This is a genomic window from Streptomyces sp. NPDC005263, from assembly GCF_042872365.1.
GTDB lineage: Bacteria > Actinomycetota > Actinomycetes > Streptomycetales > Streptomycetaceae > Streptomyces.
In genome coordinates, this window is the sequence record NZ_JBIAKJ010000021.1 from 1 (window position 1) to 49,719 (window position 49,719).

Genomic DNA, 49,719 nt, shown 5'->3' on the forward strand with positions numbered 1-49,719 from the left:
ATCCGCCGCTACATCATCTGGCGCAACAAGCATGCTGCCGACGACCGCCTCCGTGACGTGGTGAACAGGGCGAACGTTGCCTGATGCGGCACTAGTAGCCACGAAGACGGTCGCGGGCGTCCTGGGGCCACCGCATACGGCGGTGCCCTAGGTCGTGTCCGCAAAGTCGGTGGGTCGTTGGTCTGGTCGTGGTGCGTCGTCATGAGCTGACCGATGAGTCGTGGGCGGTGATTGAGCCGTTGTTGGCTCCGCCGAGGATGGGCCGACCGGTACGGGACCGCCGCCAGGTGGTCAACGGGATCCTGTGGAAGCTGTCCACCGGGGCGGCCTGGCGGGACCTGCCCGAACGCTATGGGCCGTGGAAGACGGTCTACGAACGCTTCCGCCGCTGGTCCGCCGACGGTACCTGGGACCGCCTGCTGGCCCATGCCCAGCAACGTTCCAACGCCGTGGGTGCCGTCGACTGGACGATCGTCTGCGTCGACTCGACTACCGTGCGGGCGCATCAGCACGCGGCGGGGGCCCGAAAAGGGGGCTCTGCCCGGGCGAGGCGATCGGCCGGTCCCGCGGCGGGCTGACCACGAAGATCCACCTCGCCTGCGACGGACACGGCTGGCCGCTGGCCTTCATCCTGACCGCCGGGAACGTCAACGACTGCACCCAGTTCGAGCAGGTCATGGCCCGCATCAGCGTCAGCCGGTGCGGGCCCGGACGTCCCAGGACCCGGCCCGAGCAGGTGGTGGCCGACAAGGGCTACTCGTCCACGAAGATCCGTACCTACCTGCGAAGGCGGGTCATCAAGGCAGCGATCCCGGAACGGATTGACCAGGTCAACGGCCGAATCCGACGAGGTGAGAGCCGCTGCCGACTCGACCGGGCCGCCTACCGGCGCCGCAACGTCGTCGAGCGCTGCTTCAACAAGCTCAAGCACAACAAAGCCCTGGCCACCCGCTAGGACAAACTCGCCCGCCACTACAAAGCCCTGGTCACCCTCGCCTGCCTACGACTCTGGCTCCCCTGACTTTGCGGACACGACCTAGGACAGTTCTGTCACCGCACGGATGGTTGCTCAGACTTCGATGGTGTCCCGTCTCAAACGATCTGGACCCTCCCCAGACCTGTGGCCTGCGGCGACCAGATCACCTGAGACGTGGCGATGCCGGGAATCTCGGTTGATCTGGTCCTGGACGAGCGGATGCCAGAGGTTGTCTCAGTCGATCTGGTACTCACTCCCGGCTGGAGAGAGGGGCGCGTAGCTCCACGCGGAGTCGGATCGATGTGTCGATAGGCAATCCCGCGCTGGAGTAGCGAAGATCTTTTGCGTACCGCGCGATGCGATCAAGATCCCGTAGCTGCCGCTGAAGCTCGGAGGCCAGCGCTTCGTCCGGGTCAGGAAGCTCGGCTTCTCCCTGTTTGACCAGGTACTCAAGATGCTGTTCAACGGCCTCTACAGCTCGTCGGCTGCTCCAGGCGGCAAAATCCTGGCAGCTGCGTCCGCCACCGCCTGGCGCGGGTCGCCGACCTCCTCGACGTCGACCTCCAGGACCCCGGAGCCCGCATGGAACTCTGGTTCGCCCTGCAGTGGCTGCCGGACGCCCCGGCCGACCCACCGCGCACGCGCCCCTGAAGCGGCGCCCGCCGTGTGCCTGCGCCCCCGGAAGGCGCGTGGTAGCGTCCGTATACAAGGTGTATGCGATTGCTGGGGGTTACGGTGACGTCCGGTCGGGAGAAGGCGTACGCGTATCTCAAGGACACGGTGCTGACGGATCCCGCCATGCAGGGCGCCTTCCTGTCGGAGCAGGAGCTCGCGGACCGTATCGGCGTCTCCCGCACACCCATCCGGGAAGCGCTGCTGCAACTCGCGGCCGAGGACCTGGTCGAGCTGGTGCCCAAGCGGGGCGCCCGGGTGTCCCCCCTGACGGGACGGGAGATCCGCGAGCTCATGGAGCTGCGGGGCATCGTCGAACGGTACGCTGCCCAGCAGCTCGTCTGCGGTGGGGGAGCGCCGGTGGCTCAGCTGCGGTCCCTGCTGGAACGGCAGCGCGAGCTCACGGGTGCCGACCAGGCCCGGGAGTTCATCGCCGTGGACCACTGCTTCCACTCGGCCCTGGTGTCCGCCGTCGGCAACGCCCTCCTCGACCGGCACTACGACGGTCTGCGCAGCCGCCAGGTCCGTGCCGGAGTGGTGGCCCTCTTCAACCAGCAGGGGCGCCAGGAAGCGGTGCTGGAGGAGCACGAGGCCATCCTGGACGCCCTGGCCGCCGGTGACGCGCAGGCCGCGTGGGCCGCGATCGACCATCATCTGGAGTCGACGCTCAAGGTACTGCTCGCGGGCTAGCCGGCGCCTGGACCGGGTTCCGGGTAGGTGATCACCAGCATGGTGACGCCGTCCTGGGAGGTCCAGGGGCCGTGCGGCATGCCGGGTGGGCGGCAGGCGTACATGCCGGCCGTGAAGGTCTGGCCGAGCGTCAGGTCGTGCATCGCTCCCTCGATGAGGTAGACCTCCTCCCAGAAGTCGTGGCGTGCCACGCCTTGTGCGGAGCTGTCGGTGCCCGGCGCCCAGCGGACGAGCGCCGTACGGGACCCGTGTCCGGGATCGTCGGCCAGGACGCGCTCCTCGACACCCGGTCCGGCGCCGGCCGGGGTGTGCCACGGTCCGTCGGGCAGATGGAACTCCAGCTCGGGCTTGCTCACCGCCACACCTCCGGGCGCCTGTTGGCCAGCACGGAGATCCGCCGCCGGACGGCGGTGACCTCGTCGATGTCCAGGTCGGCCACCAGCAGCTCGGGCTCGGCGCCCAGCGCGTGCCGTACGGTCCCGTCGGGTCCGGCGACGAGACTGTGCCCGATCCCCGTCGGCGCGGGACCCGGGCCGGTGCCGGGGTCGGCCTGGCCGACGGCGGCGAGCCACACGGTGGCGTCCAGCGCACGGGCCCGCACCAGCAGCTCCCACTGCTCGCGCTTGCCGGGCCCGGCGCCCCAGGAGGCGGCCAGCAGCGTGGCGGCGGCTCCGGCGTCGGCGTGCGCCAGGAACAGCTCCGGGAAGCGGATGTCGTAGCAGGTGGCCAGGCCCAGCCGTACGCCGTCCACGTCGATGACCGTCGTGCCGGAGCCTGCGGCGACGGTGTCGGACTCCCGGAAGCCGAAGGCGTCGTAGAGATGGATCTTGTCGTAGGACGCTTCGACTCCGGGCCCGGTGGCGAGCAGGGTGTTGGTCACCCGGCCGCCGGTGGCCGGGGTGAACATGCCGGCCACGACGACCGTGCCGGTGGCGCGGGCGATCCGCCGCACGCCGTCGGCCCATGGTCCGTCCAAGGGCTCGGCGAGCGGTGCCAGTGGGGTGCCGAAGCAGGCCATCGACGCCTCCGGGAAGACGACGACGCGCGCTCCGGCGTCGGCTGCGCGCCGGGTCCATTCCTCGATGAGCACGAGGTTCTTGCCGGGGTCGGGGCCGGTGGTGAGCTGGCTCAGGGCGATCCGCACGGTGCGGTCCTCCTCAGGAACTGGTGGTCGTGTGCGTGTGCCGCGCCTTCGGCGCGGCGAGGGCGGCGTCCTCGTCGACGGCGGCATCGGGGCCGCGCCCCAGCCAGACGCCGACGACGGAGACGGCCGAGGCGAGGGCGATGTACACGGCCAGCGGCGCCCAGCTGCCGTAGACACTCAGCAGGGTGGTGAACAGCAGCGGGGCGACGGCGCCGCCGATGATCCCGGCCAGGGTGTAGGCCAGGGACGAGCCGGTGTAGCGCAGCCGGGGCGTGAACTGCTCGGCGATGAAGGCGGCCTGTGGACCGTACAGACAACAGTGGATCACCAGGCCCACGACGACCCCCGTGGCGAGCGGCAGCCAGGTGCCACCGCCGATCATCGGGAAGAACACGAAGGGCCACACACCGGCGGCCGTCGCGGCACCGCCGTACAGCAGACGGCGGTCGACCCGGTCGGAGAGGGCGCCGGCCAGCGGCATGAGGAAGACCTGGATCGAGGAGCCGATGAGCACGGCCGCGAGGGCGGAGCCGCGTGACATGCCGAGTTCCCCGGTGGCGTACGTGAGGACGAAGACGGTGAACATGGCGTACAGGACGTCCGGTCCGACGCGGCACAGGATCGCGGCGAGCAGGGCCCGGCGCTGCGTGGCGAACACCTCGCGGACGGGTGCGTGCGGCCGGGAGTGCTCGGCCTCCATCGCCTTGAACACCGGAGTCTCCTCCAGCTTCGCCCGGACCCACAGCCCGAACGCGACGAGCACGCCGGAGAACAAGAACGCCACACGCCAGCCCCATGACTCGAACTGCGCCTCGGTCAGCAGCGCGCCGAGGGCGGCCAGCACGCCGTTGGCCAGCAGATTGCCCGCGGGTGGGCCGACCTGGGCGGCGGAGGCGTAGAAGCCGCGGCGGCGCGGGTCCCCGAACTCGCTGGACAGCAGTACGGCGCCGCCCCACTCGCCGCCGACGCCGACGCCCTGCGCGAAGCGCAGCACGACCAGGGCGATCGGGGCGGCGACGCCGGCCGTCGAGTACGCGGGCAGGACGCCGATCAGGAACGTCGCCACGCCGATGAGGACCAGCGTGGCGATCAGTACCTTCTTGCGGCCGATCACATCACCGAGGCGGCCGAAGACGAACCCGCCCAGCGGGCGTGACACATAGCCGACCGCATAGGTGGAGAAGGCCAGGAGCGTGCCGGTGAGCGGGTCCTCCGAGGGGAAGAACAGGTCGCCGAAGACCAGGGCGGCCGCGGCGGAGTAGACGGCGAAGTCGTACCACTCCAGGGCCGTGCCGGTCAGGCTCGCGACGAAGGCCCGGCGGACGCCGGAGTGCCGATCGGACGCCTTCGCGTCGTCCTTGAGGGTGTCGGGCATGGTTCCCATCCTTGCTCGGGGGCATCGACCTTCCGGCATACTTCTTGTATACAGGTCGTATGCGCAAGCCCTGCGCGACGAGAACTTCGACCGCGACGAGAACTTCACCGCGACGAAACCGGACGCACCGCCGCCGCGGTCCCGTCCCCCGACTTCCAGGAGTGCCCTCATGGCCGTGCTGACCTTCGAACTGCCCGACGGATCGACGCGCGAGGTCGACGTCGTCCAGGTCCTCAACGCCGGGTATGCCGGACGCAGTCAGGAGGACGTCGCCGCCCACGTCGCGGAGCTCGCCGAGCTGGGCGTGCCCGGCCCGTCCATGACGCCCGCCCTCTACCCCGTCTCCCCCTACCTCGCCCAGCAGACCGACCGGGTCCACGCGCAGCACGGGCACACCTCCGGCGAGGCGGAGTGGGCGCTCGTCGTCGCGAACGACGGGGAACTGCTGCTGACCGCCGCCTGCGACCACACCGACCGTGACCTGGAGGTGCACGGCGTGGCCTGGAGCAAGAACGCCGGCCCCGACATCCTCGCCCGCCGCGCCTGGCGCCTGGCCGACGTGGAGTCCCGGATCGACGACCTCACCCTGCGCGCCTGGGTCACCCACGGCGACACGTCGACGGAGATCCAGCACGGCACCCTCGCCGAACTCCTCACTCCCGCCTACTGGACCGACGTCCTGCGCTCGCGCGGCGCGCTCACGCCCGGAACCGTACTGATCTCCGGCACCATCCCCATGGCCGCCGGCGTCGATCAGTTCGCCGACGGCTGGAGCGTGGAACTGGCCGACCCCGCCACCGGGGACACGATCCGCCTCCACTACGACGTCCAGCCCATGCCGGCACCGATCGGCTGAGCACCGGGGCGGCGTTCGGCATCACTTGTCTGCGATCACGGGGAGCCGCCACGGTCGGTGAGGGGCGCGTTCGATTCGCATGTCTGTGCCGGGGTGAGTTGCGCCCGCATCCCGCGTTTCTGACGCCCCCTCAGCTCTACGGGGATCAGGCCGGCAGAACGAGCTGCTGACCACGTCCTGGACTTGGATGAACGTGAACTCTCCTGGCAGGGCGTCCTGTTCGCGGGAACCGCGGTGCTTGCCGAAGCGGCCGTGTGCGGCAGGTGAGCGATGACCGTCCGGGCTCGGTGGCGGTCTGGTGAAGGGTGCTGTCCAAACGGCGGGTGCCCGTCGGCTCGTGTCCACGACCGCTACCGCAGGCAGTTGCGGGACGTGCCGCCGGCCACCCGGCGGGTGCGGATCGTGGGGGAGGTCCGCCGCCTCGTCTGCGCGAACCCGGAGTGCGAAAGCGCGGACGTTCGCCGAGCAGATGCCGGGCCTGACCAGCCCCTTCGCTCGCCGCATGACAACGGGCGCCTCGCCGCGCGGTTACAGGCCCATCACGCCTTGGTCCACGGCGTGCTGGACCGGGGTATGGGGATCCGGGCCGGCGCCAGTCACCTGAGGTGGGGTCGTCACACGGTGCAGCGGTACGCCAGAGCCGAAGACCGGCACCAAGTCTCCCTCCATGCGGGTGCCTGATCGGTGTCTGCGGCAACTTCGAGTGGAGCACAGCACGGTTGCCATCGCCTCCAGCGAAAAGACTTTGCGCCTGTGTCCGTCCGGATGATGGGGTGGCACGGTGATCAACCACGATGAGGTGGGGCCGTCGGCCCGTTGACCCTGGCTTGGGTGAGCCGGTATCTGGACATCGGCGAACGGGTCGTCGGAATCGAGCAACTGCACGGCGGTATCACCGCCGAGATGCGGCGGCTGACCGTCGGCACGCGGGATGGAGGCACCCGCGACCTGGTGCTGCGGACCTTTGTCGACCCGTTCTTCGTGGAGCACGCCGAGGACCTGTTGAATCGGGAGGTTGCCGCCCTCACGCTGCTCGCGGGGACTGGCGTGCCTGCTCCCGCACTGGTCGCGGCCGATCCGACTGCCGTGCACTGCGAGTATCCGTCGCTCCTGATGACATATCTGGCGGGCCGGAACGTCCTCGACGGCGAGCGACTGGAGGCGCGCGTCCCCCTGCTGGCCCGCCAACTCGTGGCGATCCACGCGTTGCGACCCGCCGAGCGGCCCCGGGCATATGAGGCGTGGAGACCGCCGACGCCGTCGTTCCTCCAACGGTGCCGACGCGGCGGCATGGGCCGCGGCGATCGACGTGATCCGCAAACCTGCGCCGGCCTATGAGGGGCGGTTCCTGCACCGGGACTTCCACCCCGGCAACGTGCTGTTCGACGTGGCGTCCCCGAGCCTGGCAGGCCCCCGGATCACCGGGGTGGTCGACTGGGTACAGACCTCCTGGGGCCCGGCGGACCTCGATGTGGCGCACTGCTCCACCAATCTCGCGCTCCTGCACGGCCCGGCGTGGGGGCTGCGGTTCCCTGAAGCATATGAGGAAGCCGGCGGAGTGCTGGCCGCGACAGCGGGCGAGCGATTGTACTGGCGCCTGCTGGACGGACTGGCCGTCGCGGCGGGTGCGCAGTGGGTGGCACGGCCGTGGAGGGAGGCTGGGAGAACGGAACTGACCACACGGGCCGTGGAGAAGCGGCTGAATACCTATGTCACCGCCCTGATGAACCAGATGAGCTGAGCCAAGACGGCCCGGGGCCCGGGCACGGTGGCGAGCACCGGGCCCGGCTGCCACGTCCGGATGGAGCCGCTCGCACACCTGCACCGGGCACCCCGAATTGCACATTGGCTTCCAGCCGACGGCTCTGCGACGCGTCCGGAACGAACGGCGACATCACTCCCCGTGACCGCTCCCCGTGATCGCTCCGCGACGGTCCCGTCCGGGGCGAGTTGGTAACCCTCGCCGATCTGGATCGGGTCGATGCTCTCAAGCGGCTACCTTCCGGTCCTCCACTTCGCACACCTTCCGGGTGCGGATCCGGCCCGTGGCGGCCGGGCACGGGTGAGATGATCTTGTGGCCGTTTGATCACGGCGTCGGAGCGCGTACAAAAAACTCCGGTGCGTCGGCTCGCGCACCTCTGCGATCATCCCCGAATGGCGCACAGTCTCGAATCGCTGGTCATCCGGCACACCCACCGCCTTTCCGCCCCCAAGGGCCCCAACGGCTCCGCCGGGGAAGGGGCCGCTGCCGCACGACAGTTTGACGCGGCGCTGATATCCGTGGGATTCAAGCTCTCGGCCGAGCTGCTGGAGCTGCTGTCAGGGCTGTCCGAGGCCGCAGTCACGCACACCGCCAAGCGAACGCTGCGCACTGTGAGCGAGATGACGGGCGACCACGTCCGGCACAACGCGTACTTCATCGACTTTCCGGCGAACGTGCCGGACACCGAAGAGTTCTGGATGCGGTGTGTGGCGAAGGCGCTCGGCGACGACACGTCCCGCGGGAACGTGCTGACGCAGCTGGCGCAGGGGGTGTTGGACCTGCTCAGCCTCCCCACGTACGGCCGATACCAGCACACCTACGAGGAGATGCTCGCGGCACAGGACGAACTGATCGCCTCGGCCGGCGACCGGGTGACCGTCCTGCACCTCGGGCGGGACCTGGACGACGAACTCACAGACCTGTACCTGGCCTTGGCGGGCAGCACGACGCCCCTGGGCGAGGACCACCTGCGCGACCTCAGGACCCTAGCCGAGCGATGCGCGCTCGGCCCCCAGCCGGACGCGATCCCCGTCCGGGAGAACCGGGCGGTCGTCAACGAGGCCCGCCTCGGCGTCGGCGCCGACCTCCTGCTGGACACCGTCACCGATGTCCTGCGTCTGGCCTGCGCACTGTCGGGCGGCGACGTGACGCTCCAGGAGCCGACCCGGTTCACGAAGCTGTCGCGGCCGGTGCGCCGGGGGCTGCTCGCGGGCCTCGACGCGGTGGTCGCGGCGAACCCGGCGAAGCTCGCCGATGTGCACGCGCACCGGGAGCCGTTCAAGCGGCTCGGTGAGCGTCTCCATCCGCACGAGTACCCGCGTTGGCCACACGCTGCCGATGTGTTCGCCGTCGCGCGGGGCGAGAAAGAGGCGCGGTCCTTCGACAGTCGCGTCGAGAAGTTGCTCGACGAGTTCGACGTCACCAGCGCGGTGAAGCTGCTGACGTCCGCTCCCGGCAAGCTGTTCCGCGCCCTGGACCTCCTGCTGCGTATCGCCGCCGACCAGGAGGAGCGGGACGCTGTGGTGGCCGCCGCGGTGGAGGTCGCTCCCGAGGTCTCCGGCCGGGTCCTCCTCTCGGTCCGTGAGCACTTCCACAACCGGGAGCGGGAGACCGACGAACCCCGCATCTTCGTCAACCGCCGGGGCCGCGCCTGGGTGACCCCCGACGTCCGGCCTCCGGTACCGGCCGCCGACCGCGACCGTCTGATCGCCGCCCTCGACACCGAGATGCGCCGTCGGCTCTCGGCGCCGGGCCGGCTTTTGCTCGACCCTGACGTCCTGGACGTGGCGCTCCCGCTCAGCGGCAGGGCGACCGCGGCCGGGTTCGGCGTGATGCCGCGGGGTTCGGTCTCTACGGTCGACGGCGAACTGCTGCGCTTCTTCGTGTATTGGAAGGAGACCGAGCGCCGGACCGACTACGACCTGTCCGCCCTGCTGCTGCACAGCGACTACAGCACCGACTCCTGGCTCTCCTACACGGCCCTCACAGCCGTCGGGGGAGAGCACTCGGGCGATGTCACCGAGGCGCCCGACGGGGCCTCGGAGTTCATCAACCTGTCCCTGGACCGGGTACGCAGCACGTTCATCGTTCCGCAGGTCAACATCTACGCGGGCGAGAGTTTCGAGGAGGTCGAGGAGTCGTTCTTCGGGTTCATGCTGCGTGACGGTGAGCAGAGGGGCCGTCCGTTCGAGCCGCGCACGGTGCGGATGAAGTCGGAGCTGCGTGGGGTAGGTCGTGTGGCGCTTCCTCTGGTCTTCCAGCGCGGGGACGACGGCCGGTGGCGTGCGAAGTGGCTGCACCTTTATCTGAAGGGCATCTCGGAGGCGAACCGGGTCGAGGAGAACCAGGTGTCGGTCTCCAAGGTGGTGCGTGCCCTCGTGGAGCGCGAGCAGCTGACAATGAGGTACCTGATCGACCTGATGTCCCGCGACACCACGGCCGTGGGCCTGTGGGACGGCGAGCGGGTCCCGGACGAGCCCGTGATGTACATCGGTCTCGAACGTCCCGAGGGGCTGCACCCGGACTCCCGGGTCGTCACACTCGAAAATCTGCGCGACTTGATCCCGGGCTGAGTGCTAGCGTTGTCCACGGCGAGGCCATGAAGGGGCTTCCTCCTCATTCACTCCAAATGAAATCAAGTTCTTTCGCTCTCCTCGCCTTCGACGCTGCTACGGGCGGTGCCCGCGCTCACCGGCGCGAGCGCCGCCCGAGCCGCTTCCAGGACTTGTTCCGAGTGTCCACGGCCGAAGAGGGCGAGCATCGCCAGGTCGGTCTCGCGGTGGCGCATCCATACGTCTGCTCTGGAGGGTGCTGACGCGTTGATTCTGGGCGGTATCGGCGGCACCGAGGGTGTCTTCAAGGTCCTCATAGGTGGCGGGAGTGCCTGATGGCTCGGGGTGAGGAGCCCAGTTCCCGGCGACAGGTCTTGTTGAATGCCTGGAGATCGGGGATACCGACGGTCGCGGCGATCGCCGGGATGGCCAGCGTCGAGGCGATCAGGAGGTGCCGGGCGCGCTGCATGCGGCGGCGCCGGATGTAGCCGATGACTGTGAGCCCGGTGTCCTTTCGGAACAACCGTGTCAGCTGGGTGTGTGAGATCCCGGCGGCACGGGCGATGTCCGGGACGTCCAGCGGGGCGGCCAGGTGCTCCTCGATGTGGGCCATGGCCGTTCGCAGGGCGGGGTGCCGGGATCCTTGACGGTTGCCGGAGGTACCGGGCAGGCCGGTCGTGCGCCACAGCGCTGTCCAGAGTTCTGCTGCGGCCCGCGCCGGGGACTGCGTTCCGGCCGCGACCGTCTGGCGCAGCATCGCGCTGAGCGCCGCGGCGTCCGCACCTGCGTCCTGTATCACCGGGACGCGGTGCCGCTCGCCCTCGCCCGGCAGCCTGAAGTGGGCGTACAGGTGCTCGCAGGGCGTGCTGTCGTAGTGGAAGTGCGCTTCTGTGTCGGGTGGTACGAGGCTCACGTACCCGGGGCGGATCCGATGCCTAAAGCCGCCGAACTCCAAGGTGCCGGAGTAGCCGTACAGATGGAGCTGCCACAGCCGCGGCAGCCGGAACACGTCGTGAGGGCCGGCGTACCCGTGTACGCCGACGCCAGCGTTCTCCACCTGCGGAGGCAGGTCGAGAGCGAGCTCCACGCAGGGCGTCATGGTGGAAATTTACCAGTGCTTGCTGATTACAGCCCACGACTTCCGAGCCGTCTCTTTCTACCGTTGCCGTATGTCAACCACACGACAACTGCTGAGTTCCGCCCAGGTGGCTCGGTTTGTGGCACACGGATTCCTGCGTCTGGACGGCATCGTGCCCCGGGAACTCAATGAGGAGGCGCCCGGCGTCTTCGCCCCGGGACTGCCCTCCGTGCCGTACGGCACTCCTGTAACCAAGGCGTTCCCCGAGGGCTCCTTCGCCAGGCGGCTCGTGGAACTCCCCGCCGTCGCGGGCGCGTTGGAGAGTCTGGTGGGTGCGAATCCGACCGTCGACCACCATTTCGTGCACACCCGTGAACCGCGTGAGGGCAGCGCGCAGCCGCTGCACGCTGACGCCCTCATCGACCTGCGGACCGACGCCTTCGACGTGCAGCTCATGTACTACCCGCAGGAGGTCACCGCGGACATGGGCGGCACCCTCCTCGTCCCGGGCAGTCATCTGCGCCGGACCAACGAGTCCGACACCGGCCGCTACCAGAACTTGCGCGGCCAAACCCGGCTGACCTGTCCTGCCGGTACGGTCGTCCTGCTGCACCACGGCATCTGGCACGGCGGGCGGCGCAACGACAGCGACACCGTGCGCCACATGTACAAGATCCGTTTCAACCCGACCGTGCCGCAGGTGCGGCTGTGGGACACGGCGGACCTGAACGACCCAGTTGTGTGTGAGGAGCTGGGACGCACCTTCTCCTGGTATGAACCGGCCGCCGGCCGTCTGGAGATCCACAACCGGGTCAGGCTCTGGCGCTCGCTGTCCGCCGACCCCGACTTCGACATCGCATACTGGGCCACCCGGATCGCCAACCGGCCTGCGCAGAGGAGCAACGCGTGACCAGTTCGAACACCGTGCGGCAGCAGGTTCTCGTCCTGTACCTGGGCACGTCCGCTCTCGACTCCCCGGTCATCGGATGGGCCCGCTACGACGGCACCGGCGCGACCCGGCCCACCACCGGGGACAGCGATGAGCCACCGTACGAGACGGGCGTCGCCGCGTTGGAGGACGGCTGGCGTCTCATCCAGGCCGCCCAGCTCGTTCCGCCGTATCCGGGTGCGGAACACGAGACCTCGTTCCTCAAGCACGAGTTCTTCTTCGAGAGGCTTGCTGGGGCGTGAGCCAGGACACCGCATGGTGCCTGTGGTCGCGGGTGTGCTCCTGACCGACGCGGTGGGCGGCGGGAGCGATGCATGCCCTGCCCCACAGCGTCTCCCGCTGTGGCTGCCTCTAGCACGTCACCTGCCTGGCTGGAGGGCGCTGCCCGCTCAGGCTGATGGCCGACGGTCGGCTTCCCTGACCCGCCTACCGGCTGGACGGCGGTACCGACATGGCCGCCGTCGATTACTCGCTCCGCTCGATGCGGCAGGCGCAGCTGAGCGACTGCCTGAGTGGTTCCGCAGCCGCGATCTGCGGGCCGCACACCGGTTGGGACTGTCCGGCCGCCCGTCCGAGGCGGAGGAGCAGAGGACCGGATACCTCTTTGGTGGATAGGGGGTGTGCCTGCGCCATCCACCACGCCCCGGAGTCGGTCGCGGTCGGCGTGCTGACGGCGGACATCGCGCTGCGCGTCGTGGAACTGCTGGTCCACGCGCCGGCCTCTTCGCGGTGGGGGCAGGTCTTCGCGCTGGAGCTGGTGGCCGGCCGGCCAGTGGCTCGGTGTTCTCTGGCTCGACGAGCTCTCCCACAGCGGACTGCCACCACTCTGCCGGCATCGCCGGAGCCCTGCGCGAAGACCAGCACGCCGTCGCCCAGGGGATCTCCACCACCCACAACTCGGCGTCAACGAAGGCCGCATCACCGACGTCAAACTCCTCTCCCTGCAACCCCGCCAGCTACACGAAGGCCTCGATCATGCCCGTCTCCAGCAGGGCGACGAGCACACTCCCCCTTCGAACTCGGGCAGAAAGGCGGCAGGGTGCGAGCCGGGAGAGGCTGCCCGGCCCGCACGAACGGATTGTTCCCTCCCAGCGGTGATCAGCAGGTGGCAGCGCTTGAGATCCGTATTCCTGTCAGCGTTCCGCCCGACACGGTGAAACTTGAATTCGGGGGTATGCAGGTCGTAGCGCCTCCCGACCAGCGGATGTAGGCGACATCGTCGTGGCGGGTGTTCTGGACCACGAGCCCCGGTCCGGACGGACGGGACGGCAGGTTCTGCCAGGTGCTGGTGACGTCCTGGAACTGGCCGATCCTCACACCGTTCTTGAAGAGACAGACGTACGGGTAGGCACAGGTGTCCGCCGCCGCCTTCACGGTGGCGGGCCCGGGGGCAGCGACCGCCGTCGTCTGGGCCGCGACAGACACCCCGCCGGCCATGGCCACCGTCATCGCCACGGCTCCGAGAGCATGTACTGCTTTCACGTAGAACCCCTTCATTTTATGGAGGTTGCAAGCGTGTGTGGTGCAGCTCGCATACTCCGGGAGATTGGCGCGGCCGCCCAGGTCCATACCGGTCAATTACGACTCCCAGCCCCGGCCCCGTGGACACCATCCGGGAAGCGATCAACCATCAGATGGCAAGCGATCTTCACCGCCTTGGTTCGACGCCGAACGCGCCTGGCGCGTCCAACTCCTGGCCGCCCAGGGCATCCGAACGACGCTGGCGGGCCTCGCGCCGGGGGCCCGCTGGCACGGCACCACCCTCGAGTTCGACAGCACCGACAACGTCGAGATCACACTCAACGGGAACGGCATCACCCTGCTGCCGTCCGTCTTCTGGACCGGTCGGCCCCTGCTCGGCAGATACGCCCAGGGAATGTTCCTGGTCTACCCGGCCGTAACCCCTCTCCCCCTACTCGACGACCCCACCACCAACGCCCTGGCCACGCTGCTGGGACGCACCCGCGCCGCCATCCTGGAACAGCTCACCCGACCCCGCACCACCACCGACCTCGCCCGCCAACTCGATCTGGCAAAGCCCTCCGTGTCCGAACACACCGGAGCCCTCCGCGCCGCCCACCTCACCACCGCCCACCGCGATGGCAAGACGATCTGGCACTCCTGCACCCCACTGGGACTCGGACTCCTCACAGGCTCTCCCAGCGCCACAAGAAGCTGACTGAGCGCGTTTCACTCTGAGGTTGCAGGTCCTGGGGCTGGCGTGGGTCGCGGGTGGGATGCTCACGCCGGTCGGAGGTGTGATCGGTAGGAGGTGATCGTCCGTCAGCGGTGGACCTCGGTGTTCGTCAGCACGAGAGCGCCCGTAGCAGCGTGGTCGCGTGTCGGGCGTTCATGCGGACCTTGGTGAGGATCCGCCAGTTCTTCAGGTCGGCGAAGCCGTGCTCGTTCGCCGCTCGTTCGCGGCTGACCAGCCGGTTCGCCTCTTTCTGGGCGTCGGTGAGCGGATGGCCGCGGGTCGCCCGCCGTCCGGTGACAATGACCGGGTCGTCGGGGTCGTCGTCCAGGCCGACGAAGCCGAGATCGGTCAGAGCGCCGAGACCGGCCTCCCGCAGGTGGGTGGTGATCCTGTTGGGGCGAGCGGTGGTGATCTCGCTGGAGCGTCCCGGCTTCGCCGCCGAGATCCAGACCAGGTTGCCCGTCTCGTCGGTCAGGGCGAGGAAAAGCAGGCCGTGGGCCTTGTGCTTGCCTGAATAGTTCGGCCGGTTCCCGTCCCCTGTGCGTCGGCGGGTGCGGACGAGGGTGCCGTCGAGCAGGACGACGACGCCACCCTTTCGGGCGATTTTCTTCAGGGCTCGGTCCAGTCGCGGGGCACGGGCTGACAGTAACTCGATGACTTCCAGCAGCCATCGGCGCACGGTGGACGTGGAGACGTCGTTGACGCCCGCCATGTCGGAAAGCCGCTGGTCATGGCGGAGGATCGCCAGGACGATCAGAGCGATCCGGCCGGGCGGGAGCTTGCGCCAGCGGATCTTCTTCAGGTGACCGCGGACCAGGCCGGCGACCAGGTCCAGGGTGGCACTCGACAGCGGCAGGCGGCACTGGTAGACAAACCCCTCAGTGCCCTTGACGGGACTGGTGTTCTTTCGCATGGAGTCCCCAACTCCCGTCGGGGGCCTGCACGTTACGCCCGAATCCGGCCTGGGCCGGTCAGGCGGACGGCTGTGCCAGGGTGGTGAAGCGGCCGGCTGGGGTGCGGTGCAGCCAGCCCCGGTCCGCCAGGCGCCTGAGCTTGTCGCGTACGGGTTCGGCTTGCCCGGGCTGGGTGCCCCTGCCGAGCTGGACACTGACGTCCTTGGCCGCGACCGGTTCCGAGGTCGCGGTCACCAGCTTCATGATCGACTGGTAGTCGGAGGGCAGCGCGCTCTCCTCCATGCCCGGCTCGCGGTGTGGGACCAGCAGCATCCCGCCCGCGCCCGGAGTCGTCACCCGCTCCAGCTCCTCGGCCACGTCCAGGTCGTCGGCCTGCCCGCTCCGCTCGGCCTCGATGAACTGCCCGATCACCACCTCTGCGGCTTCCAGCCGGACCACCTCGGCATCGATCTCGGCGAGCTCCTTACGCAGCCGTTCGGCGCGATCGGCCAGCACCACTCTCCGCTGCATCACCCAGACCAGCATGTCCGCCACCAGCAGCCCCTTCCCACCCGGCTCTCCGCGGAGCCTACGAGGCACTCCCAACCCCACATCGCGATTCCGGCGAACCGGCAACGCGTCGGATGATCACCTGCTACCGATCGCACTACCGACCGGCACGAGCATCTCAGTCCCCGCCCACACCAGCCCCACGACCAGCGAAATCAGGTTGAACAACGCTCAATGGGATACCGCCGCGGTCTCGGGATTTCCGTGCACGAACACCGCGGGCGCCACCGCTCACGCTCCCGTCGGCACGGTCGGCTGGAGCACCGACTCGACCAGTGCCTGGCTGCGCAGATGCGTGATCGCCTGGTATTCGGGGTCGCGGATCATGTTCACGAACGCCGTCCGGTCCGGGTAGCGCACCAGCGCCACCATGTCCCACGCCTGCCCGTCCTCCGCGACCAGGGCACGTCCGCCCTCGCCCAGGTACTCCACCTGCACGCCGTACCGAGCGCTGATCCCGCCGCGGAGCGCCTGTGCGTAGCGCTGATAGCTCTCCCGGCCGCCGTCCGGGCGGAAACGCAGCAGGTTCAGCATCACCACCGGGCCGCCCGGGTCCTCGGCGAGCATCGTGTCCATGGCGCGGTCGTCGATCTCGATCATCCCAACCTCCTGGGTGTGTGGGCCGTCTGAGCCGCCGTCACTCTCACATACTTGTTATTCAACACGCAAGTTAGTTGAGTTAGACTCCGCCCCATGCCCACCACCCGCCGGACCCAGCAAGAACGCCGCGAACACACCGAAACGGCCCTGCTCCACGCCGCCGCGGAACTCGTCGTCGAACAGGGCGTGCGCTCGCTGACCCTCGCGCGCGTCGGCGAACGCGCCGGATACAGCCGCGGGATCGTCACCCACCACTTCGGCGCCAAAGGGGCACTGCTGGAACGGCTGGCCCGAACCACACAGACCGGCTTCGTGCCCGGACTCACCGATCTGCCACCCGGCCTCGACCGCCTCCTGCGGCTCATCGACGGTTACATCGGCGCCCTCGGCGAAGCCGGCCTGATGCACCGGGCGTTTCTGCTGCTGTGGGCGGAAGCCGCCACGGCATCAGAACTGGCGCCGCTCTTTCGCGAACGCGACGAAGCCTTCCGCGCCGACCTGCGCGACGACGTCACCGCCGGCATCACCGACGGCGACGTACGCCCCGACGCCGATCCCGCCGAAGTGGCCGTCGCCGTCGTCGGACAACTGCGCGGCATCGGCCTGCAACGCCTGCTGACCCCCGAAGGCATCACGACCGACACACTCCGCCACAGCGTCACCGACCACTGGCACCGAGCCCTGCGCACCCCCTGAACCGGCAGGGCCCCGGGCCGACATGGCGTCACTGGCACCGGGGCGCGGGGACGCGGCCGGCGCCGGGCCGGACCTGGGGCTCGAGAGACGCGGACGCCGACTGATCAAGGGCACCTTCAGCCTGGTCGTCGCGTCCTCGTCACCGCTGTCCCGACCCGGGAACCTGCGGGAGGCGAGCGGCTCCCGGACGAGCCGGCCGTTGCACATCCGACTTCGGAGCAGCCTCGTCCGAGACGGCGAGGCTGAGCCACTTGTCAACGGGGCCGAGGGTGAGCAGGCCGCTGCCGGCGCCCGCGAGTTGACCCGCGGCAGGCCGAAGGCGGGCGTGGGCCTGTTCCCATGCGGCGCGGTCGCCGAGTTCCAGCGCGACCGCGGCCTGCAGACAGCACAGCGCCTCGTACAGCAGGTCCGCGGGCGGTTCCGGCAGGGTGCCCAACGCCCGCCGGGCGTCGGCGCGACGACCGCTGCCCAGCCCAGGCTGGGCAGGACGACGGGCGGGCGGCTGGGTGCGATGGAGCCACCCAGCCCGGTGGGTCGTGGCCATCGGCGCCCCTTCGGCATCGGCCTTCGGGGTCAGGCGTTCGATCGAGGGGCCGAAGGCAGCGGGGAACGGTGGGCGCGGAAGGACTCGGTGATGTCGTGGGCCAGCAGGGCGGGTTCTTCGTGGGCGGCGAAGTGTCCGCCGCGGGGCATGTCCGTGTAGCGGGTGATGTCGTAGGTGCGCTCCGCCCAACTCCGCGGCGGCCGGCTCAGGTCGGCGGGGAACAGGGCGACGGCCGTCGGAACGCTGACCCGCTCCACGCGTCGGATCAGGCCGTGGGCGTGTTCGTAGTAGGGCCGGAAGGAGGTGGAGATCGTGCCGGTGAACCAGTAGAGGGAGGCCTGGGTGAGGAGGAAGTCGTCGCTGAAGCGGGTGGACAGGTCACCGCCGCAGTCGCTCCACGCGCGGTATTTCTCGACGAGCCAGGCGAGCAGGCCGGTGGGCGAGTCGGCCAGACCCTGGCTCAGGGTGAGTGGGCGGGTGCTCTGCTGGTGCTGGTAACCGCCCTCCTGCGTCTGCCACGCCGTCACGGATTCGAGGTGGGCCCGCTCCTGCGGGGTGAGGGTTGCGGGGTCGTGGGCGGCCGGTGCGGCCACGGCCAGCAGGTGGATGCCGACGAGCGCTTCGGGGTGGGCCTCGGCGAGCCGGGAGGTGACGCCGGCGCCCAGGTCCCCGCCGTGCGCCGCGTACCGCTCGAAGCCGAGTTCGTCGTGCATCAGCCGGTGCCAGAGGTCGTGGGTCTGTTCCGCGCCGGTGAGCTCCGGCCGCTGGGGTGAGAACGCGAATCCGGGAAGTGAGGGGACGATCACGGTGAAGGCGTCCGTGGGTGAACCTCCGTAGCGGGACGGGGTGGCCAACCGCTCGGCGAGGGCGGTGAGTTCCAGGAAGGAGCTGGGCCAGCCGTGGGTGAGGACGATGGGCAGCGCGTCGGGGTGTTCACCGTCGAAGCGCAGGTAGTGCACGGGCGTGCCGTCGAGGTCGGCGAAGTGCGATGGAAGGGCGTTGATGGCGGCTTCGTGGGCCCGCCAGTCGTAGCCGCCGGCCCAGTACGCGGCGAGGCGGCGGAGTTCCGCCGTGTCGGTACCGGCTTCCCAGCCGTCGACGGGCCAGGGCTCGGCCCATCGCGTGCCCTCCAACCGGGCGCGCAGATCGGCCAGTTCGGCGTCACTGACGTCGATCACGGGCGGGGTGCTCGGCATGGGTTCTCCTTGGTGTGCTCAGGTCCCGGCGTGACGGGGGTGGCGGTGTGGTCCGGCGTGCGTGACGCCGGCCGGTCGGGGCGGGTGGCGCCGACGAGAGGCACAGCCCCGGCCATGAGGACCGCGACGACGAGCAGGGCATGTGCGAGTCCGGTGTGGCCGGCGAGGAATCCGATCAGGGGAGGCCCGCCGACGAAGCCGCAGTATCCGATCGAGGTGATGACACCGACCCGGTCGGCGGCACGGACGGGCTCATCGGCACCGGCGCTCAGCGTGACGGGGAAGCCGAGCGCCGCGCCTGTTCCCCACAGCAGTACACCGGCTGTTGCCGTCCAGATGTTCGGGCCGAGCGCGAACAGGGCGACACCACCGGCGGTGGCAGCGGCGGCCGCCCGCAGAGCGCCGGGCCGGCCCAGCCGGTCGACGATCGCCGACCCGAGCCAGCGGCTCACCGTGACCGCGGTGAGGAACGCGGCATAGGCCAGGGTTCCGACCGTAGCCGTGGTGTGGTGACGGTCGAGGACGGTGAGGCTGATCCAGTTGCTCCCCGCCCCTTCCGCCATCGCGAAGACCGAGGCGAGGAGACCGATGACGACCGTGCGAGGGTCGCGCCACGGGGCCGGTCCCGGGCGGTTGGCCTTCGTCTGCGGCGCACCGGTCCTGCCGGGTGCGGACTCGGTGAGGAAATCCCGGGCGGCCGCGGGGGTCACAACGGCGATGAGCAGCGCGATCGCGCCGACGTGCAGACTCACGGGCACCCGCCATGCGTTCATCAGCGCACCGAGACAGGCACCGGTGACCGTACCGAGACTGAACCCGGCGAAGAAGCGAGGCATGACCGACCGGCCGAGCCGTCGTTCGACGGCCGCGGCGTGCACGGTCACCGCGACATCCCAGAAACCCGTGGCCGTGCCCAGCAACAGGAGTCCGGCCACCAGCAGCGGCGCACACAGGGCATACCCGAGCGCCACGGCGCCGAGAGCGGCACCGACCAGCACGGCCACAGCGGCGACGGCCCGGCGGGGCCCCACACGTGTGACGACTACCCCGGCCGGCGGCAGCACCACGACACCGCCGACGGCCATCATCAGCAGCACAAGCCCCAGGGATGCCGGATCCAGGTCCATCCGTGCGCGTATCTGCGGCAGCCGGGAAGCCCACGTCGCCCCGGCGAGCCCCAGCGCGGCGAAGACCACGTGCGTCGACCGCACCGCTGCTGCGATCTCTCGCCGCAGTGGGTCAAGGGCCGTAGTCTCGTTCACCGTTCGGTGACCGGGGCGAGGGCCTGCACGATCGCCGCCCGCGTCGCCTCCCGCGGCTCCGGCTCCGCCGCGAGCAGCGCATGCATGATCAACCCTTCCAGCAGGGCGTCCAGGCGGTCGGCGGTCTCCGGCCCGGTGAAGCGGGCCAGAACGGCCCGGCTGTCGCGGGTCCACTGCTGTGTCAGCGCGCGCAGCGCGGGATCGCGCAGGGCCGCCAGATGCAACTCGAAGCCCAGGACCGCACTGCGGCGCCGGGACGGTCCCCCCTGTACGAGTTCCACCAGGACCTCGATCAGGTCCGCACGCGTCTGCACCTCCGTGAAGAGGCCCGCGAACTCTGCGGTGCGTTGTTCCACATACCAGGCGAAGGCCTGTGCCTGAAGCTCCGTCAGGCTCGAGAAGTGGTAGGTGACCGACCCCAGTGGCACATCCGCGTGTGCGGCGACCTTCCGGTGCGTGATGCGCGCTGCCCCGTCCGTCACGAGTACATCGAGAGCGGCGTCCAGAATGCGCGTCCTGCGCCCCGGGTCATGCCGCCGCGCCCGCCGCGCCTCGCCTTCCGCGGTGCCGGCGGAAGACCGGGGCTGCGGCTCGCTGCCGACCGCTCCGTCCGCTGCGAGGCCGCCGGAGACTTTCCTGTCGGGGAGATCCATCTTCTCCATAAGAACAAACGTACACTGCTTAAGAACAGATGTACGCACTGGACCGGTGAGATCGATCTCACAGGGCGCCCGGGGCGCCGGAGCGCGTCGGGAAGCCGCTCAGAGCTTCACTTGGGTTCGATGCTTCACTTGGATTCGATCCGCCCCAAGGAGGCGGCGCCCTCCGGCAAAGCCTGCGGCACTCATCCCTTCAGCCGGCCGAACTCGTCGGCGCTCGGCGTCATGTCCTGCGTGCCGATGACGCAGAGCAGTTCCAGCCGGGCGGCCCCCTCACTGCCGGGGGGAGCGGCGAACCACAGCAGGCGCTGGCGTCCGATCAGGCTGTGGCAGTCCAACTCGATGACACCCAGCGTCGGATGGACGATTCGTTTGTGGTCGCTTCGCCGAACAGCGACGTCGCGGGTGTCCCAGAGGCTGGCGAACTCCTCACTGTGCCGCCGTAGCGCGGCCACCATCTCGTTCACCGCACTGTCACGGCCGCGCCGGGCGGCGACCGCCGCGGAGGTCCGCGACGAAGACCCTGGAGTGATGGGCGTGGTCTTCGGCCGGGTAGATGGTGCGGGCGACCGCATCGGTGAACCAGCGGTAGACGAAGCTCGCCCGCAGACCGCGCATCGCCGGTGGCCGGCCGAGGAGCACGGCGGCCAGATGGTTCTGGACAAGGGTTTCGTGCAGGTCGGTGATGACCTGTGCGGGAGTGGTCGTGAGCCGGTCCAGCAGGCCGAGCAGGGCCGGTTGCACGTGTGCGGTGGGACCGTGCGTCGCCGGGGGAGCCGCCCGGTCCGCCAGGTTGAACAGGTGGTCGCGTTCGTCACCGTCCAAACGCAGCGCCCGTGCCAGGGCGGCCAGAACCTGTGCGGAGGGCTGGGTGCCGCGCCCGCGTTCCAGCTCGGTTTAACCCCTGGGGCGGGACAACCGTGGCTGACGGGTAATCACCGATGCAGGCTGGAGAGGCAAGCAGGGAACCGCCGGCAACGACACCGGCGGCACACGCTCACTCAAAAAACAGTACGGTCAGACACCCGCCCAGTACGCCCGGTCGACCGACCGGTCCTGCTGACCTTTCCGGTTCGTGCTCGAGGACGTGGCAACCAGCGTGCCGTGCGACGACGTGGGCCGCACGATCGTCTGTCAGGAGGGCGACTTGGGCACCCGCACCTACCGGATCCCGGTCGAGGTCTCCGGGCACGGCAGCGGGCAGGTCCGCGTGTTTGTCCTCGCCCCGGACAGCGGCCGGACCGAGAACCGCCTGGTGACCGTACGGCCCGGCAGCGACACGGTCGACGTGCCGGTCGAGGCGATGGGCGACACACTCTACGGCGACGACGTGGAGCACGACATCGCCGTCAAGGCCGTCCGGGGCGCCGTCGTCGGCACGTACCGGGGCGGGATCACCGTCGAGAACGACGACCCCGAGCCGGTGATCACGCTGTCGCCGGTCACGGACCGGGTGACCGAGGGAGAAACGCTGACCTGGCGGTTGTCCGTGGACGCGCCCATGGCGGTGGACGACTGGCAGTCGGTGCGGGTGCCTCCGGCCACCGAGGGCGCCGAGCTGTCGACCAAGGACGTGGACCCGCAGTGGCTCAAGGACTCGTCTGGTGACGTGTCCGACCCCGAGCGCCCGCTGTCCGACGCGCACCTGTGGGTGTCGGTGCACATCCCGGCCGGGAGCACACCATGGACTTCGTCGTGCCGACCGTGCGGGACCAGGTGGCCGAGCCGACCGAGTCGATGCGTCTCGCACTGACCGGCAGAAACCCCAAGCCGCTGCCCGACAGGGGGTCGCCCACCGGCACGTCCAACGCCCAATCGGGTTTCAACAGCTCAGGACAGCAGCCACTTCATCGGCCGGGGCAAGCCCGGTCGGGGTGGCCGGCTCGGTCACGACGGAACGTCGTTGGCCTCGAGGGCACACCTCACCAGTCACTCGCTTCATGCAGCGTTGTCCAGACCGACGAGCAGCTTCGCGATACGCCACTCGCTTCGGGCACGCCGCAGCGTGAACGAGTAGAAGCCGGTCGCGATCACGCTCGAAGCCCCGCCTGCGTTCGACGTCAGCATCAGGTAGGCCCACACCACTGTCGTGTCGGCGTCCGCACGATGGAAGACCATATTGACCAGGTTGTGCCTTCGTTGCTCCGTTTGCGCTTCCGTTGCCTCCCGTACCAGGTCGAGAACCGCCGCGCGTCCGACGAAGGGGCCCTGCTCGACCGCGCCGGCGATCGTGACCGTCCAGGTGACGTCCTCGGTCAGGACGCCCTCCAACGCCGACAGATCTCCGTGGTCCAGGGCGAAGGCGTAGCGCGCCAGCGTCTGCTGGACGGCGAACCGGTCTGCAGGGGCGAGATCCACCTCCCCCGCAGGCTGTGCCGTGAGGTAGCTGCTTCCCCAGCCGAAAGCCGCAGTTGTCGTCATGTCAAACCTCGCTCGTGCTCGGTTGGCGGATGAGAGATCGGGGCGCGCACGGCGACAGCGGACACCCGACGAGTGCCGGGAGGGCGGAGCGCCGAGGTGAGCGGCGCTCCGGCCCGCGACCCACCGTTCCACGGTGAGAACGCCGGACCGCTGCCGCCGACGATGGTGATGTGCCGGTCGGTGATGGACACGGCGCCGTCGGGCCTCAGGAATGCGAGCGGCTCGGCGATCTCCCGCGGGAACCGAACCGAGCCGACCGAAGGGGGCCGCTCGGTTCGCCGATGCGAGCAAGTCGGCCGCCTGGCTGCAAGGCGCCGCCCCAGCGTCTCCGGATCGGCGCCTTGATGACCACCAGCGGTCATGGGACCAGCGCCGGACGCGTCCCCTGAAACGGCTTTCCTACGCGACCGTGAGCACGATCTTGCCCTGGATGTGCCCTTGGGCTGCGCGTTCGTGCGCCGCCCGGGCGTCCGCGAGCGCGAAGGTGCTGTCGATCGCGACACGGATCGTGCCCGCCTCGATCAGGCGCCCGAGTTCGGCGAGCTGCGCGCCGTGCGAGCGGACCTGGGTGGCCGTGACCGTGACCCCCAGCTCGGCGTTCTCCTCGTCGTCGAACTCGCCGAAGTACACCGGGTAGAGGGACCCGCCGCGCTTGAGGGTGCGCAGGAAGCGCCTGCTGTCGGGACCCCCGACGGTGTCCAGGACGAGGTCGACGTCTCGGGCGGCGTCCTCGGGCCGCTCCTTGGTGTAGTCGATGAACTCGTCGGCACCGAGCTCGCGCAGGAACGTCTCGTGGGTGCCGGAGGCCACGGCGATGACGTGGGCTCCCTTCCACTTGGCCAGCTGGAGAGCGAGGTGCCCCACGCCACCGGCAGCGCCGTTGATGAGCACCGTGGTCTCGCTGCCGAGCGCCATCGGGCGGTGCTGGGCCTCCTGGAACGGCGAGGGATGGTCGTGCCCGAGCTCGATCAGGAACTGCCACGCCGTCAGCCCCGACATGGGCAGGCCGGCGGCGTGCACGTGGTCGATGGCGGCCGGCTTGCGGGCGAAATCGGACGCCGGCGCGGTGACGTACTCGGCGTACGCGCTGGCCTGGAGAGCGGTGGGGAAGCGCAGCAGGCCGATCACCTCCTCTCCGGGCGTGAAGCCGTCGACGTCGGCGGCGACGGCTTCCACCACGCCGGAGACGTCGGTCCCCGGAATCAGGGGGAGAGTGAACGGGGGCTTGAGCTCGGGAGGTACGTCGGGCATTCCCTCGCGTGCGTACCAGTCCGGAGGGTTGAGGCCGACAGCGTGCACGCGGACCAGTACCTCGCCCGGCCCCGGCTGGGGAACCGGCACCTCCTCATATCGCAGCACCTCGGGGCCGCCGAACTCGTGCAGCCGGATCGCCCTCATCGTGTGTGTCGGCATCGTTTCTCCTGCCCGCGCCGCGGGGATAGGTTTAACCGGATCAGCGATCCGAGTATCCGGACCACTGATCCGAATATATGGACCACTGATCCGGATAGTCAAGAGGGGCAGATGCGGGCCGACGCCAGGAAGAACCGCGACCACGTGCTCGCAGTAGCGGGCACCGCCATCACCGAGCAAGGTGTCGACGTGTCACTGCGTGACATCGCACGCGGGGCCGGCGTCGGGCTCGCGACGCTGCTGCGGCACTTCCCGACGCGCGAGGCGCTGCTCGAAGCCCTGCTGCGCACGAGCTTCGACGAACTGACGGCAAAGGCAGACGAGCTCGCGACGTCGAGCTCGCCCGAAGACGCTCTCGTTTCCTGGCTACGCCACTGCACCGCGTGGACGACCGAATACCGAGGCGTGACCGTACTGATGGCAGCCGCCATCGAGGACACCGAATCCGCTCTCCACGCTTCCTGCGTCACCCTGCGCGCCGCCGGTGCTCGGCTCCTCACCCGCGCCCAGACCGCGGGCACGGCGCGCGACGATATCGATGGCGACGATGTCTTCGCACTGGTTGCCATGCTCGCCTGGCTGGGCGATCAGCCCGCGCTCGCGCCACGCGCCGATCACCTCTTCGACGTTGTCGCGAGCGCGATCCTGACGCATGCGGGGAGCGGCCACGCCAAGGGGGACAGCCGCCCTCAGACCCGTAGCCGGCGTCGCGCGCGGACCGGACCTCCGGCCTGACGGTTGAGCCGGGCCGGGCCCACCCCCGCACACCGTCCTTCGGCAGCTCCGGCTCCTTGGCGACCGACGAAGGACGGGCCCGGACCGTGTTCCGGTCCGGACCCGTCGTGTGTTCCGAGCCTCTGAGAGGCTGCTGGTCAGTTCTGGGTGGAGGCCGCCACATCGGCGGAGTTCAGCAGGGCCACCCGGTGGTTGTACTGGACGATGTAGTACGTCTTGCTGCCGGTGATGACCGTGTCCGCGGGATGCGAGCCGGAGGCTTTGGAGAAGAAGTCGTCCGAGGACACCGGCGCGACGTCGGCCACGTAGGCCTGGCCGGATGGCACCGTGTACATGCTGAGCGGCGCCTGGGTGGACGGGGACAGGTCCGAGGGGTACTCGGAGGCGTCCGGGTAGGCCTGCCCGTACACCGGGGCAGACTTGGTGCCCTCCTTGGCGGACAGGATCGTGACGTCCTTGGCCGGGGCGGTGTTGCGGCCGTCCGGGTTGTGGAACCAGACCTGGGCGCCGCCGAACCAGATCGCCGTCCAGTCGCCGCTGACGTCCGCGACGACGAACTGCTGGCCGGAACTGATGGTGTTGCCCCAGTCATCGATCCGGTCCGAGCCGGTCCCGGTGGTGTGGATCGCGGGGTCGGCGAACAGGGGGCCGGTCTACACCGACAACGGCTGCACCTACGAGACTGTCGAAGGCAATGTCCTCTACCGCGCCTCCTACGCCAACGTCGCCTCCCGGCACACCGACTACCGCGACGGCCTCGGCAACAACGACCCCACCCTGATCAAGGACAACTGGTGGGAGGAAGGCACGGCTGACGGGGACAACAAGGGCCTGGTGACCAGCGGCAACAAGATTATGGCCGGAGTGTCCGACGTACCGCCGGACGTCCTCGCGAACGCCGGACTCGAACCCGCGTACCGGCACCTGCTGACCCTGCGCGTCGGCGGTGTCTCCGTGCCCGAGGCGCCGGCCCGGGTCGGCACCAGCACGGCGGGAGCCAACGCGCTGTACGTGACCTTCAACCCCACCTTCGCAGACGGGGGTTCGCCGGTGACCGGATACACGGCACGGGCGTACGACCCCGCGGGCCGTCAGGTCGCCCATGAGTCCGTCGGCGCTGCCGAGTTCAAACGCAGCGCCCTGCTGCGCATCGGCCAACTGCCCGGGGGTGGTGGCCCCTTCACGGTGACCGTCACCGCGAGCAACGACCGGGGCACCAGCGCTCCCTCGCTCGCCTCGGCACCGCTGAGCCCGACGACCGCGAGCGCGCCGCCCGCCGCGCCGACGAGCCCGAAGCTGCGCACCGCGGCCACAGCCGCCACCCTCGCCTGGACCCCGCCGACCGGTACGGGTGACGCGAAGATCGTCGGTTACCGGGTGACCGTCTCCGACGGGCGCCACCCGATCGCGGTGACCGGCCGGGACGTCCTGGTCACCCAGCCCTCCGCCAAGGGCATGTTCCGGGTGATCGGCGGACTGAAGCCCGGCACGGCCTACACCGTCACGGTCGCCGCGGTCACGGCGGCGGGCACCGGCCCCGCGGCCACGGTCAGCGGGACCACGACCGCCGGGTAGCCCACCGAAGCCGTCCAGGACCTCGCAGACCGACGCCGGAACTGACTGATCCCGCATCCGAATCCCGACGCCCACCTCCACGGGTGGGCGTTGGGGGAGGGGGCTCATGAGGCTGGTCACGTCGGCTCGACGGTGAGAAAGCCCCAAAAAGGTGAACCACCAGACCTTCCCAGCTGAGGGTTCCCCGCCCGCATCGTGCCACGCTGGCGGCGTCAGCTCAGCATGTCGCGCAGTCGCTCGACGGCGCTGAGGCGTTCCCCGTGCGTGTCAGCCAGCGGCTTCACGCACAGGGTCGTCACACCGGCGGCAGCGAAGGCATCGAGCTGCCCGGTGATCTGTTCCTTCGTCCCCACGAGGGATATGGCCCTCAACAGTTCTTCGGGAACGGCGGCTTCGGCCTCCCGCTTCTTTCCTGCCAAGTACAGGTCCTGGATGTGCGCCGCCTCCCGTTCGTAGCCGTACCGACCGGCGAGCCGGGCGTAGAAGTTCTTGTTCCTCGCGCCCATCCCTCCGATGTAGAGGGCCAGTTGTGGCCGAGCTCGGTCCAGCAGGTGTTCCACGTCGTCGCCGACGGCCAGAGGCGCCGTTACCGTGATGTCGAGCGTGCCCAGTGCCGCGTCGCGCCGGGCCAGCCCCGCGGTCAGTGCCGCTCCCCACACCTCGGCGGCCTTTCCGGGATGGAAGAACACGGGCAGCCAGCCCTCGGCGAGTTCGGCCGTCAACTCGACGTTCTTCGGTCCGATCGCCGCCAGGGTGATGGGGATGCGGGAACGAACCGGCTTGTTGACGAGTTTCAGGGGCTTGCCGAGCCCGGTACCCCGCTCGGCGGGAAGCGGAAGCGGGTACTTCGGGCCCGGGTGCACCACCGGTTCGCCCCGCCACACCTGACGGCAGATCTCCACCACCTCGCGGGTGCGGCTGAGTGGCGCGTCGTACGGCACCCCGTGGAAGCCCTCGATCACCTGCGGTCCCGACGCTCCGAGGCCCAGCGTGAACCGGCCGCCGGAAACCTCGTCAAGACCGGCGGCAGTCATCGCCAGAAGCGACGGCGTACGGGTGAAGACCGGGAGGATCCCGGAGGCGATCTCCAGGCGTTCGGTACGAGCCGCGAGGTAGCCCAACCGGCTGACGGCGTCGAACGAGTAGGCCTCCGGCACGAAGGCGATCTCAACCCCTGCCGCCTCGAAATCCTTTACGGCACGGACCGATCCGATGAAGTCACCGCTGTAATCCAGCGTCATACCGATACGCATGCGAAGGCCTCTCGTCTTCTGACCGACTGAGATTTTATCGAACGATCGTTTAACACCGTACCGGCGTTCCTGTCCAGGCGGAACCAGTGAACCGACAGCTCTTCACCACGTGTCACCTGAAGCGATCATGTGCAGGGACCTTGACCGAGTGACGTGGCTCACTTTACGTTCGCGCTGGCCTTAACGAACGATCGATGAGTGACGCGTCGCGTTGCTTCAGAGCGGCAAGGGAGGCCGAAGTGCTCGAAATCGATGGACTCGTCGTCCGGTACGGCGCTCGCGCACCCGTTCTGCGGGGGGTGTCCCTGGACGTCGGCGGCAGCGGCGTCATCGCGCTCCTCGGCAGCAACGGCGTCGGCAAGACGACGCTCATGCGCGCCGTCTCCGGCACGCTCGGCCTGTACGGCGGCGGGGTCACCGAAGGCTCCGTCCGGTTCCGTGGCGAACGGATCACCGGCGCGGACACCGCCCGTACCGTGGCGCACGGGCTCGTGCAGGTACCGGAAGGAAGGCACATCTTCGCCGGTCTGACGGTGGAGGAAAACCTGAACGCCGGTGCGCTCACCGTGCGGTCGTCGGTGGTGCGTGAGCGAACGCGCCGTCGGATGTACGAACTCTTCCCGCGGCTCGCCGAGCGGCGACGCGCCCGTGGCGGGACGCTGTCCGGCGGCGAGCAGCAGATGCTCGCCATCGCCCGGGCGTTGATGGCGCAGCCGAGACTCCTGCTTCTCGACGAGCCGTCCCTCGGCCTCGCGCCGCGGCTGGTGCATCTCGTGGGCGAGACCATCCGCCAGATCAGCCGGGAGGGGGTCCCCGTCCTGCTGGTGGAGCAGAACGCGGCAATGGCGCTGTCGGTCGCCGACTCGGCCTGTGTGATCGACCTCGGCCGGGTCGTGCTGAGCGGACCGACGGACGAACTGGCGCAGAGCGACGATGTGCGCCGCCTCTACCTGGGCGCGGACGCGGACGCCGGCCAGGGTGCCGGAGGATCCGCACCGCGGCCCGGGCCCGGAACCGGAAAAGCGCCGACGCTGAGCAGGTGGTCCGGATGACGACGACTCGCACGCAAACGGCACCGGAACTGCGGGTCGAGGACGTGAGCGTGGTGTTCAGTGGCCTGCGCGCGCTTGACGGTGTGTCATTCACCGTGCGGCCCGGAACGATCCATGCCGTCATCGGTCCCAACGGTGCCGGGAAGACGACGCTGCTCAATGCCCTGTCGGGGATCTACCGTGTCGCCTCGGGTCGGATCATGATGGACGGTCAGGAGGTGACTGGCCTGCGTCCGGACCGGGTGGCACGCAGGGGAGTCGCCCGCACCTTCCAGAACATCGTCGTGTCACCGGTCGAGTCCACACTCGACAACCTCATGGTCGGCCGGCATCGGCTGACCCGGTCCGGCATCGCCGCGACCGCACTGGGACTGGGTCGCGGTGAACAGCGTGTCCACGAAGCGCGGGTGCGCCACATAGCGGAGTTCGCCGGCCTGTCCGGTGTTCTTCACCGCCCGGCGGCGAGCCTCGCCTACGGGGACCTCAAGCGCCTGGAGTTCGCGCGGGCCCTGTGCCTGGAGCCGCGGCTGCTCATCCTCGACGAACCGGTCGCCGGGATGAACACCGCCGAGAGCGCGGAACTCGCCCGGCTGGTCTCCGCGGCACGTGACGCGCTCGGTCTGACCGTGGTGTTCGTCGAGCACGACATGGCAGTGGTCATGTCGATCGCCGACCGCATCACCGTCCTCGACTTCGGCAAGGTCGTCACGGACGGCACGCCGGAACACGTAAGGCAGCATCCGGAAGTGATCAGCGCCTATCTGGGAGCGCCCATGGAATCCGGAAACGACCAGGTGGCGGAGAGGTCGTCGTGATGACCCGCGGAGTCGAAATCCTGCTGAACGGCGTGTCTTTGGGGTTGTTGTACGCCCTGATCGCCCTGGGCTTCGTCATCGTCTTCAAGGCGACCCGCACGGTGAACTTCGCGCATGCCTCGTTTGTGCTCTTCGGCGTGTGGGTGGTGGCGCAGACCAGCCCGCACATCGGCTTCGCGGCCGCCGTGGCCCTCGGCCTGGTCGCGGCCGGGACGCTGGGGCTGGCGGTGGAGCGACTGCTGCTGTCCCGGGTCGACGGCCGCAAGCATGACGCGCTGGCGATCCTCACCATAGGGGTCAACGTGGTGCTCACCGCGGAACTGAGCTGGCGCATCGGGGAGAGCGTGCTGCCACTCGGCGCCCCCTGGGACGGACACGTGGTCCACTTCGGCTCAGTGATCCTGCCCTTGTCCGTGATCATCACGATCGTCACCGTGCCGCTGCTGATCGCCGGTCTCGCCGCGGTTCTCCGGCACACCGGCTGGGGCCTGGCCATGCGCGCCTCGATCGAGGACCGGGAGGGCGCGGCGCTTGCCGGTGTCCGGCTGAATTGGGTCTCGGCAGGTGCCTGGATGACGGCTGGGATCCTCGCCGTCGCGGCCGGCATCGGTCTCGCGTCGTTCCCCAGCCCCGGCGTGGCCGTGAGTACCGGGACCGCGGCGATCAAGGCGCTCCCCGCCGCGATCATCGGCGGCCTCGACTCGCTCGGCGGGGCGATCGTGGGCGGCCTGGTCATCGGCGTCGCCGAGGTGACCGTCGCCGAGTACCAGGACGCCCTCTCCTTCCTCGGGCGAGGGCTTGGGGACGTCGTGGCCTACGTGATCATGATCTGCGTTCTGCTGTGGCGGCCCTCGGGCCTGTTCGGCGCGAAGGAGGTCAGCCGTGCCTGAGACGCCTCGGCTCCCCAGGACAGGGCGTGTGCCCGCCCTGTGCACGCTGACCGCCGCCCTGGTGGTCCTCCTCGCACTGCCCCTGTACGTCTCCGCGTTCTGGCTGAACATGGGCCTGTTCGCGATGGCGGCCGCGGTCGGCGCGATCGGCCTCACCATCCTGCTCGGCGCGGCGGGACAGTTGTCGCTGGCACACGCCTTCTTCGTCGCCGTCGGCACATACGGCTATGCCTTCCTGGCCGGAGAAAGCGGCGGCGGGGTATCCGGTCTCGGCCTCCCCCCGCTGTTCGCCGCAGTCCTGGCCGTCCTGCTGGCGGGCGTCTGCGGCCTGCTGTTCAGCCCGGTCTCCAGCCGCCTGCGCGGCATCTACCTGGGCATCGCCTCCCTGGGCCTGGTGTTCCTCGGCCACCATCTGCTGCAGAACATGAAGCCGGTGACCGGCGGCTTCGAGGGCCGGACCGTCGTGCCGATGTCGATCGGCGGGCTCTCCTTCTCCGACCAGGCGGACGTCACCGTCCTGGGCGTTCCGTTCGGTGCCGCCGAGAGCCAGTGGTATCTGTTCCTCGTCGTCACCGCCGGGGCGGCGCTGCTCGGCCGCAACGTCCTGCGGGGGCGGCCCGGCAGGGCGCTGAGGCTCATGAGGGACAGCGAAATCGGCGCGAGCGCCATGGGCGTCGACATACGACGCACCAAGACGGCCGTCTTCGTACTGTCGTCGATGTATGCCGGCGCTGCCGGTGTGCTCACGGCACTGGCCTTCCAGCGCACCGTCCCCGACTACTTCAGCCTCCACCTGTCGATCAGCTACCTGGTGATGGTCATCCTGGGCGGCCTCGGATCCGTGGGTGGCGCGATCGCCGGTGCGGTCTTCGTCGTGACGCTGCCCCTGCTGTTCTCCCGGTATGCGGATTTTCTGCCGTTCGTCACCGGAGCCGGCGGCCAGGGACTGGACGCGTCGACAGCGGCACAGTTCGTGTATGGCGCGGTCGTCATCGTGGCCGTGATCGTCCAGCCGGGCGGTCTGGCGGCGTTGGGTGGCGCCCTTCGACTGCTACGAAGCCGCCGCCCCGCAGCCGCCGCTCCCTGAGCCCCCGCACCCCAGCCGTCCGTCGCCTCAGACACATCAGACTCGCCCCCCACCTTGCCGGACGTGTGCTGTCAACCACCTCATCCGCTTCTCAGCGAGGAGACACACCGATGCACAAATCGCGCACAGTCGGCCTGGCGGCCACGGCCCTGGCCTTCACGCTGGCGGTTGCCGGCTGCTCCACCAAGGCCGAAACGGCCGGGACCGCCGCCGCGCCCGGGGTCAGTGACTCCACCATCAAGCTCGGGGTGCTGATGGACCTGTCGGGCCCGTTCGCGGGCACCGGCAAGACGATCCTCGACGCGAGCAACGTCGCCGTGAAGGAGATCAACGCGGCAGGCGGTGTCTGCGACCGGAAGCTGGCACTCGTCACCCGCGACCATGGCTACGACCCGCAGAAGGCAGTCGCCGCGTACGACGAGATGGATCCGCAGGTCCTCGGTTATCTGAACATCCTCGGCACACCGGTCGTCACGGCGCTGCGGGACAAGATGGAGGCGAAGGACGAGCTCGCCGGCCTGACGTCTTTCGCGTCGACCCTGCTCGGTGACGAGCACCTGATCGTCCTGGGCGCCACGTACGACATCCAGACGATCAACGGCCTGGACTGGCTCGTGAGGAAGGGCGAACTGCGCGGCGGCGATTCCGTCGGGCACATCTATCTGCAGGGAGAAATCGGCGAGAACAGCCTGCGGGGCAGCAATTTCGCCGCGGGGAAGCTGGGGTTGAAGATCGTCGGCCGGCAGATCGACCCCACCGCGACCGACCTCACCAGTCAGGTCAACGCGCTCAAGGCGGCGAAGGCCAAGGCGATCCTGGTCGACTCGACGCCCAAGCAGGCGGCTTCGGTGGCGGCAGTGGCGCAGGCGGCCGGCATGGAGGTGCCGATCATGGGCGGCGTATCGACCTTCGCCACCAGCCTGCTCACGACGTCTGCGGCGCCCGCGCTCACCGAGCACTACACCAGGCTCTCCGGGCTGGGCGCCCTCGGCGCGGACACCGCTGCCGCTCGCAAGCTGGCCGCTTCCTGGAGGGGCCAGTACGGTAAGGCACCGGAGGCCAGCAGCGGAGTCGTCCACGCCTACGCCATGACCAAGCTGTACGCCGAGATACTCGGCAAGAGCTGCGATGACCTCACCCGCCCGGGCGTGCTCAAGGCCCGCAGCGCTGTCACCGACTTCACGCTACCGGGCCTACTCCCACCCCAGGACTTCTCCGACCCCGCGGAGCCCAGTTCGCGCCAGGCCCAAGTACTGGGTGTGGACAAGGGGGTCTTCGCCGGAGCCACACCACGCGGTGACTTCTTCGCATCGGACCTGGCGAAGGAGTACGAGGTTCCGTCGGCCCCATGACACCGGGGACTGTGCCCGGCGGGCCCGGCGGTGGCGGTCCGCCTGCCCTCGGCCCCCCCATGGCAGGGGTGCGGCTTTGTCGATCGGTCGTTCGTTCTGGGAGGCTGGGACCATGGATGCGACGAGCGGCAAAGCGGCGGGCAAGAGCGGCAAGGCGGCGGACAAAGGTCCCTCCGCCCCCCGGGGAAACGGCAGGGGGGTCATCATGGACGCCGCACGGGACGTCTTCGCGGAGCGCGGCTACTTCGGCGCCTCCATCCGTGACATCGCCAAGCGGGCAGGCATGAGTCTGTCCGCCCTCTATTACTACTACTCGGGCAAGGCGGAGCTCTTCCACGCCTTGATCGAGGACTCGCTCGACGACTACTTCCGTCACTGCGAGAAGGAACTGGCCCAGGCTGGTGACGACCCCGCCGCGCGGCTGGCCGCCCTGGTCAGAGTGACGGTCGACTACCGGGTCCGGCGGCAGGTCGAAAGTCTGCTGACCCTCCAGGAACTCCGTTACCTCGAACCCGAGTTCCGCAACCCCATCATCGAAAGACGGCACGCCGTATCGGGACTCTTCCAGAAGGCCATGGATGACGGCATGGCCGCCGGAGTCTTCCGGACCCCGCACCCGGACGACGCCCGCCGGGCGATCATGGCGATGTGCAACGCCGTCGCCCAGTGGTACGACCCGTCAGGCGACCTCGGGACCACGGAGCTGTGCGACCGGTACGTGCGGCTGGCGTTCGCCATGGTCGGGCACGGCGAGGCGCGGGCCCGGTAGGTCGCCCGCACTTTTCGTCGCGGTCATTGACAGTGGGACAGGCCGCGACCTAACTTAACGATCGTTCGACAAGTTGTACCTTCTCTCCATCGGCTGCGGTCCCGACCGCAACGGCCGGGCCCGTGGCCCGGCGCACGACGGCAGTCGCCGAGCCTTCGCGGCACCGGCGGCGGCAGATCCGACACCGACTCGACCGACTGGAGTGTCCATGCAGACCAGCGGAATATCCGCGGTGGTGACCGGCGGCGCGTCGGGGCTCGGCCTGGCGACGGCACGGCGGCTGCTCAAGGCCGGCGCTCGCGTCACCATCGCGGACCTGCCCTCCTCGGAAGGCGACCGCGCCGTCCTCGACCTCGGCCCCGAAGCCGTCTTCGTCCCTGCCGACGTGACGAGCACCGCGGACATGACCGCCGTCCTCGACACCGCCGAGCGGGCAGGAGCGCTGCGCGCGGTCGTCCACTGCGCGGGCCGCGGCGGTCCGCTCCGCGTGGTCAACAAGGACGGCACTGCTGGTGATCTCGACCATTTCCGCGCCGTGGTCGACGTCAACCTGATCGGCACCTTCAACGTGCTCCGGCTCGCCGCCGCCCGCATGGCCAGCAACGAACCCCTGGACGGCGACCGCGGCGTGGTTGTCATGACGGCGTCGGTCGCGGCGTTCGAGGGGCAGATCGGACAGGCCCCGTACGCGGCCTCGAAAGCCGGAGTGGCCGGCCTCACCCTGTGCGCGGCCCGGGATCTGGCGACCAAGAGCATCCGGGTCGTCACCATCGCGCCCGGCCTGTTCGACACACCGATGCTCGGCAGGAGGCCGAAGGAGAAGCTCGACGCGCTCGCTGCCGCGGTGCCCCACCCCCCGCGCCTTGGCGCGGCCGACGAGTACGCGCAACTCGCCCTGCACATCATCGACAACCCGATGCTCAACGGAGAGACCATCCGCCTCGACGGCGCGATCCGCCTGGCCCCACGCTGAAGGTCGGCGCTCAACCGATACTCCCCGACCGCGACCACCGCTTGGCCACCGTAAAGGAGCTGCCGTGGCAGACGAAGTACTGGTCGAATACGGCGACGACGGCATCGCCGTCATCACCATCAACCGGCCCGAGTCCCGCAACGCGGTCACCCGGGCCGTCGCGGAGGCGATCGCGTCCGCACTGGACGAGTTGGACGAGCGTGACGACCTCACGGTCGGCATCATCACCGGCGCGGGCGGCACCTTCTGCGCGGGCATGGATCTCAAGGCGTTCCTGCGGGACGAACGCCCGTACGTGCCGGGGCGCGGTTTCGCCGGGCTCACCGAGGCCCCGCCGCGCAAGCCGCTGATCGCCGCAGTCGAGGGCTACGCCGTGGCGGGCGGCTGCGAGATCGCACTCGCCAGTGATCTGGTCGTCGCCGCCGAGGACGCCAAGTTCGGGCTGCCCGAGGTCAAACGCGGTCTGGTGGCGGTGGGCGGAGGGCTGCTGCGGCTGCCGGGCCGTATCCCGTACCAGATCGCGATGGAACTCGCTCTCACCGGCGATGTCCTCACCGCGGACCGGGCTCACCACTACGGGCTGGTCAACCGGCTCACTCCACCCGGCGGCGCGCTGAAGGGAGCGAGGCTGCTGGCCTCCGCCATCGCCGCCAACGGTCCGCTCGCCGTACGGGTCACCAAACGGGTCCTCGTGGAGTCTCCGGGCTGGCCACGCGACGAACTGTTCGACCGTCAGAAGCCGATCACCGAGCTGGTGTTCAACTCGGATGACGCGCGGGAAGGCGCGTCGGCCTTCACCGAGAAGCGCGCTCCCGTCTGGCGAGGCCGGTGAGCGGCCGGTGAACGAAGAACAAGACCAGAAACGTGCGAACGGCGCCGTACCCGATGCGGCCCCGGGGCCGCTCACCGGACTGCGGGTCATCGAGCTGGGAGGCATCGGGCCGGGGCCGTTCTGTGCCATGCTCCTCGCCGACGCAGGTGCGGACGTGATCCGTGTCGAGCGCCCGTCGGACGTGACCGGCAGGCCCGATCCCGTCCTGCACCGGGGCCGGCGCTCGGCCGCCATCGACCTCAAGCACCCGGAAGGCGTCGGCGCCGTCCTCGACCTGGTGGCGGACGCCGATGTCCTTCTGGAGGGCTTCCGGCCGGGGGTGGCCGAACGGCTCGGTGTGGGCCCCGGCCCGTGCCTGGACCGCAACCCGCGCCTGGTCTACGGACGGATGACGGGATTCGGGCAGGACGGGCCGCTCGCGCAGCGGGCCGGGCACGACATCAACTACATCGCCCTGTCGGGTGCCCTCGGGGCCATCGGGCCGGCCGACGGTCCGCCGGTCCTGCCGCTCAACCTGCTCGGCGACTTCGGCGGCGGCGGTGCACTGCTCGCCTTCGGTGTGCTGTGCGCGCTCGTGCAGGCACGCGCCACCGGGAAAGGCCAGGTCGTGGACGCCGCCATGGTGGACGGGTCGGCTCAGCTGCTGGCCATGATCTACGGCCGCCTGCACCAGGGGCGGTGGACCGATGACCGGGGCGTCAATTACCTGGATGGCACAGCCCCGTTCTACGGCGTCTACCGCTGCAGCGACGGCGAGTACGTCGCGGTCGGCGCGATCGAGGCGCCCTTCTTCGCCACCCTCCTGGAACGGCTCGGCCTGGTCGCGGACGCCGACTTCACCGGGCAGTGGGACCGTTTGCGCTGGCCGGTCATGCGGCGGCGCATGGCGGAGGTCTTCGCCGCCCGGACCCGCGACGACTGGGCCGCCGTGTTCGCCGACGTCGACGCGTGTGTCACCCCCGTGCTGTCGCTGGTGGAGGCACCGCGCCATCCTCACAACGCCGCACGCGGCACCTTCCTCACCGACGGCACGGGAGTCCTCCAGCCCGCCCCGGCTCCCCGGTTCGGCTCCTCTGCCCCCCGCCGGCACGCCCGGTCGGCCCCCCTTCCGGGAGAGCACACAGTGCAGGTCCTCGCCGAGGTGGGCCGGACCCCCGAGCAGATCAAGAAGCTTTTCGACACGGAGGTCGTGCGATGAGCCGGTGTACCGCGCAACGGCCCTGCATGGCCGAGCACAGGCCGGCGCGTGAAGGGAGCGACACATGACCGACTACTGGCCCGCGGGACTGCCTCGCCGCCTCGACTACCCCGATGTCCCGCTCGGCGCGGTGCTCGCCGGCTCGGCCCGCCGCTACCGAGACCGGGCGGCCGTGCGCGACGGCGACCAGGTTCTCACCTTCACCGGCCTGTACGAACAGGCTGCCGCATTCGCACGCGGCCTCAGTGCGCGCGGCATAGGGCAGGGTGACGTGGTCGCCCTGCACCTGCCGAACACCCTGTGGTTCGCCGTCGCCTACTACGGCATCGCACTCGCCGGCGCGACAGTCTGCCCGGCCAACCCCGCCCAGCCGGCCAGGGCCCTGCGCGCCCAGCTCGCCGACTGCTCCGCGGCGGCTGTGGTGACCCATCCGGATCCGGCACCGGTGCTTGCCGAGGCAATCGACGGGCTGCCGGTCCGACTGGTCGTCATCGTGCCGCCCAGCGCATCGGCCCCGGCCGACAGGCCGGACGACTGCGCAAAGCTGTTCGGGAGGGCGGGCACCGCCCTGGAGGACCTCGTCGCGGGCCACAGCACCCACCCGCTCGAGGTGCTGGTCCCCACCGACTCCGTCGCCCAGTACGGGTACACCGGCGGAACCACCGGGGCACCCAAGGGAGTGCGCATACTGCACCGCAACATCGTCGCCAACACCATCCAGGTCGCCTGCTGGCGCTCCGGGGCGCTCCCCGGGCTCGACAGCGAAGGCGGTGTGGTGCTGAACCCCTTGGAGACCTCCGGCGACTATGCCCTGGCACCGGGTACCTACGCCACGCTGTGCATCTCGCCCTTGTTCCACGCCCTTGGCCTGATCAGCCTCAACTTCTTCCTCCTGTGCGGCGCCACCACCATCCTGAGTGGCCGCTTCCATGCGGAGTCGTACCTGGGGCAGGTGGAACGGCACCGGATCGCGTACATCCCGGGCGCCCCGGCGCTCTGGCACGCCCTGCTCGCGACACCGGGCATCCGCACGCGGGACCTCAGCTCGGTCAAGGCCGTGGTGTCGGGCGGCGCCCCCATAGGCACGCACACGTTGGAGCAGCTGACAGAGGTCTTCCCGGGCGCCGCCGTCATCGAGGGTTACGGCCTGACGGAGGCCACAGCGACCGTGTCCAGCGGCCCGATCGCGAAGGCCGGCCCGCGCAAGCCGGGCAGCCAGGGACTTCCCCTGTTCGACACTGAGCTGGAGATCCGGGACCCACTGGATCCCGGCCGGAAGGTGCCGCGGGGCGAGCGCGGCGAAATCTGGGTGCGGGGCCCTCAGGTGGCCTCGGGCTACCTCGGCCGCCCGGACGAGACCGCCGCGCAGTTCGTCGACGGCTGGCTGCGCACCGGCGACACCGGCCACCTCGACGCGGACGGCTTCCTGTACGTCTCCGGCAGGTCGAAGGACATGCTCATCTACAAGGGCTACAACGTGTACCCGCGCGAGCTGGAGGACATCCTCGGCGGACACCCGGCAGTGCTCCAGGCGTCGGTCGTCGGGAGGGCGGTGCCTGCCGTCGGAGAGGTCCCCGTCGCCTTCGTGGTCCCCGCCGCTGAGCCGCGCGCGATGGCCGGGGAGCTGATGGAGTACGTCGCGGAGCGCGTGACGCCGTACAAGCGGATCAAAGAGGTCCGTTTCGTCGACGAACTTCCCCTGTCCCCGGCCGGAAAGGTGCTGAAAACCGAGCTCCGCCGCCTGGCCCGTACGACTCGGGGCCCGGGCGAACTCCCCTCGGGCACACAGGAAACCGGCGCGCCGGACACGGCGGAAAGGCAGGTCTGACATGCGTGACGCGGTCATCGTGGACGCCGTCCGTACCCCCATGGGCAAGCGGAACGGCTCACTCAGCGATGTGCACCCGGTAGACCTGTCCGCCGTGGTGCTGCGGGCCCTGGCCGAACGCAACGACCTGGACCCGGCGTTGGTCGAGGACGTGCTGTGGGGCTGCGTCTCACAGACCGGAGAGCAGGGCGGCTGCGTCGGCCGCTTCGCCGTCCTGGCCGCCGGATGGCCGGAGGAGGTACCGGGCGTCACCATCGACCGGCAGTGCGGATCCTCGCAGCAGGCAGCGCAGTTCGCGGCCGCGGGAGTGATGAGCGGCCAGTACGACATCGTGGTCGCGGGCGGCGTGGAGTCGATGAGCCGCGTTCCGCTGGGCTCCGGCCGCGAGCGGGGACCCGGCGAACCCTTCGGCCCGGCCGTACGGGCACGGTACGGCGTCTCGCGGTTCAACCAGGGGCTGGGCGCGGAGGACATCGCGCGGCGCTGGCGGCTGAGCCGGGAGCAACTCGACGCGCACAGTCTGCGGTCCCACGCCAACGCGGCGGCAGCGATCGACGAGGGGCGGTTCAAATCCCAGATCGTGCCGGTGGACGTGACGGATGAGAACGGCTCCGTACGCACCGTCGACACGGACGAGGGAGTACGGCGGGGCGGCACGGCCGCCACGATGGCGGGTCTGAAGCCCGCGTTCACCGAGGACGGCGTGGTCACGGCCGGCAACTCCTCGCAGATATCGGACGGTGCGTCGGCGCTGCTGGTCATGAGCGGCGAGAAGGCGCGTGAACTCGGTCTGCGCCCGATCGCCCGCTTCCACTCCTTCGCCGTTGTCGGAGTCGACCCCGTGACGATGCTGACCGGCCCCATCCCGGCCACCGAGAAGGTCCTCAGGCGCGCCGGTCTGGGCATCGAGGACATCGGAGCCTTCGAGATCAACGAGGCGTTCGCCAGTGTGACCTGTGCCTGGCTGGCCGAGACCGGCGCCGATCCGGACCGGCTCAACCCCGAAGGCGGCGCCATCGCCCTCGGCCATCCCCTGGGAGCCTCCGGCGCCCGGCTGACCACGACGCTGCTCCACCACATGCGAGCCGCCGGCGTCCGCTATAGCCTGCAGTCGATGTGCGAGGGCGGCGGCATGGCGAACGCCACCGTCCTGGAACTTCTTCCCCGCTGAGCCGGAGGCCCCCAAAAATCGAGGAGTGCGAAAAGCCAATGGAACCAGACGAGTTCGACGCCGTTCTGGCAGCCGTGCGGGCCTTCGTGCGCGAGAAGGTCGTCCCGCGCGAGAACGAGATCGAGGAGAAGGACGAGATCCCGGCGGACCTCCGTGAGAAGGCCGCGGCCATGGGCCTGTTCGGCTACGCGCTGCCCCAGGAGTACGGCGGGCTGGGATTCTCCATGACGGAGGACGTACGCCTCTCGCTGGAGATCGGCTACACCACGCCCGCGTTCCGTTCGATGTTCAGCATCAACAACGGGGTCGCCGGCCAACTCCTGGCGAGTACCGGCACCGAGGAGCAGAAGCGGCGCTATCTGCCGCGGATGGCCGCCGGGGAGTTGATCGCGGCGTTCACGCTCACGGAGGCGGAGGCGGGCTCGGACCCCAGCGGCATCAGGACCCGTGCCGTACGCGACGAAGGCGGCTACGTCCTGAACGGCAGCAAGCGCTTCATCACCAATGCCCCGCTCGCCGGTGTCTTCATGGTGTTCGCCCGCACCGGCCCGCAGAGCACGGGCGCCGAGGGGATCTCCGTCTTCGCCGTCGACGCGGGCAACCCCGGCGTCACCGTGGGACCGAGGGACCACAAGATGGGCCAATCCGGGGCCTTGAGCGCGGAGGTCTTCTTCGACGACGTACGCCTTCCGGCGAGTGCCCTCATCGGAGTACGCGAGGAAGAGGGGTTCCGCACCGCCATGCGGTCGCTGGCGAGGGGACGTCTGAGCGTCGCGGCGATGTGTGTGGGGCTGGCCGGGCGCATCCTGGACGAAAGCGTCGCGCACGCCTCGGTCACCCGGCAGGGCGGACGTGCGATCGGCGAGTTCCAACTCGTCCAGGCGATGCTCGCCGAGTCGCACGCCGAGATGTACGCGGCCCGCGCCATGGTGCTGGAGGCGGCCCGCGCGTACGACTCGGGCGAGGACCGCAGGCTGGCACCGTCCTCCACGAAACTGTTCTGCAGCGAGATGGTGGGCCGGGTGGCCGACCGTGCCGTCCAGATACACGGGGGCATGGGATACATGCGCCACGTGCCCGTCGAGCGCTTCTACCGGGACGTGCGACTGTTCCGCATCTACGAGGGGACGAGCGAGATCCAGAAGCTCATCGTGGGCAGGCAGTTGCTGCGGGAGCACGCGTGACGGGCGGCGGCGGCCCCATGAGCGAGGCGCGCGAGGCCACCGGGCCGTACGGGGAAGGCGACCGGCCGTCACGATGCGGTCGTGGGCCGGAGACGGGGCCGCCATGACCGACTGGACGCCAGGCGCGGCCGTGCTCGTGGAGGACGACGGGCCGGTACGGGCACGGCGAAGCGCGCCTGCTGCCGCTCGGCGATGTGCTGGACTCGGGGGAGTGCGGCCGCGTTCGGTCTGGTCGACGTCCTCTGCGAGCCCGGATCCGCATGGCAGGAAGCGGTACGGCCGGGCACGGCGGCTCGCCGAAGGCGCTCCGTTCTCCATCGCGGAGACCAAGCGGATCCTGGCGTCCCGGCCCGCGGAACTCGACGCCGTACTCGCACAGGAGGTACGGGCACAGCCGCAACTGCCGGCCGGCGCGGACTTCGCCGAGGGCAGCCGCGCGTTCTCGGCCGGACGCGCTCCGCGGTTCACCGGACCTACCACGACGGAGCGGGCATGTGGCGGGTGGCGCGGGCCACGGCACCGACACGCCCGGCACAGCAGATACGACAAGGTCGAGGAGAAACCTATGGCGAGGGCCGGCATTCCTCCCCGGAACCTGAAGGGTGATCGGGTGAACGTGGCAGACACCGAGCGGGCAGAACGCTCCGCCCCGGGACGAACCGCCAGTGACGCGGCCAAGCCGACCGGGCCGCTGGCGGGCATCACGGTGGTGTCCCTGGAACAGGCGGTGGCGGCTCCCATTTGCACCCGCACCCTCGGTGACTTCGGGGCTCGGGTGATCAAGGTGGAGAACCCGGAAGGCGGTGACTTCGCCCGGCACTACGACGACGTGGTGGGCGGCATGGCCGCGCACTTCGTGTGGGTCAACCGGGGCAAGGAGTCGGTCACGCTGAACCTCAAGGATCCGTCCGGGATGGCGGTACTTCACCGGTTGCTCGACCGCGCCGATGTGATGGTCTCCAATCTTGCTCCCGGTGCCACGGCGAGGCTCGGTATCGCGCCCGCCGACCTGGCCATCAGCCACCCCGAACTCATCGCCGTGGAGATCGACGGCTACGGGCCGGGAGGCCCGCTGTCCCACAAGCGTGCATACGATCTGCTGGCCCAGGCGGAATCGGGCGCATGCGCGACGACGGGCCTCCCCGGTGCGCCGGCCAAGCCCGGTCCGCCCATGGCCGACGTGTGCTCCGGCCTGTATGCCGCGTTGTCGGTTCTGGCGCTGCTCTTCGGCAAGGAGCGCGGCCATGGCCGCGGCCTCACCGCGGTCGCGGTGAGCCTGTTCGACACGATGACGGAGTTGATGGGGTATCAGCTCACCTACACGCTGCACACGGGTGTGGACCAGCAGCCGGTCGGCATGGGCTCGCCCGCGGTCGCGCCGTACGGTGCCTACCGCACAGCGGATGCCCAGACTGTCGTCCTGGGCACGACGAACGACCGCGAATGGCAGCGATTCGCGCGTGACCTTCTCGGCCGGCCCGACCTGGCCGACGACGAACGCCTTCGTACCACCTCCGGCCGGGCGGAGCACCGTGAGTTCCTGGACGCGGAGATCGCCGACTGGTGCGCGCGCCATGACCTGACGCAGGTGCAGAGCGACGCGGATGCCGCCGGGATCGGGAATGCCCGGTTCAACACACCGAGCGAGGTCATAGCCCATCCGCATCTGACGGCCCGGGACCGGTGGCGCCGGATCGACACACCTCATGGTCAGGTGCCCGCTCTGCTTCCGCCTCCGGTCATCGCCGGTTACGAGCCACCGATGGGTGGGATCCCCGCACTCGGTCAGCACACCGATGCCTTGCTCACCGAACTTGGCGTCACCGAGGAGGACATCGCCGTGCTGCGCGCACAAGGTGCGGTGGCCCCGACCCCTCGCTGAGGGGCCGGAGCCATGCCTCGACGGCGGCATCGGCATGCCCCTCGGCGTCCACGTAGTATTTGGCCACCCGCGTACATCGAATTTTCGGGGCCTGCTCGGCACAACGGCGGTATCTCTTGTTGAACCGCTCTGGGTCTGATGGAGGCTCGATTCCCTGAGAGGATCGAGTCATGGCACGTTCGTCCCCCTACCCGCCCGAGCTTCGTGAGCGCGCGGTGCGCATGGTCGCGGAGATCCGCCCCAACTACCCGACCGAGTGGGCCGCGATGAAGGCGGTCGCAGCCAAGCTGGGGATCGGTGCGGCTGAGACGCCACGCTCGTCCGCGACGACGCCGTCGAGGCGGTCCGCGCCATGAAGTCGAGCGGCTCGGGGCTCCTCAGCACGATCGGCAGCCTCAGCCTGTGCCGGTCCCTGCTACGAGCCGGACTCGTCGACCGCTTCCGGGTCGTGATGTTCCCGGTGATCACCGGGGCTACGGGCGAAGAACGCATCTACGACGGCTATCCGGACGTTGCCCTCGAGATGATCGGGCACCGCACCTTCGACGGCCGCATCCAGCTGGTCGAGTACAAGCCCCGCGTGCTCGAGCACCCGCCGCTCGCCGTCCCTGCGTGACGTCGCCCCGTCCGCCGGCCTGGACGGCCACCAGGCCGGCGCCGGCGGGCGCGGAGCAAGACCCAATAAGGGGCGAACGGCCTGCTGCACGAGCGGGCCGGACACGACCTGCGCGCACTGTGCCAGGGCATCATCCACGACGACGACGCCGCCCGCCGCATCGCCCGCTTCGACACCGTTCGCGACCCCGGCGGCGCGCTCGCCTTCGCCTGCCTCCTGGTCTTGGCCAGCCGGGAAGAAGGCGCCCAGTTCTGGCTCCAGTTCGCCGCTGGCGGCGGCCAGGCTACCGGCGCCATCTGCCTCTACCTCATGCACCTGCGCCGCGGCGAATGGCGCGACGCCACCTACTGGGCTCGACAGGTCGAAGCGCTCGAGGACGAGCCGTGCCAGTACGCGCCCGTCCCGCACGAGCGTCGACACCATCACCGGCCCGGCCGGCCCCGGCGGCGGCCTGACGGTATTCCTCGATCTGCCCGACGGCGCGGCCACAGTCCCCGAAGACGCGGTCAAGGACGCCGTCGACGACCTGGACGTCGACCGCATCGACGGCCTGGGCCCCATACACGGCCTAGGCCGATTCCCCGTGGTCACGCCGCTGTCGGATCGCTTCCCGGACGTGGGCCGGCGAGCTGTGGATGCTCAGTAGTTCCTCTGTGGGAAGGATCGCTGCCTCGCACCCGACCCTGTGGGCGAAGTAAGCGGGGGACTTCCTGCGGAGTCCTTGGGTGCTCTCCTCGTGGAAGATGCCGTTGCAGAGGGGACAGTAGGTGTAGTAGTTCTGCGAGGGCTTAGGGCCTGGATCGGCACCGCTCACGTCGTCACATCCATTCCTCGGGCTTGGCAGACGGGCTGCCCGCGGTGTGGTTAGGGGGATCCGGGCCTTTGGCTGTGCCAGATCCGGGCCGTCGAGATCCCTTCTGTGCCGGCGGATACTGCGGCGACACCGGACGCCGTCCAGCGGAAGAACGCTTGCCAGAACGTCGCGTCCTCGGGCGGTGCCAGGGCCAGGCAGGCGCCCAGGCCCAGGGTGACGACACCCAGGTTGTAGGCATTGGTCGCGCCCCGTACGGTCGTGCGCCACTTTTTGACCCCGTCGTGCTGATGCTGTTTCAGAACTGTGTCGGGCGGCCGGTACTCGGTCCCGAACCAGTCATCGATGTCGGCGGCGCTGAACAGATGCGTCCGCGCGTTGAAGCTGCGTTGGATCGAAAACACGAACAGCGTGACGCAGACGGTCAATGCCAAGACCGCTGCGTCCGGCCACCGCAGTTTGTCGCCGTCCGCGAGGATGACGCCGATTGCGGTGATCGCGGCGGTGGCCAGCAGGGGAGCCGCGACGAAATGGATGGATTCCGATGCCGCGATGTAGCCGATCGGCTTCGGGACCTCCCATCCCTCTTCGCCAGGGTCCTGGCCGGAAGCTGGGGACAAGGCACCGCTCCTTTCAATGCCCCGTGTGCCGGGACAAGCTGGAATGCTCCGCCACCGCCGCCGCGACCCGGCGAGCGTCCCGGCAGCGCATGCCCGGGTGGTAGGGGACGCATACGTTGCTGCGCAGCAACCCTGTCAGTTCCGGGGCGTTGGGCTGGGTCACATCCGAGAATGCGGGATGAGAGGTCCACGGGAAGGCGAACATCACATTGGTGCTGATGCGCCGCCGGTTCAGGTTCTCGCGTAGCAGAGCTGCCTCGCCCGCCGAACGGGCGCGGATCGTGAAGCGTCCCCACGTGTCCTGGGGCACGCGGCCAGGCGGAAGCCAGCGAGCCAGCGACGTTGCGTACTCCTCGGCCAGCGACCGTAGCCGGTCACGAATCTTGTCCCGGTGGACGAATCGCGCCACGGCGGCAGCGGCGGCAAACTCGCTCAACTCCCGCCCGCGACAGAGGACATCGCCCTCCTGCCAGCGGCTCTCCTGGCCGCTGTGCGAGCGACGCACGGCCAGCTCGTCGGCGACGCGGCCTTCGCGTGTGAGTACCACTCCTCCGCCAGCCGCGCCCATCGGCTTGATTTGATGGAAGGAGAAGATGGCACCGTCGCCCCAGGTACCCGGGCCACCGGCTGGAGCGGAGTCCGGAAGCAGGTACGCACAGTCCTCAACTACCGTGCAGCCGGCCTCACGCAGCCGCGTGATGGACTGCATCGCCGCACTGCCGACCATGCCCGCGTGGTGAACCCACACCACGATCGGCGCCTCGTCTAGGACCTCCCACCGGCAGGCCTCAGGAGCCAGGCACAGATGGGCGTCGTCGATCTGCGCCGCTACGGGTCGGGCGCCCAGCTGCCGGGCGAGCGCGGGAATGGACGGAAAGCAGTTGGCCGGGACAACGACCGTCCGGCCCTGTCCGACGCCGTAGTGCTCCAGCAGAAGTTCGAGCCCGTCCATTCCAGAGGAGACAGCGACCGCGTGCCGGTCGAACGACTCCCGGAACCGCCTCTCCAATTCCCGTGTCGCCCCGCTGCCCAGCATCTCGCCACGCCGTAGGGCGGTCCGCATGGCCCTCGTGGAACGCCAACGGACCTTCCGCGGTATATGCGTCCGCCAGACCTGCAACTCCTCGTCCAAGCGCGGCCCATGCACTGCCTCCCCCAGCTTCACACCCAACAGCATGCCCGCGTCGGCCCAAGATCAGTGCATCGAGCGGTTCGGAGTCCGTCGCCAGCCACCCATCCCGATCTCTGTCCGCGACGGTGCCCCGCAACGACCTCGAGGCCGGCAGCCTCTACCTGCGCGACAGCGACCACGAGCTGCACCTCCTGCGCCCGTTCCTGGTCGGCCGGGACTGTCCTACGTGCCGACTGTGGTCCTCCTTCCACGTGGACCGGGCTCCCAAGGGCAAGGTCATTCTCAAGGGCCTGGAGCACGGACACGTCGTCGAAGACGCCTCTCCGGCACTGCGGGCCAGCTTGGAGCATGTAAAGCTGCTGTGACACACCCGGGACGGCGTAGTCCTCACGTTGTGTCGCCGGCCCCGGAGTGTCCGGCAGCTCACCCGCTGCCTGTGTGGCTCGAGTTCCTTGCGAAAGTAGCGTGAAGGCCGGCCGGGAGGAGGCGGATCCGAGCGCGTACTCAGCGCGGTCCGTCCTCTGGCTGCCCCGTCGGGTCGGCAAGGGATGGGCGGGCTGGGTCAGGTGTGTCGGACAGGACGGGGCCAGCGTGGTGTCCGTAAAGCCGGTAGACCATTTCGTCGGGTGCGTGCAGCATGCGGGCTTGCCGCCAGGCCGTGTCGTAGGAGAGTGGTGTCTTGCTTCGCCGTTGCAGGAGCAGGGCGTGCAGGCTGGTGAGGGGGGAGAGCACGGCTCTCCAAAGGACAAGCTTCACGGTGAAAGTCCTTGTTCGCCACGTGCCAAGGGCCGTGTGATGGACGTCAGTTGACGTGTGCCTGCGCTGCGGGTGGGCTTCCGCCGTTGAGTGCGGCGACGGAGTTGAGCAGGGCGAGCATGGCCCGCTGCTGCTTGTCGGCATCGCTGAAGCCGTCGCCGAGCTGTTCCCACTGCTCCAGCAGCGGATACCACCACTGGTCACAGCCTTTGATCATGCGGGCCAGGCGTTGCAGCGCGGCAGTCTCCTCGTCCGGGAGGCGCCCGGGATGGCGTTCGAGACGGTCGAGCACGACGAGGCCGGGGTGGTCGTAAAGGTGTGTCTTGAGGAATTCCAGGCGCCGGACGCGTTCGGTGTCCGCTGTGCGCTGCGCGAGGCGTTCCCGGGACTCCGGCGACAGACGCAACACCACCTGGGCTGCCAGGATCCGATAGTGGCGGTTGCTCTCGTGCGGAGCGCCCAAAGCTGCGTTCAGGGCGTCCTGGGCAGCGGACAGGTCGGCTGCGTCCCAGCGTGCCGCCGTCGCGGCGGCCTTCTGGTGGACGTCGGCGCGGACGAGGTCCTCGAGGTTGGGGCGCAGGCGCAGTGTGGGACGCCAACGCAGCGTGTAGACCGCTTCGAACGAGATGCCGGGGGTCGCGCTAACCAGCAGCCGTGGCAGCGGGCAGGTGGTGATGCGTTCCGCCCGCTGCCAGGGCCACCTCATGCCGGGTCCTTCGGGAGAGAGAACACCGGCTGCAGACGGTGGTCGACCAGGTGCTGGTAGAAGTCCTCGCCGGCGTTGACGCCCTGGGGCGTGGTGACGTTGGCCAGAGCCTTCATCAGCTCCATGCCGGCGTGGAACATGTTGTGACCGCGCAGGGCAGGCAGGAGCTGGTCGCGCAGGCGGCAGTAGGAGGCGGGGTCGGGCGCGCACGTACGGATCCATCCGGTGAGGTACGGGATGGCCTCGGCCGTCGTGTCCGGACTGCTGAGAAGGTCCTGCACGGCCCGCTGGACGTCGATGTCCGGCGCGCGGTCGGACATGAGCCAGGGCATGTCGTCGTCCTGGACGGGCATCAGGGCCAGAAAGGCCAGACTCCCGCTCTTCGCGGATGCCTGGGACTCCTGCCAGCCGCGGACTTCGGCCACCAGCCGGGCGGTGCCCGTGGGCCGGCCGGCCAGTTCCTCAAAGGCCTTGAGAACGTCACGGCGCAGGCCCGGCTCGCTGGTGGTGTGGGCGATACGCCGCAGTCGCACCATGGCCCTCTTTGCCGTTGACGCGTTGGCGGCGTCGTCGTGCAGGACGCGGCGGCAGGTGGAGATGACGGTGAGCGCGTAGGGCTTCTGCTCGGCCCAGCGGTACAGAACGTCCCAAGCCAGGCGTCCGACGTGTTCGTCGTGGACGGCCACGTCCAGGACAGTGCTGAGCAGATCGGGGTGGGATTCGCGGGCGATGGCACCCAGGGTGGTGAGGTGGGCGGTCGTGCCGTGGCGCAGGACCAGGGCGGACAGTGCGGCAACCGGGAGATCGGCTGCGCTGTCGCCGGCGGCGCTCTGCACGAGCCAGGCAAGCATTACCTCGCGCATGGCCTCGTAGTTGTCCCAGACGTACTCGAGGATGGCCCGGCCGTAGGCGGGCCGGTCGAAGAGCACGGTGTCCTGGGAGCCGACAGCCGCACCGACATCCTGGATACGGCGGCGCAGTCCGCGGCCGGCGAAGGAACTCTGAGCGGGGGAGAGGCTCGACCTCGTGCCCGCGTCCTTCGGGGCAAGGGCTTGGTGCAGGGCGTGTGCGGTGCTGGCCACAGTCGGCAGGGGAGCCGACTGGCGCACCGCCAGGGCCAGCAGCAGGCAGCGGTCCTCCAGCGTGAGGGAGCCCTTGGCATTGTCGTGAGTGGTGGCCACCTCGCCGAAGAGCCCGTCGAGGTGATCCCTCCAGTCCGACAGTGCTGCGGTGATGCGGTCTTCCAGGCTGAGATCGGCGTCGGCCGGTGCAGACCGGGGGAGGCTCGCTGAGGTGCGGGTGTCCTGCAGGCGCCTGTGCTCCTGCCATGTCATGACGATGGTGTTCGCGGCGCGCACGGCCGCCATAGCGTGCAGCCCCCGCAGTGAGGCCACGGCTTTCGGGAAGGCGCGAAGGTCGGCGATGAGCGGCGCATGCCCGGCCGCGTTCAGACGGGTTTCCACCACCCGCAGGGCATCTGGAGGCTCGCTGACATACACGACCTGCACACCTCTGCGCGTGGTCAGCCGGTCGTCCCACAGCTCCTGGGCGACCGTCAGCACGAGGTAGGAACGGGCATCCTCGAGGTGGTCGGCGAATGTGCTGAGGGCATTGAGGAAATCCGCCGACGGCCGGTCGCGCTCGGGATCCTTCAGATCCAGCTGGTAGGCGTGCTCTTCCTCCAACGGCAGTCGCCCCTGGCTCGGTGCATTCCAGTCCCCGTCCAGCTTGAACAGTGTGGTCGTACTGTCGGTGTGCTGCGCCAGAAGCCGCAACGCGAAGGTCGTGGCGCCGAAGGAACGGGGTGCCACCACAATCACCACACGCTCCCGCGGACGCGGCGCCTGCGGGGCGAGTGCCTGCTGCCAGGCTTCGGCCCACGGGCCTTGACCCGGAATCTTGGACACGGGCTATGCGGCTTCGGCCAGGGTAGTTGATGTTGTGTCGAGTGCTGTCTCGTAGGCGATGGGGCTGCG

General features: G+C 69.5%; 46 protein-coding genes and 6 pseudogenes. 31 read left to right on the plus strand and 21 right to left on the minus strand.

Annotation, left to right across the window (positions count from 1 at the left end):
- The 4 genes and pseudogenes from ACFYRY_RS41740 to ACFYRY_RS41755 all read left to right on the plus strand — a co-directional run.
- Positions 1-84 (plus strand): annotated as a pseudogene (locus ACFYRY_RS41740) (transposase); the annotation flags it as partial.
- Between the two features lie 173 nt (positions 85-257).
- Positions 258-955: pseudogene (locus ACFYRY_RS41745) on the plus strand (IS5 family transposase).
- Between the two features lie 549 nt (positions 956-1,504).
- Positions 1,505-1,627, plus strand: a complete 123-nt coding sequence (locus tag ACFYRY_RS41750; protein WP_389158515.1) for a hypothetical protein — start codon at positions 1,505-1,507, stop codon at positions 1,625-1,627.
- A gap of 84 nt (positions 1,628-1,711) precedes the next feature.
- Positions 1,712-2,338: a GntR family transcriptional regulator gene (locus ACFYRY_RS41755; RefSeq protein WP_389158397.1), complete on the plus strand. Its 627-nt coding sequence runs from the start codon at positions 1,712-1,714 to the stop codon at positions 2,336-2,338.
- Here ACFYRY_RS41755 and ACFYRY_RS41760 read toward each other — a convergent pair.
- From ACFYRY_RS41760 to ACFYRY_RS41770, 3 genes are read right to left on the minus strand one after another with little or no spacing between them, the layout of a single operon-like run.
- Positions 2,335-2,694 (minus strand): cupin domain-containing protein, encoded by a 360-nt coding sequence (locus tag ACFYRY_RS41760; RefSeq protein WP_389158400.1) that lies wholly within the window; start codon positions 2,692-2,694, stop codon positions 2,335-2,337. The two genes, ACFYRY_RS41755 and ACFYRY_RS41760, sit on opposite strands and share 4 nt — an antisense overlap.
- A complete protein-coding gene (locus ACFYRY_RS41765; RefSeq protein WP_389158403.1) occupies positions 2,691-3,482 on the minus strand; it encodes a carbon-nitrogen hydrolase family protein in 792 nt (263 codons plus the stop codon). The genes ACFYRY_RS41760 and ACFYRY_RS41765 overlap by 4 nt, the downstream gene beginning before the upstream one ends.
- A gap of 13 nt (positions 3,483-3,495) precedes the next feature.
- A complete protein-coding gene (locus tag ACFYRY_RS41770; protein WP_389158405.1) occupies positions 3,496-4,857 on the minus strand; it encodes an MFS transporter in 1,362 nt (453 codons plus the stop codon).
- Positions 4,858-5,026: 169 nt separating this feature from the next.
- On the opposite strand from ACFYRY_RS41770, the gene ACFYRY_RS41775 reads away from it, so the two are divergent.
- The 4 genes and pseudogenes from ACFYRY_RS41775 (at position 5,027) to ACFYRY_RS41790 (ending at position 10,049) form a co-directional block, all read left to right on the plus strand.
- Positions 5,027-5,713 (plus strand): DUF2848 domain-containing protein, encoded by a 687-nt coding sequence (locus tag ACFYRY_RS41775; RefSeq protein WP_389158408.1) that lies wholly within the window; start codon positions 5,027-5,029, stop codon positions 5,711-5,713.
- Between the two features lie 270 nt (positions 5,714-5,983).
- Entirely contained in the window at positions 5,984-6,394 is a 411-nt protein-coding gene (locus ACFYRY_RS41780) for a transposase family protein (protein WP_389158410.1), read from the plus strand.
- Positions 6,395-6,616: 222 nt separating this feature from the next.
- Positions 6,617-7,454: pseudogene (locus ACFYRY_RS41785) on the plus strand (phosphotransferase family protein).
- Positions 7,455-7,868: 414 nt separating this feature from the next.
- The gene (locus tag ACFYRY_RS41790) at positions 7,869-10,049 is read left to right on the plus strand and encodes a hypothetical protein (RefSeq protein ID WP_389158413.1); all 2,181 of its coding nucleotides are present in this window, start codon (positions 7,869-7,871) and stop codon (positions 10,047-10,049) included.
- 292 nt (positions 10,050-10,341) lie between these two features.
- Here the strand turns inward: ACFYRY_RS41790 and ACFYRY_RS41795 are convergent, their stop codons facing one another.
- Entirely contained in the window at positions 10,342-11,127 is a 786-nt protein-coding gene (locus ACFYRY_RS41795; RefSeq protein WP_389158415.1) for a helix-turn-helix domain-containing protein, read from the minus strand.
- A gap of 70 nt (positions 11,128-11,197) precedes the next feature.
- On the opposite strand from ACFYRY_RS41795, the gene ACFYRY_RS41800 reads away from it, so the two are divergent.
- Both ACFYRY_RS41800 and ACFYRY_RS41805 read left to right on the plus strand, forming a co-directional pair.
- Complete coding sequence (locus ACFYRY_RS41800; protein WP_389158417.1) at positions 11,198-12,016, plus strand: phytanoyl-CoA dioxygenase family protein; 819 nt, start codon at positions 11,198-11,200, stop codon at positions 12,014-12,016.
- Positions 12,013-12,297: a hypothetical protein gene (locus ACFYRY_RS41805; RefSeq protein ID WP_389158420.1), complete on the plus strand. Its 285-nt coding sequence runs from the start codon at positions 12,013-12,015 to the stop codon at positions 12,295-12,297. The genes ACFYRY_RS41800 and ACFYRY_RS41805 overlap by 4 nt, the downstream gene beginning before the upstream one ends.
- A gap of 856 nt (positions 12,298-13,153) precedes the next feature.
- On the opposite strand, the gene ACFYRY_RS41810 is transcribed toward ACFYRY_RS41805, so the two are convergent.
- Entirely contained in the window at positions 13,154-13,492 is a 339-nt protein-coding gene (locus ACFYRY_RS41810) for a hypothetical protein (RefSeq protein ID WP_389158517.1), read from the minus strand.
- Between the two features lie 82 nt (positions 13,493-13,574).
- Here ACFYRY_RS41810 and ACFYRY_RS41815 point away from each other — a divergent pair, with 82 nt between their 5' ends.
- Positions 13,575-14,234 (plus strand): ArsR/SmtB family transcription factor, encoded by a 660-nt coding sequence (locus ACFYRY_RS41815; RefSeq protein ID WP_389158422.1) that lies wholly within the window; start codon positions 13,575-13,577, stop codon positions 14,232-14,234.
- Between the two features lie 127 nt (positions 14,235-14,361).
- Here ACFYRY_RS41815 and ACFYRY_RS41820 read toward each other — a convergent pair whose 3' ends face one another.
- The 3 genes from ACFYRY_RS41820 to ACFYRY_RS41830 form a co-directional block, all read right to left on the minus strand.
- Positions 14,362-15,165 (minus strand): transposase family protein, encoded by an 804-nt coding sequence (locus tag ACFYRY_RS41820; RefSeq protein WP_389158424.1) that lies wholly within the window; start codon positions 15,163-15,165, stop codon positions 14,362-14,364.
- Between the two features lie 58 nt (positions 15,166-15,223).
- Positions 15,224-15,700 carry a hypothetical protein gene (locus ACFYRY_RS41825; RefSeq protein WP_389158427.1) on the minus strand — a complete coding sequence of 159 codons (477 nt, stop codon included), beginning with the start codon at positions 15,698-15,700 and terminating at the stop codon, positions 15,224-15,226.
- Between the two features lie 246 nt (positions 15,701-15,946).
- Complete coding sequence (locus ACFYRY_RS41830) at positions 15,947-16,315, minus strand: DUF1330 domain-containing protein (RefSeq protein ID WP_389158429.1); 369 nt, start codon at positions 16,313-16,315, stop codon at positions 15,947-15,949.
- 93 nt (positions 16,316-16,408) lie between these two features.
- Between ACFYRY_RS41830 and ACFYRY_RS41835 the strand changes: the two genes are divergently transcribed.
- Positions 16,409-17,011, plus strand: coding sequence for a TetR/AcrR family transcriptional regulator (locus ACFYRY_RS41835; RefSeq protein WP_389158431.1), 603 nt, complete (start codon positions 16,409-16,411; stop codon positions 17,009-17,011).
- A gap of 139 nt (positions 17,012-17,150) precedes the next feature.
- On the opposite strand, the gene ACFYRY_RS41840 is transcribed toward ACFYRY_RS41835, so the two are convergent.
- The 5 genes and pseudogenes from ACFYRY_RS41840 to ACFYRY_RS41860 all read right to left on the minus strand — a co-directional run.
- Complete coding sequence (locus ACFYRY_RS41840) at positions 17,151-17,555, minus strand: hypothetical protein (protein WP_389158434.1); 405 nt, start codon at positions 17,553-17,555, stop codon at positions 17,151-17,153.
- Between the two features lie 29 nt (positions 17,556-17,584).
- Positions 17,585-18,751: an epoxide hydrolase family protein gene (locus ACFYRY_RS41845; protein WP_389158437.1), complete on the minus strand. Its 1,167-nt coding sequence runs from the start codon at positions 18,749-18,751 to the stop codon at positions 17,585-17,587.
- Entirely contained in the window at positions 18,730-19,962 is a 1,233-nt protein-coding gene (locus ACFYRY_RS41850; RefSeq protein ID WP_389158440.1) for an MFS transporter, read from the minus strand. Before ACFYRY_RS41850 ends, ACFYRY_RS41845 begins: the two co-directional genes overlap by 22 nt.
- 47 nt (positions 19,963-20,009) lie before the next feature.
- Positions 20,010-20,675 (minus strand): TetR/AcrR family transcriptional regulator, encoded by a 666-nt coding sequence (locus ACFYRY_RS41855; RefSeq protein ID WP_389158443.1) that lies wholly within the window; start codon positions 20,673-20,675, stop codon positions 20,010-20,012.
- Positions 20,676-20,857: 182 nt separating this feature from the next.
- A pseudogene (locus tag ACFYRY_RS41860) lies at positions 20,858-21,569 on the minus strand (transcriptional regulator); the annotation flags it as partial.
- Positions 21,570-21,759: 190 nt separating this feature from the next.
- Here ACFYRY_RS41860 and ACFYRY_RS41865 point away from each other — a divergent pair.
- Positions 21,760-22,425 (plus strand): hypothetical protein, encoded by a 666-nt coding sequence (locus ACFYRY_RS41865; protein WP_389158446.1) that lies wholly within the window; start codon positions 21,760-21,762, stop codon positions 22,423-22,425.
- A gap of 185 nt (positions 22,426-22,610) precedes the next feature.
- Here ACFYRY_RS41865 and ACFYRY_RS41870 read toward each other — a convergent pair whose 3' ends face one another.
- Both ACFYRY_RS41870 and ACFYRY_RS41875 read right to left on the minus strand, forming a co-directional pair.
- Complete coding sequence (locus ACFYRY_RS41870) at positions 22,611-23,093, minus strand: nuclear transport factor 2 family protein (RefSeq protein ID WP_389158449.1); 483 nt, start codon at positions 23,091-23,093, stop codon at positions 22,611-22,613.
- 399 nt (positions 23,094-23,492) lie between these two features.
- Positions 23,493-24,506, minus strand: a complete 1,014-nt coding sequence (locus ACFYRY_RS41875) for an NADP-dependent oxidoreductase (RefSeq protein ID WP_389158452.1) — start codon at positions 24,504-24,506, stop codon at positions 23,493-23,495.
- A 111-nt stretch (positions 24,507-24,617) separates the two neighbouring features.
- On the opposite strand from ACFYRY_RS41875, the gene ACFYRY_RS41880 reads away from it, so the two are divergent.
- Entirely contained in the window at positions 24,618-25,241 is a 624-nt protein-coding gene (locus ACFYRY_RS41880) for a TetR/AcrR family transcriptional regulator (protein ID WP_389158455.1), read from the plus strand.
- Between the two features lie 137 nt (positions 25,242-25,378).
- Here ACFYRY_RS41880 and ACFYRY_RS41885 read toward each other — a convergent pair whose 3' ends face one another.
- The gene (locus ACFYRY_RS41885; protein WP_389158458.1) at positions 25,379-25,651 is read right to left on the minus strand and encodes a hypothetical protein; all 273 of its coding nucleotides are present in this window, start codon (positions 25,649-25,651) and stop codon (positions 25,379-25,381) included.
- Positions 25,652-25,688: 37 nt separating this feature from the next.
- On the opposite strand from ACFYRY_RS41885, the gene ACFYRY_RS41890 reads away from it, so the two are divergent.
- Positions 25,689-26,816, plus strand: a complete 1,128-nt coding sequence (locus ACFYRY_RS41890; RefSeq protein WP_389158461.1) for a fibronectin type III domain-containing protein — start codon at positions 25,689-25,691, stop codon at positions 26,814-26,816.
- Positions 26,817-27,028: 212 nt separating this feature from the next.
- Here ACFYRY_RS41890 and ACFYRY_RS41895 read toward each other — a convergent pair whose 3' ends face one another.
- Positions 27,029-28,069 (minus strand): LLM class F420-dependent oxidoreductase, encoded by a 1,041-nt coding sequence (locus ACFYRY_RS41895; RefSeq protein WP_389158464.1) that lies wholly within the window; start codon positions 28,067-28,069, stop codon positions 27,029-27,031.
- Positions 28,070-28,263: 194 nt separating this feature from the next.
- Here ACFYRY_RS41895 and ACFYRY_RS41900 point away from each other — a divergent pair, with 194 nt between their 5' ends.
- The 15 genes and pseudogenes from ACFYRY_RS41900 to ACFYRY_RS41970 all read left to right on the plus strand — a co-directional run.
- Positions 28,264-29,121 carry an ABC transporter ATP-binding protein gene (locus tag ACFYRY_RS41900; protein ID WP_389158467.1) on the plus strand — a complete coding sequence of 286 codons (858 nt, stop codon included), beginning with the start codon at positions 28,264-28,266 and terminating at the stop codon, positions 29,119-29,121.
- Positions 29,118-29,936: an ABC transporter ATP-binding protein gene (locus ACFYRY_RS41905; RefSeq protein ID WP_389158469.1), complete on the plus strand. Its 819-nt coding sequence runs from the start codon at positions 29,118-29,120 to the stop codon at positions 29,934-29,936. The genes ACFYRY_RS41900 and ACFYRY_RS41905 overlap by 4 nt, the downstream gene beginning before the upstream one ends.
- The gene (locus ACFYRY_RS41910) at positions 29,936-30,826 is read left to right on the plus strand and encodes a branched-chain amino acid ABC transporter permease (protein WP_389158472.1); all 891 of its coding nucleotides are present in this window, start codon (positions 29,936-29,938) and stop codon (positions 30,824-30,826) included. The genes ACFYRY_RS41905 and ACFYRY_RS41910 overlap by 1 nt, the downstream gene beginning before the upstream one ends.
- Positions 30,819-31,913, plus strand: a complete 1,095-nt coding sequence (locus ACFYRY_RS41915) for a branched-chain amino acid ABC transporter permease (protein ID WP_389158475.1) — start codon at positions 30,819-30,821, stop codon at positions 31,911-31,913. The genes ACFYRY_RS41910 and ACFYRY_RS41915 overlap by 8 nt, the downstream gene beginning before the upstream one ends.
- Before the next feature lie 110 nt (positions 31,914-32,023).
- Positions 32,024-33,265 carry an ABC transporter substrate-binding protein gene (locus ACFYRY_RS41920; protein WP_389158477.1) on the plus strand — a complete coding sequence of 414 codons (1,242 nt, stop codon included), beginning with the start codon at positions 32,024-32,026 and terminating at the stop codon, positions 33,263-33,265.
- Positions 33,266-33,377: 112 nt separating this feature from the next.
- The gene (locus tag ACFYRY_RS41925) at positions 33,378-34,034 is read left to right on the plus strand and encodes a TetR/AcrR family transcriptional regulator (protein ID WP_389158480.1); all 657 of its coding nucleotides are present in this window, start codon (positions 33,378-33,380) and stop codon (positions 34,032-34,034) included.
- Positions 34,035-34,242: 208 nt separating this feature from the next.
- Complete coding sequence (locus ACFYRY_RS41930) at positions 34,243-35,007, plus strand: SDR family NAD(P)-dependent oxidoreductase (RefSeq protein ID WP_389158483.1); 765 nt, start codon at positions 34,243-34,245, stop codon at positions 35,005-35,007.
- A 64-nt stretch (positions 35,008-35,071) separates the two neighbouring features.
- Positions 35,072-35,839 carry a crotonase/enoyl-CoA hydratase family protein gene (locus ACFYRY_RS41935; RefSeq protein WP_389158486.1) on the plus strand — a complete coding sequence of 256 codons (768 nt, stop codon included), beginning with the start codon at positions 35,072-35,074 and terminating at the stop codon, positions 35,837-35,839.
- 7 nt (positions 35,840-35,846) lie between these two features.
- Positions 35,847-37,037 carry a CaiB/BaiF CoA transferase family protein gene (locus ACFYRY_RS41940; RefSeq protein ID WP_389158488.1) on the plus strand — a complete coding sequence of 397 codons (1,191 nt, stop codon included), beginning with the start codon at positions 35,847-35,849 and terminating at the stop codon, positions 37,035-37,037.
- Positions 37,038-37,101: 64 nt separating this feature from the next.
- Positions 37,102-38,865 carry a class I adenylate-forming enzyme family protein gene (locus tag ACFYRY_RS41945; RefSeq protein ID WP_389158491.1) on the plus strand — a complete coding sequence of 588 codons (1,764 nt, stop codon included), beginning with the start codon at positions 37,102-37,104 and terminating at the stop codon, positions 38,863-38,865.
- Position 38,866: 1 nt separating this feature from the next.
- On the plus strand, positions 38,867-40,036 hold the full coding sequence (locus ACFYRY_RS41950; RefSeq protein ID WP_389158494.1) for a thiolase family protein: 1,170 nt from the start codon (positions 38,867-38,869) through the stop codon (positions 40,034-40,036).
- Between the two features lie 38 nt (positions 40,037-40,074).
- A complete protein-coding gene (locus ACFYRY_RS41955) occupies positions 40,075-41,220 on the plus strand; it encodes an acyl-CoA dehydrogenase family protein (RefSeq protein WP_389158497.1) in 1,146 nt (381 codons plus the stop codon).
- A gap of 616 nt (positions 41,221-41,836) precedes the next feature.
- Positions 41,837-43,102 (plus strand): CaiB/BaiF CoA transferase family protein, encoded by a 1,266-nt coding sequence (locus tag ACFYRY_RS41960; protein ID WP_389158520.1) that lies wholly within the window; start codon positions 41,837-41,839, stop codon positions 43,100-43,102.
- A 170-nt stretch (positions 43,103-43,272) separates the two neighbouring features.
- Positions 43,273-43,422, plus strand: a pseudogene (locus ACFYRY_RS41965) (IS3 family transposase); the annotation flags it as partial.
- A pseudogene (locus tag ACFYRY_RS41970) lies at positions 43,410-43,718 on the plus strand (dihydrofolate reductase family protein); the annotation flags it as partial. The pseudogenes ACFYRY_RS41965 and ACFYRY_RS41970, both read left to right, overlap by 13 nt.
- A gap of 864 nt (positions 43,719-44,582) precedes the next feature.
- Here the strand turns inward: ACFYRY_RS41970 and ACFYRY_RS41975 are convergent.
- Complete coding sequence (locus ACFYRY_RS41975; protein ID WP_389158500.1) at positions 44,583-45,149, minus strand: hypothetical protein; 567 nt, start codon at positions 45,147-45,149, stop codon at positions 44,583-44,585.
- A 13-nt stretch (positions 45,150-45,162) separates the two neighbouring features.
- Entirely contained in the window at positions 45,163-46,326 is a 1,164-nt protein-coding gene (locus ACFYRY_RS41980) for a DegT/DnrJ/EryC1/StrS family aminotransferase (RefSeq protein WP_389158502.1), read from the minus strand.
- 80 nt (positions 46,327-46,406) lie between these two features.
- On the opposite strand from ACFYRY_RS41980, the gene ACFYRY_RS41985 reads away from it, so the two are divergent.
- Positions 46,407-46,646, plus strand: coding sequence for a hypothetical protein (locus ACFYRY_RS41985; RefSeq protein WP_389158505.1), 240 nt, complete (start codon positions 46,407-46,409; stop codon positions 46,644-46,646).
- 437 nt (positions 46,647-47,083) lie between these two features.
- Here the strand turns inward: ACFYRY_RS41985 and ACFYRY_RS41990 are convergent, their stop codons facing one another.
- Complete coding sequence (locus tag ACFYRY_RS41990; RefSeq protein ID WP_389158508.1) at positions 47,084-47,743, minus strand: hypothetical protein; 660 nt, start codon at positions 47,741-47,743, stop codon at positions 47,084-47,086.
- On the minus strand, positions 47,740-49,554 hold the full coding sequence (locus ACFYRY_RS41995; RefSeq protein ID WP_389158511.1) for a hypothetical protein: 1,815 nt from the start codon (positions 49,552-49,554) through the stop codon (positions 47,740-47,742). The genes ACFYRY_RS41990 and ACFYRY_RS41995 overlap by 4 nt, the downstream gene beginning before the upstream one ends.
- Positions 49,555-49,719: the final 165 nt, after the last annotated feature.

Coding starts and splice junctions, on each gene's coding strand:
- ACFYRY_RS41845 (WP_389158437.1), bottom strand. CDS start 18,751: ATGCCGAGCACCCCGCCCGTGATCGACGTCAGTGACGCCGAACTGGCC.
- ACFYRY_RS41955 (WP_389158497.1), top strand. CDS start 40,075: ATGGAACCAGACGAGTTCGACGCCGTTCTGGCAGCCGTGCGGGCCTTC.
- ACFYRY_RS41980 (WP_389158502.1), bottom strand. CDS start 46,326: ATGCTGTTGGGTGTGAAGCTGGGGGAGGCAGTGCATGGGCCGCGCTTG.
- ACFYRY_RS41795 (WP_389158415.1), bottom strand. CDS start 11,127: ATGACGCCCTGCGTGGAGCTCGCTCTCGACCTGCCTCCGCAGGTGGAG.
- ACFYRY_RS41820 (WP_389158424.1), bottom strand. CDS start 15,165: ATGCGAAAGAACACCAGTCCCGTCAAGGGCACTGAGGGGTTTGTCTAC.
- ACFYRY_RS41790 (WP_389158413.1), top strand. CDS start 7,869: ATGGCGCACAGTCTCGAATCGCTGGTCATCCGGCACACCCACCGCCTT.
- ACFYRY_RS41895 (WP_389158464.1), bottom strand. CDS start 28,069: ATGCGTATCGGTATGACGCTGGATTACAGCGGTGACTTCATCGGATCG.
- ACFYRY_RS41930 (WP_389158483.1), top strand. CDS start 34,243: ATGCAGACCAGCGGAATATCCGCGGTGGTGACCGGCGGCGCGTCGGGG.
- ACFYRY_RS41900 (WP_389158467.1), top strand. CDS start 28,264: ATGAGTGACGCGTCGCGTTGCTTCAGAGCGGCAAGGGAGGCCGAAGTG.
- ACFYRY_RS41780 (WP_389158410.1), top strand. CDS start 5,984: ATGACCGTCCGGGCTCGGTGGCGGTCTGGTGAAGGGTGCTGTCCAAAC.
- ACFYRY_RS41905 (WP_389158469.1), top strand. CDS start 29,118: ATGACGACGACTCGCACGCAAACGGCACCGGAACTGCGGGTCGAGGAC.
- ACFYRY_RS41770 (WP_389158405.1), bottom strand. CDS start 4,857: ATGCCCGACACCCTCAAGGACGACGCGAAGGCGTCCGATCGGCACTCC.
- ACFYRY_RS41950 (WP_389158494.1), top strand. CDS start 38,867: ATGCGTGACGCGGTCATCGTGGACGCCGTCCGTACCCCCATGGGCAAG.
- ACFYRY_RS41925 (WP_389158480.1), top strand. CDS start 33,378: ATGGATGCGACGAGCGGCAAAGCGGCGGGCAAGAGCGGCAAGGCGGCG.
- ACFYRY_RS41810 (WP_389158517.1), bottom strand. CDS start 13,492: ATGGCCGGCGGGGTGTCTGTCGCGGCCCAGACGACGGCGGTCGCTGCC.
- ACFYRY_RS41875 (WP_389158452.1), bottom strand. CDS start 24,506: ATGCCGACACACACGATGAGGGCGATCCGGCTGCACGAGTTCGGCGGC.
- ACFYRY_RS41945 (WP_389158491.1), top strand. CDS start 37,102: ATGACCGACTACTGGCCCGCGGGACTGCCTCGCCGCCTCGACTACCCC.
- ACFYRY_RS41840 (WP_389158434.1), bottom strand. CDS start 17,555: ATGGCCACGACCCACCGGGCTGGGTGGCTCCATCGCACCCAGCCGCCC.
- ACFYRY_RS41800 (WP_389158417.1), top strand. CDS start 11,198: ATGTCAACCACACGACAACTGCTGAGTTCCGCCCAGGTGGCTCGGTTT.
- ACFYRY_RS41775 (WP_389158408.1), top strand. CDS start 5,027: ATGGCCGTGCTGACCTTCGAACTGCCCGACGGATCGACGCGCGAGGTC.
- ACFYRY_RS41910 (WP_389158472.1), top strand. CDS start 29,936: ATGACCCGCGGAGTCGAAATCCTGCTGAACGGCGTGTCTTTGGGGTTG.
- ACFYRY_RS41835 (WP_389158431.1), top strand. CDS start 16,409: ATGCCCACCACCCGCCGGACCCAGCAAGAACGCCGCGAACACACCGAA.
- ACFYRY_RS41990 (WP_389158508.1), bottom strand. CDS start 47,743: ATGAGGTGGCCCTGGCAGCGGGCGGAACGCATCACCACCTGCCCGCTG.
- ACFYRY_RS41830 (WP_389158429.1), bottom strand. CDS start 16,315: ATGATCGAGATCGACGACCGCGCCATGGACACGATGCTCGCCGAGGAC.
- ACFYRY_RS41920 (WP_389158477.1), top strand. CDS start 32,024: ATGCACAAATCGCGCACAGTCGGCCTGGCGGCCACGGCCCTGGCCTTC.
- ACFYRY_RS41855 (WP_389158443.1), bottom strand. CDS start 20,675: ATGGAGAAGATGGATCTCCCCGACAGGAAAGTCTCCGGCGGCCTCGCA.
- ACFYRY_RS41880 (WP_389158455.1), top strand. CDS start 24,618: ATGCGGGCCGACGCCAGGAAGAACCGCGACCACGTGCTCGCAGTAGCG.
- ACFYRY_RS41870 (WP_389158449.1), bottom strand. CDS start 23,093: ATGACGACAACTGCGGCTTTCGGCTGGGGAAGCAGCTACCTCACGGCA.